Here is a 40,886-nt window from a genome sequence, read left to right on the forward strand (position 1 = left end):
GCCGTAGACCGCGATCTGCTGCGAATCGACGTCCGGACGAGCTTCCAGGTAATCCAGCCAGCATTGAAGAATATGCGCCGGCTTGAAGGGGCTACGACCGGATGAATCGCCGGCATCAACGAGCAGGAGTGACACGTTCCGTCGCCCTGAAGCCGGCAACAGCCTGCTCATCATCGAGCCGAGGGTGATGTCCTCGTCGCTGACGCAGATAACCGCGGGTGCGAAAGACCGATCGGGGAACGCCGGCAGAAAGTAGCCCGCAAGCGAGCCTTGATCAAAGCAGTCGATCTCCACACGCTCGATCGCCGAACCGGCGTCCTCCTCGAAGCCCCGGAGGCAGAGTCTGACCTTGTCTACGAGGTCGGTACCCCCGGGATCTCCGGGCCAAGACAGGTTCCTCGCGACTTCAAGGGCCGTCAGCGAGCACAGCCACGCTTCCCGCACGATCTGAGCTGAACTGGTTACGCGCGCCGATTCGGCGAATATCCGGTACTCGCCTGAGATCCTCAACCACTCCGAAATCCACCGATGCCTGTGCGCCTCGCGCACGAGTTCCCCGACGGACAAGCTTTCAAAAAAATGGGACGCACGTTTTCGCAAGCACGCCAGGCTTCGACCGGCGCCGTCGCACGTGCCGTGAGGCCAATGATCATCTTCCATGTCCGTCCCCGAACGGCGCGTCGGCGGTTGCTTGGACTCGGCGCAGCGCTGTCAGCGCAACGCCCTGCATGTCTGCTCGATGCGATGGCACGCGTGCGTGATCGCGCTTGCGTCTGCCGTCCCGATGATCGTTCCGTTTTCCCTTCGCGGGCGGGGGCACTGGACCGGACGGACTACAGTCCGAACGAACCGGTCGCAAAACAAGTCGCACGCCGACTCCAACTCAATCGTCACGTCTCAGCTCCGTTGCTGATACACAGTTTAGGCCCGCACCACTCTGCCATTTTTTGCTGTCCCGCGTTTGCAGTTTTTTGTTGCGGTGGACGACTAAAATTGGAGCTCATTTAACGAGGGAGAAGGCATCGCCTGTGTCGGCTTCCATCATGATTCCTCATGACGCTGATCCGGCGCGCCACCAATCACGCCAGCGATAAAAATGCGGCGGGTTACCGCCTGATCGATGCCGACGGCCTTCGCCAAAGGACTTTCCGCTAGTCAATGTCGCAGGAAAACCGGCGCGACAAAATCCTCGAAGTCGCTCATCCGCACCCGGCGCGCGAGACGTGACGAGGTATGATCGCGTTCTGGGAGAGCTTGGGCGATCGAGATGTGCAACATTTCTTACTTCGGTAAGCCAGTTATTTGAGCAACTCAACGACCCTGCACAACCGCCGCCGGTTTGGCGTCGTCTTGCTTTCGGCGTCAAGCAACACGGCGGGCCGCCCGCTGATCCGCGCCTTGTATCCATTATCCCAGTTGCCATCCTCACGCACTTTGCCTTACATGCCCGCCAAACTCGCCCGCGGATGACGGCCGGGCTCAAAAATCACAATTGTCAAAGGGACGAGACATGGCGCGTAACATCCTGATTCTTGGGGCTTCCTACGGCTCCCTGCTGGGCACGAAGCTGCTGATGGCGGGGCACAACGTGACCCTGGTCTGCCGCACCAAGACCGCGGAGCTGATCAACCGCGAGGGGACCGAGGTGCGCATCAAGTTGCGTGACGAGGCTGTTCACCGCGCCATCTTCTCGCGCGACCTGCCCGGCAAGCTCGACGCCGTGACGCCGGCCAATGTGGACTTGTCGCGTTACGACATGGTCGGCCTTGCGATGCAGGAGCCGCAATACACCAACCACACGGTGCGCGTTCTCATGGTCAGGATCGCCGCGGCGAAGCTGCCGTGCCTGTCCATCATGAACATGCCGCCGCTGCCCTATCTGAAGCGGATCCCCTCGCTCGCGGACATGGATCTTGAGGAGGCCTACACCAATGCGCAGGTGTGGGAGCGCTTCGAGCCCGGGCTGGTGACGCTGTGCTCGCCCGACCCGCAGGCGTTCCGTCCGCCGGAAGAGGCTGCGAACGTGCTGCACGTCGGCCTGCCCACGAATTTCAAGGCCTCCGTGTTCGGCGACGAGAAGCACAACAAGGTGCTGCGCGAGCTCGAAGCCGACATCGACGCGGTGACCCTCGACGGCCACGACGTGCCGGTGAAGCTGAAGGTGTTCGATTCCCTGTTCGTGCCGCTGGCGAAATGGTCGATGCTGCTGACCGGCAACTACCGCTGCATCACGCCGCACGAGCCGCAGTCGATCCGCGACGCCGTGCACGGCGATCTCGCGCGTTCGCAGACGATCTATGAGCATGTCGACGCCATCGCCCGGCGTCTCGGCGCCGATCCGCAGGACCAGGTGCCGTTCGCGAAATACGCCAAGGCTGCCGAGAGCCTGCTGAAGCCGTCATCGGCCGCGCGCGCGGTGGCCGGCGGCGCACCCTTCATCGAGCGCGTCGACCTGCTGGTCAAGCTGATCTCGCATCAGCTCGGCGCGCCCAATGCAGAGATCGACCGCACGGTCGAGACCGTGGACCTGAAGCTCAACGAGAAGATCGTGCAGGGCGGATCGGGCGCGCTGTAACGGGCCGCGATCCCCTTTGCCCCGCACCCATCATTGGCTGGGCGCATGCCAAGCGCACGGTGCAATGGCGGTTTCGCACATCAAGGGGGGAACTCGCGCAAGTGATACCCCAGGACGCCGGTCCGCAAGCGCCCTATCGGCCCGCACTTCTACGGCAATCGAATCGCGCCTGAAATCCGCCGTGGGCAACAACGCATGATTTACGCCATGGTGCTCGACGCGCCACGGCCGGATTGATAAGCCCCTGTCCGCGAATGATGGGACTTGAGTCGGGCATGACGGTTGCGATCGAGATGGGGCAGACCACGGCGGGCGCCGCGGCGGCCATGGACCTCGAGGAACTGCTGGCGACCCGCCTCCTGGTGCAAGGCAATTCGGGTTCCGGAAAATCACATCTGCTGCGGCGGCTGCTGGAGCAGAGCGCACCCTGGGTGCAGCAGGCGATCATCGATCCCGAAGGCGATTTCGTCTCCCTGGCGGAGCATTTCGGCCATCTCGTGATCGAGGCCGAGGATCACACCGAACGCGGCCTTCAGGTTGCCGGCGAGCGCGCGCGGCTGCATCGCGTCTCCACCGTGCTCAACCTCGAAGGGCTCGACGCCGAGAACCAGATGCGCCGCGCCGCGGCCTTCCTCGGCGGGCTGTTCGACGTGGACCGCGACCATTGGTACCCGATGCTGGTGGTCGTCGACGAGGCGCAGCTGTTTGCGCCTGCGGTCGCGGGCGAAGTCTCTGACGAAGCGCGAAAGCTTTCGCTCGGCGCCATGACCAATCTGATGTGCCGTGGCCGCAAGCGCGGGCTTGCCGGGATCATCGCGACCCAGCGGCTGGCGAAGCTCGCCAAGAACGTCGCGGCGGAAGCGTCCAACTTCCTGATGGGCCGCACCTTCCTCGACATCGACATGGCGCGCGCCGCCGACCTGCTCGGCATGGAGCGGCGGCAGGCCGAATCGTTTCGCGATCTCGAACGCGGACAATTCATGGCGCTCGGCCCCGCGCTGTCACGCCGGCCGCTGCGTTTGAACATCGGCGCGACCGAAACCCAGCCGCGCAATTCCACGCCGCGGCTGATGCCGATGCCCGAAGCCGCACTCGAAAATATGCGCGCCGTGATCCTGGCCGCGCCGCCGCCCGATGCCAGCCGGCCGCAGCGCCGGCCCGCGCCCGATCTGCTCGAGCAGCTCCGCGCCGCGAAGGCTGCCGCACCGGAGCTCGGCCCCGAAATAATCGAGGTCCCGATTAGTGCCGAAGAGCTTGCCGAACGGCGCGAACGCGTGGATCGGACCCTTCGTGCCGTGCTCGCCGCGCCCGACGCCGGTTTCCGCGCGGTCGGCGTGCTGTACCAGGAGTTCGTGGTTCGCTGCCGCATCGAGGGACTCGGCTCGGCGGTGCCCGACCTCACCGAATTCCGCCGCATGCTGACACGCGCACGCGCCGGGCTCGGCGCCGAGCATGCCGAGGACGACGCCTGGCAGGACGTGTCGCTGCGCGCCTCGATCCTGCCCGACGACATGCAAGGCGTGTTCATGATGATCGCGCGCGCGGCGAAAGAAGGCTGGCCCTGCCCCGGCGACGCCGCGATCGCCCGCGCCTACGGCTCGCATTCGCTGCGCCGGGCTCAGCGCCTGCTCGGCTACATGGAAGAGCAGGGCCTGATCGTCTGCCAGCTCGACGGCGCCGGCCGCAGGTTCGTGACGCTGGTGGAATTGGCGTGGGCCACCGCGCCGGGCGATCCCAATGCCGACGACCTGCCGGCGGAGAGCGCAGCTTCGGCTTGAGCCCACGATTGACTCACGCTGTCTCGGTAGCATCGGCGCCCACCAGCACATCGGGCGTGCGCCGCCGCTCGAGCGCGAATAGCCTGCGATAGAGCATGACCGAAACCAGCCATGCAATCGCGAATAGCGCGACCACGGCGAAGCCGACGTTCGCGAGTGAATCGTTGAGGCCGTCGACCAGCGTCCACACACCGCCAGACAGGCCGAGCCGATCCCCGATCAGGCCAAGCGCCTCAATGCCGCCGATCAACAGCGCCACCGCGACCGAGGCACCGGTGATCGTGAGGTTGTACCAGAGCTTCCGTAAGGGATCGACGAAGGCCCAACGATAAGCGCTAACCATCAGCGCGGAATCGGCGGTATCGACCAGCGCCATGCCTGATGCGAACAGCGCGGGAAAGACCATGACGTCGGCCAGCGATGCACCAAGCGCGTATTCGCTGGCGGAGATGCTGAGCAGGCCGATCTCGGTGGCGGTGTCGAAGCCGAGGCCGAACAGGAAGCCGAGCGGGTACATATGCGCCGGCGTGGTCACCAGGCGGAACATCGGGCCGAGCAGCCGCGCCAGCAATCCGCGGCTGGCGAGCAGCGCATCAAGCTGCGCGGCGTCGTGAATGCCTTGCGCGCGCGCGATCCGGAACGTCCGCCACAGGCCGGCGAAGATGACCAGGTTGATGGCCGCGATCACCAGCAGGAACAGCGCCGACACCGACGTGCCGATGAAGCCGCCGACGTCCTTGAGCAGGCTGTCGCCGCCAAGGCTCACCAAGCCCAGCGCGAGCAGCATGGTCGCGACCACAACCACGGTGGAATGACCAAGCGCGAAATAGAGACCAACGCTGCGCGGCGCATCGCCGGCCTGCATCAGCTTGCGCACGACGTTGTCGATGGCCGCGATGTGGTCGGCATCGACGGCGTGGCGCAGGCCGAACACCCAGGCAAGCAGCGCGGTCGCCATCACCGTCGGCCGGTCACCGAACGCCGCGAACGCCCAAGCCCACGCCCCGATGTTGGCCGCGATCAACCCGCCGAACAGCAGCATCATTCCGGGGTCGACCGCCCGCAAAGATAATTTCGTCACGCCAATCATTCCGTCCGCTGCACGACCCATCGCACGAGCGGTATGATCTTTTCATAAGGTGGTCATACTGACCAGTGCAATCCCGGAGGGGCGGCACGGTTCTGCAGCAGTGCTTGCGGCGTCCTTCGGGACGCCCGCTGCGCGGGCTCCTTTAGGATGAGGTCTTGCTTCGCCGCGAGGTTGCCAGACCCTCATGGTGAGGCGCCCGCCGAGGGCGGGCGTCTCGAACCATGCAGGCCGAGATGGCGCTACGCCGCCTCGGAGCCGCCGAGATAGGCATCGCGGATGCGGGGATCGTCCTTCAGCGCGCGGGCGGAGCCGGAGAGAACGATCTTGCCGGTCTGGAGCACATAGGCCTCGTGCGCGATCTCGAGCGCGAGGCTGGCGTTCTGCTCGACCATGAAGACCGAGACGCCCTCCTGGTTGATGGTGCGGATCAGCTCCAGCACGCGGTCGACGTAAAGCGGCGACAGGCCCATGGTCGGCTCGTCCATCACGATCATCCGGGGACGGCTCATCAGCGCCCGCGCCATCGCGACCATCTGCTGCTCGCCGCCCGAGAGCGAGCCGGCGCGCTGCGACAGCCGTTGGCCGAGCTTCGGGAACAGCGTGAGCATCTTGTCGAGATCCTGCGCGATCGCCTCGCGGTCGTCGCGCACGAAGGCGCCCATCAAAATGTTCTCGCGGACGCTCATGTCGGCGAACAGCCGCCGTGCCTCCGGCACCGAGGCGATGCCGCGGCGGACGATCTGCGGCGTGGTAAGTCCCAGTAGCGAAGTGCCGTCGAACGTCACGTCGCCCGAGCGCGGCTTCACGAGGCCTAGAATGATCTTCATCGTGGTCGATTTGCCGCTGGCATTGCCGCCGAGCAGGCAGACGATGTGGCCGCGCGGAACTGATATCGACAGGTCGAAATGCACCTGGGCCTGACCATAGAAGGTATTGACGTCGGTGATCGCGAGCAGCGCATCGGGAGGCGGGTTCGTCATGCCGCGCTCTCCTGCTTCGTCGTCAGGCCGTGGCCGAGATAGGCCTCGATCACCTTGGGATCACCGCGCACCGCTTCGCCCGGGCCTTCCGCGATTTTCTTGCCCTCGTCCATGACGATGACGCGATCGGAGAGGCGCATCACCATTTCGAGCTTGTGCTCGATCAGCACGATCGTCAGCCCTTCGGCTTTCAGCTCGGCGACGAGCCCCTGCATCTCCGTGGTCTCGGTCGGATTCATGCCGGCGGTCGGCTCGTCCAGCAGCAGCAGGCGCGGCTTCAAGGCGAGCGCGCGCGCGATCTCGACGCGGCGGCGGTTGGCGTAAGAGAGGCTGTAGGCCGGCTGATCGATACGCGGCAGCAACCGCTCGCCGAAGCGCGCGAGAATGACCTTCACCTCCTCGCGCAGCCGCTCTTCCTCCGCCTTGACGCTGGCGGGGCGCAGCAGCGCCAGACCCAATTCCAGCAGCGGGCCGATCACCGGCACTGCCGGTTTCACCGCGCGCAAGCGCGTATGCGCACCGATCAGGACGTTGTCCATCACGCTGAGATTGCCGAAGGCGCGGCCGAGCTGGAACGTCCGCGCGATGCCTCCGGCCGCCAGCCGTTCCGGCGAGAAACCTGTGATGTCCTGACCTTCGAAGCGAACCGTCCCGGCGTCCGGAAGGTCAAGCCCGGTCACGAGATTGAACAGCGTTGTCTTGCCCGCCCCGTTCGGGCCGATGATGCTGATCAGCTCGCCTTTGGCGAGATCGAGATCGATGGCGTCGACGGCGGTGAGGCCGCCGAAGCGCCGCGTCAGCCCGCGCAGGGACAGCATCGCCGTGTGTGCGTCCATCATCACACCGTCCCCAAAAGGCCCTGCGGCCTGAACCGCACCAGCAGCAGCAGCACGATGCCGTAGATCAGGATGCGATACTCCGCCGCGATGCGGAACACTTCCGGCAGGCCGACCAGCGCGACCGCCCCGAGAATCGCCCCGACGACATTGCCGAGACCGCCGAGGATGACGACGGTCAGCGCCAGGATGGATTGCTGCGTGTTGAAGGTCTCGTGGTTGATATAGGAATAGAGATGCGCGGCGATGCCGCCGCTGACCCCCGCGGCAAAGCCGCCGAAGATGAAGGCCAGCGATTTGTAGCGATTCAGGCTGAGGCCATAGGCCCGCGCGGCGATGTCGTCGTCGCGGATGGCGCGAAAGCTGCGGCCGAGATGCGAGCCGAGCAGGCGTCCCTGCAGCAGCGCCAGCACGACCATCACGATGAAGCTGAACCAGTAGATCGAAATCGGGCTGACCAGCTCATAGCCAAACAGCGACAGCGGCGGGATGCCGGAGATGCCGATCGGCCCGCGCGTGACGCTCTCCCAATTCAGGATCACCAGCGAGACGATCTCGCCGATCGCGAGCGTCGCGATTGACACATAATGTCCGCGCAGCCGGAACGACGGCGAGATCAGCGCCGTGCCCAGCGCAGCACTCATCAGGCCGCCGCCGATGATGGCAAGGCCGACCGGGACAGCGAACGTGAGCGACAGCAGCGCGGAGGTGTAGGCGCCGATCGCGAGCAGCGCGGCGTGTCCCAGCGAGACCTGACCAATCGTGCCTGCAACCAGGGTGAGGCTCAGCGCGAGCATGCCGAGCAGCCAGGCGTTGATCAGGGTCTGGAGCACGTAGAACGACACGGGCAACAGCGGCAGGATCGCGAAGACGATGGCAGCGATCAGCAGAGCCCAGCGCGGAATCCGGACCGGGCGGCTCGGCGCGATGAAAGTGCCGGTGAGCGGCTCGGGCGGCGCCTGCCGTGCGCTGGCGAACAGACCGTTCGGGCGCAGCACGAGCACCACGACCAGCAGCAGGAACGCGAACAGGTTGCGGTAGCTGGTGCCGAACACGGCAACGCCGTAGCTCTCCACCAATCCCAGCAGCAGGCTGCCGATCACCGCACCCGGCACATTGCCGGCACCGCCGACGACTTCGGCGACGACGCCCTTGAGCGTCGCCTGCAGGCTCATCGCGGTGTCGATCTGGTTATAGTACATACCGACCAGCAGGCCGGAGACGCCGCCGAGCGCAGCCGCAATGCCGAACACGGCCTGATTGACGCGGTTGACGTCGACGCCCATCTGCATCGCGGCGTCGCGGTCCTGCGCGGTGGCACGCACGGCCCAGCCGAGCTTGCTGTAGCGCAGGAACACGAACAGCAGCAACGCGCTGGTGAGGCCGACACCGGCGATGAGCAGATCGAGCGGGCCGATCGTGCCGCCGCCGATCTGGAAGCGGACATCCGGCAACTGGCTCGGCAATGCGCGCGGATTGGGCGAAAAAGTCAGCATCACGAGCTGATCGAGCACGAAGCTGATGCCGATGGTCGCCAGCAGCGGTGCGATGCGCACCGAGTTCTGCAGCGGGCGCAGGCCGAACCGCTCGATGATCAAGCCGACCAGCGCCGCCGCCACCGCGACCAGGATGATGGTGAGCGGCAGTGGCGTATGCAGCTGCACCACCGCGACCCAGCCGATATAGGCGCCGACGAGGTAGATCGATCCTTGCGCAAAGTTGATCAGCCGGCTGACGCCGAAGATCAGCGCGAGCCCGACCGCAACGAGGGCGTAGACGTTACCGACGATCAGCCCGTTGATCGTGTAGTCGAGCCAGGAAGACACGCAGGAGATCCCCTCAGGTCGGCTTGCCGTCCCAGAGGGCGAACTGGCCCTTGCGCACGACGAGCTCCGCATTCATGGCGCCCTTGACGCGCCGGCTCTCGACGTCGAACGTCGCTTTGCCGAAGATCACGCTCGAGACGTCCTTCACTTTCGTGAAGGCATCGCGGATCGCGCGCCGGTCGGCGCCGCCGATCCTCACCACGGCGGCCGCCATGTTCATCGCGTCATAGGCGTAGGCGTTGAACGCGTCGGGCTCCACCCCGTTGTATTTCTTCTTGAAGCCGGCGATGAACGTCTGCACCTCGGGGCGCGGGTCTTCCGGGAAGTAGCGCGTGCCGACATGAACATCCTCGACGGCCTCGCCGCCGAGCTCCAGGAATTTCGGCGAGTAGACCGAGCTCGCGGCGCAGATCACCTGCTTCAGCCCAACCTGGCGCGCCTGGCGCGCGATCAGCGCACCGTCGGAATAATAGGAGATCAGGATCAGCCCGTCAGGATTGGCGTCGCGGACACGCACCAGCGTGGAGCGGAAGTCGCGCTCCTCCGCGATGTAGCCTTCGGTGACGGCGATTTCGGCGCCGTGCTCCTTCGCGGCCTTAACGAAATAGTCGCGGCTGGTACGGCCCCAATCGGTGTTGAGGTGCAGCACGGCGAGCTTCTTCAGGCCGAGGCGCTTGACGGCATAGGCCGCCAGCAGCGGCTGCTCGTCAGCCTGGCTGACCGAGGTGCTCCACATGAAGTCGCCGCCCTTGGTGAAATCGGGATGCGAATTTGTGAATCCGAACTGCACCAGCCCGCCGCGCTGATAGATCGGCGAGGCCGCCATCGAGGCGGGGCTGGAGAAGTCGCCGAGCTCCATGACAATCCTGGGATCGGAGACGAATTTCTGGGCGATCGCCACCGACTGGCGCGGGTCGCTCTGGCTGTCCTCGAAATTATAGGCGAGCTTGCGGCCGTTGATGCCGCCCGCTGCCTCGATCTCGTCGAGCGCGAGATCGAAGCCCTGCTTCCACTGCGTGCCATATTGTGCGTTCGGCCCGGTCAACGGACCACTGACGCCCAGCAAAATCGGTTCGGACGATTGCGCAAGCGCGGCGCGCGAGAAGGCTGCCCCCGCCATCAGGGCGGCAAGCGAGCCCTTGACCAGGGTACGACGATCGATGTTGCTCATGGACGGCTCCATCCTGTCAGGCGTTGAAACAACTAGCAATTTCCATGCCGGTGAGATTGGCTATTTCGAGGGCTCGCCAAGCGACAGCATCAGCCGGTTCGCCCAGTTGAAGAACGACGCGCCGTTGATGACGTCGACGATCTCGGCATCGTCGAGACCGGCGCGGCGCAGCTCATCGATATTGTCGGGGCTGAACGCGATCGGCGTCGCAGCCAACGCCACCGAGGCCTTGACGACCGCATTCCAGCGCTCGCCGAGATCGGCGCCGACGCCCTCGTCGAGCAGGCGCTGCACATCGTCGCGGCGCTTGGAATAAGTGCTGGCGAAACGCGCATGCACGGAGGCGCAGTAGATGCAGCCGTTGTAGCGCGAGGTCGCAGCCGCCGCGAGCTCGCGCTCGGCGCGCGGCAGGCCGTCGGCGACGTTGTAGAAGATGTCCTTGTCCGTCTTGGTGCGGGCTTCCAGCACCTCGGGGTCGCGCACCAGCAGGCGGAAATACTCGGACTTGGAACGGGAGCGATCGACGAGGCCCGCGAAATGCCGCTCGGTCAGCTCGGCTTCGAGCAGCGGGTCGATCCAGGACACCCAGCCCAGTTCGTCCTGGGTGAAGACGACGGGCGGATTGGCATTGTTTGCAGCGCTCATGATGCAGCCTCCTTACGCGCCGGCCGCGGCGTTCGTGGTGCGCCCGAGCGAGGCACCGAGCACGCGCAGTCCGGTGACGACGCGCACCTGGAACGACAGGAACGCAACGAGCTGAGAGAACGTGACGATTCCGGTGTTCGACCAACCGGCGGCGAGCAGAGCCTTCATGTCGGCGGCGGCCGCATCGCGCGGGCGGAACACCAGCAGATGCGCATGTTCGAACGCCGCAGCGAGCCGGTCCCCGAGATCGGGCTTGCGCTCCGCGCTGACGCGGTAGATCAAGCCGGCCTTGTTTTCGACAGACAGGGGGCCGGTTGGAAAGGCACCGTAGGGGCCCGAGGTCTCGCCCCGCGCGATTTCGACATCGACAGCTTCGACCAGGCGCGCGCCATCGGCGGTCGCAGCTAACTTCGCCCGATAGAAGCCGGCCATCGTGGGCTCGCGGTGAAGCCCGATCACGAAGAGCGCGACCGCGGCGCGCTCCACCAGCGAGACATCGCCGGCGTCGATCGGCTCGAACAGCGAGAGATAGCTCTTCTGCGCATTGTCGCGCGCCTGGATGCGCTTGGCCCGAATGCCGTCCAGAGCCGAACCCGGTTCGATCCCGGCGAGCGTGTCGATGATATCTTTCGTAGCCATCATTCAGCCTCTTGCAACCTCATTCCGACTAACCCGCCAGCGCCACGTCGGGCGCCGTCCGCGCCCAGCCCAGCGCCGGCGCGACCTTCTCCGCCACCAGCTCGATCGAGCGCAGGATATGGGGATGCGGGGCATCGACCGAATGCGCCTGGAAGACGAGATCGGTCACCCGCTCCAGCGTGGCGTCGGCGCGGAGCGAAGCGATGACGTCGTCGGCCGCGCCGACATGGGTGTCGAACGCCGCGATCATCTCCTCGAGCGTTTCGCCTGGCTTGGCGTGGCCGCCCTTGAGGAATTGCGGGAGCGCGCGCCGCAGGCCGATATCGGCAAGACGCATCGCCTCAGTCCGGTCGTCGGCAACGAAGACGGTGCGCGAGGCCATGATGCGGGGCTCCCGTCCCGGCGGCAGCGCCTCGAGATAGGCATCGATCACCGGATTCTGAATCTCGGCGAGCGTTGCCTTCGGCGCCTCCTTGGTTCGAGGCTGGGTGCGCGACAGCAACAGGCCATCGCCTGCCTTGCCGGCACGCGCGCCGCCCGCGACAGAGAACGTCGCCTGCCAGATCCTGTCGTCCAATTGCGGCCGCTGCGGATAGAGCGTGTCACCACCTTCGAGCGGCTTGCCGACCAACGCGGTGCGGACGACGTCCAGATTGCGCGCAAAGATCTCGTTGCGCTGGGCGCTGTCGAGGCCGAAGGCGGCAAAGGCCGAGGGATTGCCGCCGGTGCCGACACCCAGCTCGAAGCGACCGTTGCAGAGCAGATCGAGCACCGCGGCATCCTCCGCCACCCGCACCGCGTTCTCCAGCGGCAAGGTGACGATGCCGGTGCCGAGCCTGATGCGCGAGGTCTGGGCTGCGACATAACCGAGGAAGGTGAAGGGGGACGGCAGGCCGCCCTCGCGCTCGTGGAAATGGTGCTGCGCGATCCACGCGGAATCGAGGCCCGCCGTCTCGGCGCGCACGATCTGCTCGGCCGCGAAGCGATATCGGTCGGCCGGCGGGGCCTCGTCGAGAAGCCGTGTAAAAAACCCCAGGCGTTTCAGGTTTGCTAAGCGTTTCATACGACCCCTGTCGGACGAGGATAGGTCCCGATGATGTCGGTTGCCGCAGCTCCAGACAAGCGGGCATTGCGCAGGGCTAGTACGCAAGCCCGCCCGCCGGGATCGCCCTGAGCTGAACTTTGGCTGGGCAGACTGCCTACCAGCTCGGCAGAACCGCGCCCTTGAACTTGGTCAGGATGAACTCCTTGACCTCCGCCGTGTGATAGCTGTCCACCAGGATCTTGACCCAGGGCTTGTCCTTGTCGACCATGCGAACGGCGATGAGATTGACGTAGGGACCCTTCGGGTCCTCGCGCAGGATCGGATCCTTGACGGGATCGAGGCCAGCCTGGGTTGCATAATTGGTGTTGATCGCGGCGGCGTCGACGTCGTCGAGCGCGCGCGGCGCCTGCGCCGCGTCGACCTCGATGAACTTCAGCTTCTTGGGATTCTCGGTGATATCGAGCACCGTCGGCTTGAAACCCGTGCCGTCCTTCAGCTTGATCGCGCCCTTGTCGCGCAGCAGCAGCAACACGCGGCCGCCATTGGTCGGATCGTTCGGGATCGAGACCTTGCCGCCCTCGGGGATATCGGCGAAGGCCTTGTGCTTCTTGGAATAGACGCCGATCGGGAAATTCACGGTCAGGCCGACGGCTTCGATCTTGTAGCCACGGTCCGCCTTCTGATTGTCCAAATATGGTTGGTTCTGGAACGAATTGGCCTGGATCTCGCCGGCATCGAGCGCGGCGTTCGGCACGACGTAGTCGGAGAATTCGATGAGCTGGATGTCGAGACCCTGCTTGGCGGCGATCGGCTTCACCGCCTCGAAGATCTGGGCGTGCGGCCCCGGCGTCACGCCGATCTTGATGGTCTCGCCTGAAGCGGCGGCCGACCAGGCGGCGAGCACGGTCGCAAGGATCAGGGTGGAACAGAACGACATCTTGGTCTCCATGACTCGGCAATGATTGGAACCGTATTCGCTTCTCCGCGGCGCGAAATCAATGAAATGTAAATCCATATTGACCGATTGACGCGGACCACGCTTCTCCGTTCGACGGCATGTGGGGAACGAATGCATCTGCGCAAGCGTGAGACGCGTCACGACAAAACCCACGGATCGTTGCCCGTAGCCCGATGGAGCGATGCGCAATCCGGGGCGCCGCCAGCGCGGCTGGACTTATCCTGGTTGCGCTCGGCTCCATCCGGGCGTCAGACCTCTCCCCGCACATTCGTCATTTCGCCGCAGGGTTTTCTGACCTTGGTGGCATTGCCGCCTCGCCCATGATCAAACATGATGGGCCTTGGCCGGTGACGACTTGTCCTTGAAGTGGGGGATCATCCGATGAACGAGAACGAAATCCGCAAGTCCATCACTGAGGTGCAGCAGGGCACCTTGTCGCGACGCTCGTTCATGCAGACGATGGCTGCGATCGGGATCGCGGCGCCTGTCGCGAGCCAGATCCTGGTCTGGAACGACGTGGCGATGGCGGACGCCACCCTGCCCTACAAGCCGACCAAGGCCGGCGGCGGCGGCCCACTCAAGATCCTGCTCTGGCAGGCCCCTACACTGCTCAATCCGCATTTCGCGCTCGGGACCAAGGACCAGATCGCCTCGCGCGTCTTCTTCGAGCCGCTCGCCGGCTGGGACAAGGACGGCAACCTCGTCCCCTGCCTCGCGGCCGAGGCTCCGTCCAAGCAGAACGGCGGCCTTTCGCCGGACGGCCTGAGCGTGACCTGGAAACTGAAGCAGGGCGTGAGATGGCATGACGGCAAGCCCTTCACCGCCGACGACGTCGTGTTCACCTGGCAATACGCCTCGGATCTCGCCACGGCGGCGTACACTACGGGGTCTTACAAAGACATCACGGTCGAGAAGATCGACGACCACACCGTCAAGGTGCTGTTCAAGGCGCCGACGCCGTTCTGGGCCGATCCCTTCGTCGGCTCGGTCGGTCCGATCCTGCCGAAACATCATTTCGGCGACTATGTCGGCGCGAAGTCGCGCGAAGCGCCCGGCAATCTGAAGCCGGTCGGCACTGGTCCCTACAAATTCGTCGAGTTCAAGCCGGGTGACCTGATCCGGGCCGAACGCAATCCCGACTATCACGTCAAGAACCAGCCGCATTTCGACACGCTCGAGATCAAGGGCGGTGGCGATGCGGTGTCCGCGGCGCGCGCCGTGCTGCAGACCGGCGAATACGACTATGCCTGGAACATGCAGGTGGAGGAGGAGGTCCTCAAACGCATGGAGGCCAGCGGCAAGGGCAAGCTCGACGTCACGCCATCAGGCAACGTCGAATTCATCATCCTCAACACGACGGACCCCTGGACCGAGGTGGACGGCGAGCGCTCAAGCCCCAAGACCAAGCACCCGACGCTGTCCGATCCCGCCGTTCGCCGCGCGATCAATCTGCTGATCGACCGCGAGTCGATTCAGAAATTCATTTACGGGCGCGGCGGCGTCGCCACCGCGAGCTTCGTCAACGCGCCCAAACAGTTCAAGTCGCCGAAGCTGAAATACGAGTTCGACGTCGACAAGGCGAACAAGATCCTCGACGAGGCCGGCTGGGCCAAGGCCGCGGACGGCATCCGCGAGAAAGACGGCAAGAAGCTCAAATTCGTCTTCCAGACCTCGACCAATGCGCCGCGTCAGAAGACGCAGGCCATCATCAAGCAGGCCTGCCAGAAGGCCGGGATCGAGATCGAAATCAAGGCGGTCACGGCATCGGTGTTCTTCTCGTCCGACGTCGGCAACCCCGACACCTACTCCAAGTTCTATGCCGACATGGAGATGTACAACACCACGCAGCCGCAGCCCGACCCGGAGCGCTTCCTGAACCAGTGCGTCTCCTGGGAGATCTCCAACAAGGAAAACAAATGGCTCGGCCGCAACGTCTCGCGCTGGTCCGATCCCGAGGCCGACAAGGCCTACAAGTCTGCGCAGAACGAGCTTGATCCGGTCAAGCGGGCCGCGCTGCTGATCAAGGTCGACGAAGCTTTTTGCGAGGCCAACGTGTTCCTGCCGCTTCTATCCCGCAACATCGTCAACGCAGGCGTCAACAACCTCATGGTCGACATGTCGGGATGGGACGTCACGACCTGGAATCTGGCGAGTTGGTATCGCAGCTGACGCCGGAGAGGCTGAACGCAAACTCCGCCTCGGCAGACCACCAGCTCAATCCCTGCCGGCGAATTGACGGTCGAGGTTTGACGCCGCGTCGGCGCTTCTGAGCCGTTTCATCAGCTCATCCCGCTCCTTGCCGTCGGGCAACGCCTCGGCCTTTTCACGGATGGTCCTGGTGAACTCCGCAAGCCGTTCTTGCAGAGTGGTGGTTTGCTGAACGCGACGCCGCCTGAGCACGATCGGGTCTCCATCTCATGGCACCATGCGGTGCCTTTCCGGATTGCCGATGATAAGTGCGAGCGCAGCCATGTCTGTATCAAATGATATAGTTCACGCCATTTGGTGCCGACACCCTGTGTTCACATGTGAACAGTGGGAGCCACCTTCACCTGCCGCTCCGGAACGAAAATGGCGGCTGTTACATTGACGCGGCGAGACAGCACGGACGCGCCATGGGCAAGATATTGATCAGCACCGCCGTCGTAAGCCTGGCGCTCATCATTGCCTTCGCGGTCTATGTCATCACTCTCTGAATTGCCAAGTAGAAGCGAATGATGGTGCGGCTCGGACATCAACCGCGCGCACAGCAATCGACCAACAGGTCCCAGATCCGCTGCGCCTCGCGCGATGCGCTGCTTTCCGGCCCCTTCTCCGGGTTGGACTGCGAATAGTCCGCCACCGGACGTTCCTCGCGAGGCACGATCCATCGCTGGGAGATCGGGTCGTACCATTTTCCGATCATCATTTCAGTCACGCCGATCGACTCACCGATTTGATCCTGGGCGAGCTACGGCTCACGGGCTTCGTCAATCCCATTCACCGCGCCTCGCCCATTTTACAAATCGGCTTCTGACACAATCGTTCCTGCCGCGGCTCAGCCAGGCCGTGCCGGATGAAGCGTACGGGGATGCCGCTCGTGCAGCAGTCGCGCGAGCTCTTCCCGCTCCGCAGGACGCCCCTTCATGGCGGTCTCGAACAGCGCTTCCTGGATGTCGCGAGGCATGTCACCCCACACGTCCATGGCCGCTCGTCCGAGCAAGCCCGCAAGATGATCCGCACCATCGCTCATTCGGCTCTCCTGATCTGATCACGGGAATGGAACAGCTAGGGCTGTGCAGCGTTCCAGTTCCATCATTGTCAAAGGAGACGTCGTTTATGGGATTCTTCACCAAGGACATCAAATCGATGGAAGACCTGCTGCTGCACGGCCTGCAGGATATCTATTACGCGGAACAGCAGATCCTCAAGGCTCTGCCGAAGATGATCGAGAAGGCGACAAACAGGGACCTTGCCGCCGGCTTGAAAGCCCATCTGGAGGAGACCAACAAGCAGGTCGACAGGCTCGGCAAGGCATTCGCGAAGCTCGGCAAGGAGCCCAGCGGGACACACTGTCCCGCCATCGACGGCCTCATCAAGGAGGCCGATGAGACCGCGGGCGAAATCGAGGACAAGGCCGTGCTCGATGCCGCGATCGTGGCCAACGCACAGGCCGTCGAGCATTATGAGATGTGCCGCTACGGCACGCTGATCGCATGGGCGGAGGAACTCGGGCACGACGACATCGTGCGCTTCCTCACGACGAACCTGAACGAAGAGAAGGCCGCCAACACCAAGCTGAACACCGTGGCGCTTCGCAAGGGCGTCAATGCCAAGGCGTCCAGCGCGGCTTGATCGAGACCTGCTGGTCAAGGCGTGCTGGTGAAGACGTACTAGACGTGGCGGCCCCACCCGCGGGGCTGCCACGTTCTCGTTGCAGGTTCGGTCAGATGAACGGCTTGCCGCCGGTGACCGCCAGGGTCGCTCCCGACGTGTAGCTCGAGAGTGGATCGGCGAGCATGACATAGGCGGTCGCAAGTTCGGCCGGTTGGCCGGCCCGTTGCATCGGCACTTGCTTGCCGAAGTTCTTGACTTTGTCCTCCGGCATCGTCGACGGAATCAGCGGCGTCCAGATCGGACCCGGAGCGACCGCATTGACCCGAATGCCCTTTGCCGCCAGCATCTGCGCAAGGCCGCCGGTAAAGTTCTGAATGGCGCCCTTGGTCGTGGCATAGGCCAGCAGGGTTGGATTCGGCATGTCGGAGTTCACCGACGCGGTGTTGATGATCGCCGCTCCCGGGCGCATGTGGGGGACCGCAGCCTTGGTGAGATAGAACATGGCGTGAATGTTGGTCTCGAACGTCCGCTGCCATTCCTCATCGCTGATCTCAGCGATCTCCTTGAACGTGTCCTGATGCGCCGCGTTGTTGACGAGGATGTCTATTGCGCCGAACGCCTCGACGGTGCGCTGGATGATCGCGCGACAATGATCGGGATTGCGGATGTCGCCGGGGATCAGGACGACCTTGCGTCCCTCGCGCTCCACCAGCGTCTTGACCTCAGCGGCATCCTCGTCCTCGTTCAAATAGGCGATGACGATGTCGGCACCTTCCCGGGCATAGGCGATCGCGACCGCGCGGCCGATGCCACTGTCGCCACCGGTGATGATTGCCTTCTTTCCGGACAGTCGCCCGGAGCCCTTGTAACTCTCTTCGCCGTGATCCGGTCGTGGATTCATCGCGCGGGTCGAACCGGGCATCGATTGCTGCTGGGACGGATAAGGCGGCTTTGGATATTCGGTCATGGAGTGGCTCCAGGGATTTACTCCGCTAACGGAAAGCTTTCGGAAGCGTTCCTCGCGGTTCCATCACGCCTCGTGGCCAAGCCGCACGATGATGTCGCTCGGCAACAGCGCTGGCGCGTCGGCGGCGCCCAATCGCCATAGGCTCTCGCCCGCGACCAGCGCCGGCATGGGCAGTTCGTGGTCGGCGAAATTGGCAACAATCTGCAAGATGTCTCCCTTCTGCGTCCGCCAACGGGCATCCAGGCCGCCCTTACGCTGGTTCTCCCCCAGCAACCTGCAATGAGCCGAAACGAAACCCCGTTTGATCAGCGGAACGATCTTCTCGCGCCGTATCTTCAGCAATCGGGCTGTGAGGCCGCGAAACCTGGCGCTGGCGGGAGAGCGGTCGATGCCGGCCCAGTCGAGCTTCGATGCCCCGAAGGTTTTTTCATCGCACGGATCCGGAATCCTGGCGCGCATGCCGGGCGTCGAGAACGCCTTGAAGTGCGCGAACTCCTTGCGCCGCCCTTCCCGCGTTAGCTCGGCAGCTTCGCCGGACCAGTCTGCGAAAAACAGGAATGGCGTCTCGGCCGCGGCTTCCTCACCCATGAACAACAGGGGAATATGCGGGTTCAAGAGAACCAGTGCCATGGCCTGGTCCAGCTTCTCCGGACCGACCAGCGCGGAAAGCCGCTCCCCGAGCGCGCGGTTGCCGATCTGGTCGTGGTTCTGGGCGAAGAAGATGGTGGCATCAGGCGGCAGATGCGCGCTCGGCTCGCCGCGCGGTTCGTCATGCAGCGGAAAGATTTCGCCCTGGTAGGCAAAGCCCTCGGTGAGCGCTCGCGCGAGATGTTCAAGCGGCCTGTTTGCGAACGCGCGATAATAGCCTTCGTCCTCGCCCGTCAACAGGACGTGGAGCGCGTTGTGAAAATCATCGCCCCATTGCGCGTCATAGAGCCGGGTTCGCCCCTGAGCACGGTCGAGCAGGCGGGCCTGATTGGCCTCGTTCTCCAGCATCAGATGCACGCGCCGGTCCGGCAGCTGACTGCGAACCGTCTCGGCAAGCTCGATCAGGAAATGGCGGTCGGAATCGTCCTTCAGGGCGTGAACGGCGTCGAGCCGCAAGCCGTCGAACCCGTAGTCGCGCAGCCACATCAACGCGTTCTCGATCAGGAACTCGCGCACGAACGCGCCGTCGTGTCCCTCGAGGTTGACGGCAGGGCCCCAGCCGGTGCTGTGGCGCGCGGTAAAGAAACTTTCCGCATAGAGGTGCAGATAGTTCAGCTGCGGTCCGAAATGGTTATAGACAACATCGAGATAGACCATGATGTCGAGGGCATGCGCCGCGCGTAACAGCCGCTTGAGGTCTTCCGGCCTGCCGTAGCGCGCATTCGGCGCATTCAGCAGCACGCCGTCATAGCCCCAATTGTGCCGGCCGGGGACATCATTGAGCGGCATCAGCTCGATTGCGGTAATGCCGAGATCGCGCAGATAGGGCAACTTCTTCTCGACGCCGGCATAGGTGCCCTCCTCACTGAAGGTGCCGACGTGCAACTCGTAGATCACGGCCTCCGCCCAAGGGCGGCCGGGATAGAGCACCGAGTCTCGGAACGCCGCAGTGTCCACCACCTCGCTCGGGGCCCCGACGTCGTCCGGCTGGAAGAACGAGGCGGGATCGGGAACGACCAGGTCTTCGTTGATCCTGAACTGATAGCGCGTGCCGACATGCGCGGCGGGACTCAACGCCTGGTACCAGCCATCGTGGTCGCGCATCATCCGGAGTGGCGGCCGGCCGGCTTCGAGCAATTCGACCGATTGCGCCGTCGGCGCCCACAGATTGAAGCAGACCCCGTGGTCGAGGCATCGAGGGCCGTGGTGTCGCGCTGGCCCGGCCATTCCCAAACTGTGACTCAAACCTGGCCGCCTTTGCGTGCATGGCTGGAAGTTACGGCACGCTTCGCGAGGCTCGATTTTACGATCGCTTGAGCATGCTCAACGGGAGAAGCCGAGATGTGGGCATTCGTTCCTCAGGCCGGCGCCACACCGATGCGCCATGTGCGTTGTGTGCACTTTTGGGCCGAGGTGCGGCGACGATGGGTTGGGGAAGATCAAGTTGCAAACAGGGAACGGAATCGCCGGGGCGACGGTTGCAACTCCACACGGGAGTTTTCGTCATGCGCCGCTCGAAGCCACAGCCGATCCGCAACAAGCTCGACCTGGCCGACCGTACTCAGGTGCGCCTCGTCAGAAAGCGTCTCGGACTATCCGACGCAGAGCTGACCAGCATCGTCGAGCGGATTGGCAACTCGATTGCGGCTATCAGCAAGGAGGCGGCGCTGCAAAGGGCAACCACGCTGCCGAAGCCGGACGATGTGCCTCCTGTCGCGGTGATTACTTCTGCGACCGTCGGCGAGCAGGCGACGCGGAAGTGACGGCAACCTCACCAAATTCTTCAGGGGCTATTCGGGGGCAGCGATGGATCAAACGGTACATTCAGACGACACCCTGACGCGGGCGGCCTCGAGCCTGCGCCGCTCCCGCATCAGCGAGGGCAAGCCGTTTCCGCTCGGCGCCACCTGGGACGGGCTCGGCGTCAATTTCGCGCTGTTTTCAGCCCATGCCACCAAGGTCGAACTCTGCCTGTTCGACGACAGCGGCGAAACCGAACTGGAGCGGATCGAACTCCCCGAATATACCGACGAAGTCTGGCACGGCTATTTGCCCTCGGCCCGCCCCGGCACCGTCTATGGCTACCGCGTCCATGGCCCCTACGAACCCGACGCTGGACACCGCTTCAATCCCAACAAGCTCGTGCTCGATCCCTACGCCAAGCAGCTGGTCGGCCGGTTGCGCTGGGGACCGGAGCTGTTCGGCTACCAGCTCGACCATGCCGACAAGGATCTCTCCTACGACGAACGCGACAGCGCGCCCTTGATGCAGAAATGCCGTGTCATCGACCCGGCCTTCACCTGGGGCGCCGCGCGCAAGCCGGAAGTGCCGTGGGAGCGGACGATCGTCTACGAGATGCACGTCAAGGGGTTTACCCAGTTGCATCCGCTGGTGCCCGACGCAGACCGCGGCACGTTCTCCGGTCTCGCGCACTCGGAAGTTCCGGCCTACCTGCGCTCGCTTGGCATTACCAGTGCAGAATTGTTGCCGATCCATGCCTTCGTTGACGACAGCTATCTGGTCGAGAAAGGCTTGCGCAATTACTGGGGCTACAACTCCCTTGCCTTCTTCGCGCCGGAGCCGCGTTACCTCAGGACGCCGTTCGCGAACGAATTCAAGGCCATGGTCAACCAGTTCCACGCCCATGGCGTCGAGGTCATCCTCGACGTCGTCTACAATCACACCGCTGAAGGAAACGAGCTCGGCCCAACCCTCTCGTTCAAGGGCATCGACAACGCCAGCTATTACCGCCTGCTGCCGGACCAGCAGCGCTACTACATCAACGACACCGGTACCGGGAACACGGTGAACCTGTCGCATCCACGCGTGCTGCAACTGGTCGCGGATTCCCTGCGCTACTGGGCGACCGAGATGCGGGTCGACGGTTTCCGCTTCGATCTCGCCACCATCCTGGCGCGCGAACCTTACGGGTTCGATGAAGGCGGCGGCTTCCTCGATGCCTGCCGGCAGGACCCCGTGCTTTCCAGCGTCAAGCTGATCGCCGAGCCCTGGGACATCGGTCCGGGCGGCTATCAGGTCGGTCAGTTTCCGCCGGGATGGGCGGAGTGGAACGACAAGTTCAGGGACACCGTGCGCGCCTTCTGGAAGGGCGATGAGGGATCGATCGCGGACTTCGCCAAGCGCGTGTCCGGATCCGGCGATCTCTTCAACAAGCGCGGCCGCCGGCCATGGGCCAGCGTCAACTTCGTCACAGCCCATGACGGCTTCAATCTCAATGACCTCGTCTCGTACAACGACAAGCACAACGAAGCCAATGGTGAGGATAATCGCGACGGCCACAGCGACAATCATTCCTGGAATTGCGGCGCCGAGGGACCGACGGACGATCCGGACATCACGGCGCTGCGCGAGCGCCAGAAGCGCAATCTGCTGGCGACCATGTTGTTGTCGCACGGCACGCCTATGCTGCTTGCCGGCGACGAATTCGGACACACCCAACACGGCAACAACAACGCGTACGCCCAGGACAACGAGACCACATGGCTCGACTGGCTCCGCATCACCGCAAATGGCCGCAGCCTGCGCGAATTCACGCGCAAGCTGATCGCCACGCGCAAGGCATTTCCGATTCTTTACCGCAGCCGCTTCCTGGTCGGCTCCCACAATGAAGAGCTGGACGTGAAGGACGTGACGTGGCTCGCGCCGTCCGGGGAGGAAATGACGACGGACCAGTGGCAGGACGGTAACGCCAAATGTTTCGGCCTGCTGCTCGACGGCCGCGCCCAGGAGACCGGGATCAAGCGCCGCGGCTCGGACGCAACCATGCTGCTGATCTACAACGCCCATTACGACGTCGTGAATTTCACCTTGCCCGCAGTCGCCGAGGGACGCAGCTGGATCGGGTTGATCGACACCAATCAACCGGAGGGGCAAATGCCCGCATTCGAGTTCGGGCACGTTTATGCGATGACGGGGCGATCCCTCGTGGTGTTCGGTCTCGCCACCGAAACCATCGCCACGCGCCGCCTGCGCCAGGGCCTCGGCGCGCTGCTGGACGTCGTGGAGGCGCCGCTGCCGGGGTAGTTGGTCGTGACACGGTGAGCCGACGCTTTCGAGTTGATGCGACAGGGAACGCACGCAGGTTATCGGCGTTCGAGTAGATGGGGCATCAGTCGGAGAACACCGAGATGAAGTTCACAGGTGCCGTTATCCTCGCCGCTCTCGCGCTGCCTGGAGCAGCCTGGGCGCAGGCCAGCAAGCCTAACGTTTCGTCCGCGCCGAGCGCGCAGAATTCGGGTGCCGGCATTGCCGGGCAGCCCGGCAACAAGAACGGGCCGGCCGCAAAGCCTGGTGAGACCGTTGGATCGAGTTCGACGAGCTCCACTGGCAACACCGCCGTGCAGTCGCAGGACCCGTCGAATATTCAGGGCGCGCCAGGCAACAAGAATGGGCCGCCCGCCAAGCGTCCGGACCAACGCTAAACGAATACGCCCACAATCCTGCCGATCGACTTCGAACGACCTGCGCCCGATATCATCGGCGCAGGTCGTTTCGCGAGGAACGAACGCTAAAGCCGCCCGTTCGGAAGACATCCTCTTTCCTGTCCTCCCAATAGGAGAGTCCCCACCATGTATCACCACGTCAAGAAGCTGATGTTCACCGTTCGCGTCGACGAGCCGGATCCCCGCTTCGGCAACATGCTGCTGGAGCAGTTCGGCGGCGCCAATGGCGAGCTCGCCGCCGCGATGCAGTACTCGATCCAGGGGTTGAACTGCGAGGATCCCGATCGCAAGGACCTGCTGATGGACATCGGCACCGAAGAGCTCAGCCATCTGGAAGTGGTCGGCACGCTGGCGCGGATGCATCTCAAGCCGTCGAAGTTCGACCGCCAGGCGGCCGAAGCCGATCCCCTCATCGCCATCGCCGGCGGCGGCGGCGTCAATCTCTTCAACTCCCAGGGCAATGCCTGGACCGCCGACTATCTGAAGATCACCGGCGAGCTTGACGTCGATCTGCGCAGCAACATCGCCGCGGAGGCGCGGGCCAAGATCGTCTACGAGCGGCTGATCAATTTCTGCGACGACGCCGGCAGCAAGGACGCGCTGCAGTTCCTGATGACCCGCGAGATCACGCACATGAAGGCGTTCGCGCTCGCGCTCGAGAGCATGGGCAAGCCAGCGTTCAGCATCGGCCGCATCGCGCCGACGCCCGGCCTCGTGGACCAGTTCTTCAACGATTCCACCGGCGCCGGCGACCATGGCGAGATCGACACGCGCGGCCCGTGGAACGAGGGCGGCGACTGGGTGTTCACGGAGTCGCCGGCGATCCAGGCGGGCGAACCGGGTCCGGCCTCGGCCATCGTCACCGAGAGCTCGCCGCCCGCGGACGAAGCGGGTCTCGGCGATCTGCTCATCAACGAGCTGCGCGATATCCTGCATGCCGAGAAGCAATTGACCAAGGCGCTTCCCAAGATGGCGGAGGCCGCCCGCTTCGATCAGTTGCGCGAGCTGTTCGAGCAGCACCTCGCCGAGACCGAAGCGCAGGTCGAGCGCATCAACGAATGCTTCGAAATGCTCGGTAAATCCGCCCGCGCCAAGCCCTGCAAGGGCATGATGGGCCTCGTCGAGGAAGGCCAGGAGATCATGGCCGAGGGCGAGGACAAGGAGGACGCGGCGGCCGACCTCGCCCTGATCGGCGCAGCGCAGCGCGTCGAGCATTACGAGATCGCGGGCTATACCACGGCGCGCAACCTCGCCCAGCAGCTTCGCCACAGTGCCATTGTCGCCCTGCTGTCGAAATCGCTCGCCGAGGAGGAGAACGCCGATCAGCTTCTCAACCAGGTGGCTCGCTCGCTGATGTCGGTGGCGAAAATGCCCGCGGCAGTCGAGCAGACCGAATGATCCCTAGCCGTCCAGCAGGTCGAGAAACTCCTCGACCCGGCTGAACGGATCCTGGTCGCGGCGGCCGGCGTGAACAACGCGGTCGCCGTCGCGCTGCAGCGATCGTGCCTCGGACTTTCCCCTGAATTTCCGCAGCCGCCCCGGCAGGAATGTCGCGGCGACGGCCTCGGGCCCGACATCGAGCCTGACGATGCCGCGCCGTTTGCAATCGATCCGGAGCCTGGCGGATGCGAAGAAGTCGCGGGCCTCCGGCGGCAGCCTGCCGAAACGACGCGAGATCTCCTCCTCCAGATCTTCCAGATCGTCGTCGCTTCGGCACCTGGCAGCGCGGCCATAGATCTCGAGCCGGACCGCTTCCGATTGCACGTAGCCTTCAGGCAGCATGTCGGCCAGCGGCATATTGAGATCGGGCACCCACAGATCGGCCCCGGTATCGCTGCCTCGCTCGGACGCCCGCTTCAGCAGATGACTGTAGAGCACGGGTCCGAACACCTGGACGTGGCCGGACTGCTGTTCCGAGAACAGATCGCCGGCGCCCCTGAGGTCGAGGTCGCGCTCGCTGATCGCAAAGCCGGCCCCCGGCTTGCTGAACTCCTCCAATACCGCCAGACGCTTCTCGGACTGCTCCGAGGTCGCTTCCGTGAGCAGATGAGCAAAGGCGCGCGTGCCGCCGCGTCCCACCCGCCCCCTGAGCTGATGCAGCTGCGCAAGTCCGAACTTTTCGGGCCAGCACACCACGATGGTGTTCGCGCGCGGAATATCGAGACCGCTTTCCACGATATTGGTCGCCAGCAGCACATCCGCCTCGCCATCGACGAAACTCATCATGCGATCGTCGATCTCGTCCACGGGCAGTCTGCCGTGAAGACAGACGATGCGCAGCTCCGGCGCCACCGATTGCACCCGCGCCAGCATCGGCTCCAGATCCTGGATGCGTGGGCAGATCAGGAAGCTCTGACCGTGCCGCCTGCGCTCGCGGAGCAGCGCTGCGGCAATGGCAGCATCGGACAGCGGCGCGATCCTGGTCACGATGGGAAGGCGATGAACCGGCGGCGAGGCGATGACGCTAAGATCCCTGAAGCCGGCAAGACCCGCCGCGAGCGTGCGCGGGATCGGCGTGGCGCTCATCCACAGCGAATGGACACCCTTGGCGAGGCCTGAAAGCTTCGCCTTCTCGGCCGCTCCGAAGTGCTGCTCTTCGTCGATGATGACGAGGCCGAGGTCGGCGAACTTCACGTCCTTTGCCGCAAGCGCCTGGGTGCCGACCACGACTTTCAGCGTGCCGCGCCGCAGCCCCTCCTTGGTCTCTCGCGTCTCCGGGCCTGAACTGGCTCGTGACAGGCTTCCCACCTCGATGCCGAGAGGGCCGAACCGCTTGCGGAAGGTTTCGACATGCTGCCGCGCCAGCACGGTCGTCGGCGCCGCGATCGCCACCTGTTTGCCGGACAGCGCCACTGCGGCCGCCGCCCGCAGCGCGACCTCGGTCTTGCCGAAGCCGACGTCACCGCAGATCACCCTGTCCATGGGGTGGCCCGCCGCAAGATCGTCGAGGACGTCTTGAATCGCCTGGGCCTGGTCCACTGTCGTGAAATAGGGGAACCGGGCGACGAATTTTTCGTAAGCTGGCCCCGGCGGCACCAGTTTGGGTGCACGACGGCGGAGGCGCTGGCTGATGTGTTTGGCGAGCGCCTTGGCGGCGACCTGGATTTCCGCTTCCGCCTCGGTGCGCCGCGCCCACCAGCTGCTGCCGTCCGCCTTGTCCAGCGTCAGCTTCCCGGGCTCGCCGGCATAAGGCCAGATCACGGCAAGATCGGAGGGCGGTACGAGCACGGCATTGTCGCCCGCGAATTTGAGCCTGATCATCTCGCGTCGCGATCCCTTGCCCATATCCAGGGTCTGCAAGCCATCGAGCACGGCGAGCCCGCGTTGCAGATGGACGATAGCGGCGCCCTTTTCCGGCACGTCGGGATGATCGAAAGCCGGATTCCAGGCGCGCGCCATCGGCTGCGGATGATGGGCTCGGCTGCCGAGCACGTCGGACGCGGTCACGACGACGAGCGGCTTGCGGCCGGCGCCAATGAACCCCGCGTCGAAATCGGCCAGCAGCGCGCCTTCGCGGCTCCGTGCCTTCGTCACCTCGCTCCAATCGGCCAGGCGCTCCGCCTTGATGCCGCTCATGCGCTCCATCGCGCGAAGGTCGTCCTCGACGGCCGCGACGAACAGTAGCCGCGATCCGCCGCGCTGCATGTCGGCGACGAAGGCGCGAAGCGCCTTGCGAGGCGAGGCCAGCTTCGAGAACTCCGGCGTCGAGATGAAGGCCGCCTTGCGCGGCAGCACGCTGATGCGCTTCTTCAGCTGCTTCCAGTCCGCCTGCCCCAGATATTCGCGTTCCGCATCCCTGCGGCCGGCAGCGTCCTCGATCGTGCCCTGCCAGCTCTCGGCGTGAGCCGATACCCCGGCATCCGCGATCCATCGCGCGCGGCTGCAATAATCAGGCAGTGTCGCCCGCTGTCCGCGCGTAGCTCCCAGAGCGATCCGCTCGGACATGGGATCTATGATCAATTCCGGGGTCTCGTAGACGACCTCGTGCTCGATGGGATCAACCGCGACGATCTTGCGGATCGTGTCGCCGGAATGCTCGATCCGGAAGGGAGCGAGTGCGCCGGCGGGAAACACTTCGAACGTCTTGCCATGGAACAGGACACCGCCCGGATACTCCGCCTCTTCGTCGAGATCGTAGCCGAGAGCTTCCAGCCGCGTCTCCAGCTCGGTCTCGGAATAGGGCGCGCCCACCTTCAGCGTGAGGCTCGACCGCGACCAGCTCGCCGGCAGCGGCAGCCGTTCCATGATGGCTTCCGCGGTGGACACCAGGAAGACGGGCTTCTTTGTCTTGGCGAGACGCCGCAGCACCGAGCTGCGCCGGCCCGCGATCTCGCGGGAGGGCTCGAGGCCGTCGAAGGGCAGCGTGTTCAGGCGCGGAAACACCAGCACGTCGACCGAGGGATCGAGGGCGTGGATCACGCCGCCCAGCCGCTCCGCCCTACTCTCGTCGTCGCAGAGGAAGACGAGGCCGTCGCGGCCGGACTTCTCCCACTGCTCGAGCAGATGCAGCGCCAGCATGCCGAGCGGCGATGAGGAGGCGACCGCGGAACGCGAGGCGCTCTTGTCCGGGCGCTTGCTTGTCGAGCTGGTACTTTTCGAGCTCTTGCTTTTCGAACTCGTGCTCTTCGCGCTCTTGCTTATCGAGCCTACGCTTTTCGAGCTCTTGCTTTTTGTCTTTATCGCGCCGGTCGTGGCCCGGGCTTTGCTGGTGGGCGCCAATGTGTATCCAACTTTGTTTCGCAAATAGAGGCGAGCGACGACGAGCCCTCCCGTCGAGCTCCGTCGATAACGCGCCTCGGGCTTGAGCGCCCATTGACGTCATTACAATTTTGCAATTGCGTTGAAAAGCAGAGACAGGGGGCAAAGGCAAGCGGCCTGAACGGGCAGAAGGCTAACGGGCAGGCGGCTATTGCAGAACCTTCGGCAGCACCACGACCACGTCCACGCTCTGCGCGAGGATGTGCGTGGCGACCACAGCGAGCTGGTGCGAGAACTCGTCCTCGATCTCGGCCGCGCAGTCTTCGTCGCTGGCAATGGCAAACAGCAGATTGCCGTCGATTTCGTCGAACCGGATGCCGGCGAAGAGGCGATCGAAAATCTCGGCGCCCGCGATGTACGCGATTCGCGCCTGGATGGCCTGGTCCTCGACGAGCGACAACTTCCTCATGGACGCAACATATGGCCGCACCATCCGAATGCAAGAGCAGGAGAGCGCTGGCGCGGCGTGCCTTGCGAACTATATTGGTGGCATCGTCCCGCCTAACCGCCAATTGCCTTGAGGAAATCCTTGATTCTGTTCCTGCTGCTGATCTTCCTGCCGATCGGCGTGTCGGCCGGCCGCTATTATTTGCGCGGCGACGGCCGCGGCAATTGGCAGACGGCGGATCGCTCCAGCGCCGGCCTGCTGCCGCCCGCATCGGCCAATCCGGATGCGCTGATCCGCGTCTTCGCCGCGCGCACCGTGCGCTGGCGCAGTATTTTTGCCGTCCACACCTGGATCGTCGTCAAGGAGAAGGGCGCCACAACCTATAGCCGATACGACTACACGGCCTGGGGCGACCCTGTTCGCAGCAACGGCTTTCCGCCCGACGGCCGCTGGTTCGGAGCCCTCCCGGAAACGGTGGTCGCCGTCGATGGCGCGCGGGCCGAAGCGCTGATTCCGAAGATCCGTGCCGTCATCGAGAATTACAAGTTCCGCGCCTATGGCGACTACAGCGCCTGGCCGGGACCGAATTCCAACACCTTCGTGCAGGCGGCGCTGGATGCTGTTCCCGAGCTGCGTGCCGTGCTGCCGCCGACCGCTATCGGCAAGGACTTTCCCTACAGCGGACGCTGGGCCGGCATCACGGCGTCCGGCACCGGGCTCTACGCCTCGCTGTCGGGCTATCTCGGCATGACCATCGGCTGGGTCGAAGGGGTCGAGATCAATTTCCTCGGCGCGGTGCTCGGCCTCGACATCCGCCGCCCCGCGCTGAAGCTTCCAGGCATAGGCCGCCTCGGTGTCGCGGCCGGCGCATAGGCCAATGACGGGGCCGTCCCATCAAAGTCGGTGCCCTCCCAATCTTCCCGACACATCGTCCTTCCAATGTGTGCTTCAGGTCACAGCAGAATCGAGCGCCGTCGCGTAGATTGATCTTGCATGGCCGCAAACAAGGTAACGGCGGTACGCATGAGGCTGGAGAGGCGACCAACAGCTACGAACTTTTGAAGCCGCCAGGGTGAAGAGCTCGGCGGCTTTTTTCTCTGTCCAGGACGCGCGGCCGAAGCTTGTTCGCTGCCGATGTGGCTACCGGCAGCGCCAGCTACTATCGTTTCTCTGAATCCGAGGACCTCCGCTGATCGCGCTCTTCTTCGATCTGCCGTTCCGCTTCGACCCAGAACTCCACATCGCGATCGGCCGGGCGACCGGCCTGCTCCCAGAGCTCGTACGCGCGCGCTCGTACCTTGCCGCGCCGCATCATGCGAAGGAGCTTTTGCTTCAGCTCCTCGGCGAAACTCCTGAATCGCTGGACGGTGGTTTCGTCTTTAACGAGCGCAGCCGCTCGCGTTGCGAGTTCGATCTGGTGCTCTATCTTTTGCTGCTCATCCACCGCAAACCCCGCCGTAGCCACCGGCCTGCGTCGCAGCCCGTGCTGCTCACAACCTCAATTCCTGCTGGAAGGCTTCTGTTCCGCCTTCAATGCCAGGTCGTGTCAGCTTCGACGATCACCACTCTTGTTTCGGGATCTTCCGTCGTGTTGCAGGTGCAGGGCATGCCCTCACCACAGCGGCAGCCGCCCAATTCCTCGCTCCAGGCGCGGAGCGGATGGTTTACGCAGACCCATCCCAGACCGTGGCAGAATGGGCAGCCCTTGTTGGTCACAGCGTATCCGGCGTCCGCATCGGGTTCGACTTGTCCTCGTTGCGCAACTCCTGCTCGGCCGCGTGCCAGAACTCGTCCTCGCGGCCTTCCGGCTTGCCCGCCTGTTCCCACAAGCGGTGCGCGCGTTCTCTGATGTCGTGATCGGTCGGCTCCGGCATTGCATCTCCTGCGAAGAGACACGGCCCCACCCTGGGGGGTATGGGGGCTTGGAGGCGGGGCCGTGCAGGCCAGCAAATCGGCGGCGACGCTGGCCCGCTGAGTCAAGCCTCGATGGTGCGCAAGAGTTCCTAGCCCGGAGCGGCGAACACGCGAGCTCGAACGAAGCCCGCTCTCGCCGCCTTTTACAGGCCCCGGGATGGAGCGGTGCACTCCTGACGCGGAGCGTTCCTCAGGTATCGGGATGCCACGTCAGCCGGCAATCCAGACGAATCTGACGTCGGGCAGCAGGCGGCGCAAGCTCGAGCAAGTCACCGCGGCGAGCGAGAACGTTGTCATCAGCCGAAATCTGCGATACGGGCCTCGAGCGCAAACATGCTTTGATAAACTTCCGGCTCGCTCGCCCCGGCCATGACGTCGGGGGCAATTTCCGCGGCTTTCCGCAAGGCGCCCTGCAACGACGCGACGTCGAGCGCCTCGATCAGCAAAAGTCCGGCGAAAAAGCCCTCGTTCTTCCGCATGCCCTTCTCGGTCGTCCGCACCGATGTCCGCGCCTCGTCGGTCGCGCCGATCTGCACCGCGGCAACCCCGTCGCACGCAACGAGCGCCTGAGCCAGACCCTGGGGATCCTTCGGCAACGTCTCGATCCGCAGCGCCACGATCGATGCGCCCTCGCCCCGCCCTCCCCGCGCAATCATGACGCCGCCGCCCCGCATGAAATTGCCAAGCTTCGGCATGATGCGCCGGGACCACGGCGTCGGTGCGTTGAGGCGCGCCAGATAAGCCTCGCCGTCGAGGACCTCCGGCGTCCCCAGCTCGTACAGAATGAAGAAGCGGTTGATGTCGTCCCTTGCCGCGCGGAAGACACGCGATGCCAGGAAGCCCTTCGTCGTCACGCGCTCGGTCGTGTGCTCACGCGTCAGCCAGTGCCGGTAGTCGGTCAGGTCGTGAGCCTCGACGTCGCTCCAGATGGCGAGAAATCCCGTGCCGCGCATCCCGCCCTCCATGCCTACGCCTTGCCGCCGGCCGCAAGCCCGTGCAGAGCTGGCGCGATGGTCGCAGGCAATTGCCCTAGCCGTTGGACCGCCGCGAGCATCGCGGCGAGATAACCATAGGGACCCAGGCCGCAAATGACTGCCGTGGAGGCGCTCGACGTGATCGAGTGGCGGTGCAGCTCGTCCCGCGCGTGGATGTTCGAGATATGCACCTCGATCTTTACACCCTCGAAAATCTTCAGCGCATCGATCAGCGCGATCGAGGTGAATGAATAGGCCGCGGGGTTCATGATGATGGCGTCCGCGTTGCCATGGGCGGACTGGATCAGGCTGACGAGTTCGCCCTCCATGTTCGATTGATGGAACGACATCGAAACCCCGAGCTGGTCGGCCAGCGCCTTGCAGCTCGCCTCGATCTCCCCGAGCGTCGTCGAGCCGTAGATGTGGGGCTCGCGGATGCCGAGGAAATTGAGATTGGGTCCGTTGAGGATCATGATCCTTGCGGCCATTTTCGCTTGTCCTTCTTTTGTTGCCGACGCGTCTAGCCGCTGAACCACTTGGCCGGGATCGTCACCAGCCCCGGGAATAGCACCATCGCGAACAGGACGATCAGTTGCGCAATCAAGAAGGGCCAGACGCCCTTGATGATGTCCTCCATGCTGATCCTGGAGACGCCGCAAACCACGTTCAGCACGATACCGACCGGTGGCGTGATGAGGCCGATCGCATTATTGATGATGAAGAGGACACCAAAGTAGACGGGATCGATGCCCGCCGCCTTGACGATCGGCATCAGGATCGGCGTGAGGATGAGGATGGTCGGCGTCATGTCGAGAGCCGTCCCCACGATCACCACCACGACCATGATCGCCAGCATCAGGAGCGTGTTGTTGCCCATGAAAGGCTTGAGCAGGGTGACGATCTGTGCCGAAATCTCGGACACGGTGATGAGCCAGGACGACACCAGCGCGGCTGCCACGAGAAACATGACGATGCTCGTCGTCAAGGCCGAGGAGACGAACACCTCGTAAAGCTGCGACAGCTTCAATTCCCGATAGATGCAGGTCGCAACGAACAGCGAATAGACGGCGACGACCACTGCGGCTTCCGTCGGCGTGAAGATGCCGAAACGCAGGCCGACCACGATGATGACCGGCAGCATCAACGCCCAGAAGCCGTCGACCACCGCTTTCACCATTTCCGAGAGCGATGCTCTTGGCGGGGGCGTCAGGTTCTCCTGGCGGACCACCCACCACCAGGCCAGGCAGAGCCCCGCCCCGAGCAACAGCCCGGGGACGATCCCGGCCAGAAACAGTTTCGAGATCGACACGCCCGCGGCGACACCGAAAATGACGAATCCGATGCTGGGCGGAATCACGGGCGCGATGATGCCGCCGGCCGCGACCAGACCCGCCGCATAGGATTTCTTGTGGCCCGCCGCCACCATCATCGGCACCAGCAGGGCAGCCAGTGCCGCGGCATCGGCTGCCGCGGAGCCCGAGAGCGACGCAAGGATGCAGGACGCGAGGATCGTGACGTAACCAAGGCCGCCGCGAAAATGGCCGACCGCGACGAGCGCAACGTTGACGATTCGCTTGGCCAAACCACCCTTGTTCATGACCTCGCCGGCGAGCATGAAGAAGGGAATGGCCATGAGCGGAAAGCTGTCCGCGCCGTTGATGACGTTCTGCGCCACGATCTGCGCGTCGAACATGTCGATCGTGCTCATCAGGGCCACGCCGCAGACGATAAGCGCAAAGGCGATCGGCATGCCCAGCGCCATGGCGCCCAGCAGCGAGAAGGTGAAGACGGCGACCGTCATGACGCGATCCCGGTGGATTGCTGGACGTAAGCGCCGCCTGACATGGTTCGATGAGACATCAGTGCTCTTCCGATTCCTTGACGGCCACCATGTCGGATTCGCTGGCCTGTCCCGTGAGCACGCGGACGAGGTCGTAGAGAAGGATCACTGCGGCGGACACGCCGAAGACCACGCCCACTGCGTAGAAGATAGCCATCGACAGGCCGGTGGCCGGCGCGCGGTCCTCGATGTTGATGATGGTCTGGCGCCAGCTTCCCGAAAGCAGCAGCCAGTCGGCAAACAGCATCAGGCAATAGTTGATGACGAAGCAGATGCGCTTGCCCGAGGCCGGCAGCATCCGGACGAGAGTGTCGACGCCGAGATGGGCGTGCTCGCGAAGCGCGACGATTGCGCCGAGGAAGGTCAACCAGACCAGCAGCCAGCGCGACAGCTCCTCGGAAATTGCGATACCGGAATTGAAGCCGTAGCGCAGGACAACGTTGCCGAACACCAGCACCACCATCACCGCAAGACATGCGGCGATGATGCCCTTCAACAGGGTGCAATAGAGGTCGAGAATTCGCGCCATGCGTGCCGTCCGGGCAAAGTCGGGTTCAGAGCCGGCCGACTGGCCGGCTCTGCTCTTGCATGCTGACGAGGTCGACTATTTCACGTCCTTGCGGATGCGATCGAGCTCGTCGTTGAACAGCTTGACCGCCTCCGGCTTGAGATTGGCGGCAATCTTGTCGACCACCGGCTGCGCCGTCTTGCGCATGCGATCGAGCTCTTCCGGCGCGACGGTGTTGTACTGCATGCCCTTCGCCTGCAATTCAGAGAGGGCCTTTTCGGTCTGAAGGCGGGTCTGCTCCTTTTGATAGCCTCGGCTTTCCTCATACGCCTCGCGCATCAGGCGCTGCTCGGTCGGCGAGAGCTTGTCCCAAAACGCCTTGCTCACCAGGATAATGTTCAGGGTGAAGGTGTGATTGGTGGCGGAAACGTATTTTTGCACTTCATAGAACTTGTTGGAGAGAATGACCGTGAAGGGGTTCTCCTCGCCATCGACGGTGCGCGTCTCCAACGCCGAATAGAGTTCGCCGAAGGCCATCGGAACGGGATTGGCCTTGAAGGATCCGAAGGTCTCGAGATAGACCGGGTTCGGAATGACGCGGAGCTTGAGGCCGTTGAAATCCTCGACCTTGGTGATCGGCCGCGTGCTGTTGGTGACGTTGCGGAAGCCGAGGCCCCAATAGCCCAGACCGATCAGCCCCTTCGACGGCAACGTATCGAGCATCGACGTGCCGAACTTGCCGGTCCCGAGAGCATCCGCCTGCTCGATGGTCTTCACGATGAATGGAAAGTCGATGAGGCCGAACTCCGGCACGACGGTTGCGAGCGACGTCGTCGAGGCCGACAGCATTTCCTGCGTGCCGCCGCGCAGCGCGGATTGCTGCTGCAGCTCGTTGCCGAGCTGCGAGGCCGCGAACTCACGAATCTTCATCTTGCCCCCGCTCTTCGCCAGCAGGATCTCCGCAAATTTCTGCACCCCCGCGCTGACGGGGTGATCGGTGTTGTTCAGGTGTCCCCACCTGATCGTGCGCTCCTGAATGTCCTCAGCGGATGCACCGACCGTCAGCGCCACGCAGATCGCCGTCGCAGACAGCGCCCGTACCAACAAGCTCATTTTGACCTCCCTGTTCGATCGGGGCACGACGGCGGCTCGAGCCATTCTTTTCTGCACCCTCAGGTCAATCAAAAAACATAACTACATTTCTCGGTCAAATGATAAATTTCTGTTCATCTGAGATTTTCGAATACATCTGTTGTTATGGATTTGCTATATTGCTGGTAACATTGATGGTTCGGCCGCCCACCACGGGCGTTGCGCGCATATTGCGGGATCGGAGAGCATGACGTCACTCGAGGGGCGCCCCTTGTCGGCGGGCGACAGCGGTTATCAGCGGATTCGATCCGACATCATTTTCGGCGTGCTGACGCCGTCCGGACGTCTCAAGCTCGACGCCATGAAGGAGGACTACGGCGTCAGCATCTCCACGCTGCGCGAGATCCTCAATCGGCTGACCTCGGAGGGATTCGTGGTCGCGGAGGGCCAGCGCGGCTTCGAGGTGGCGCCGATATCCATCCAGAACCTGCGTGAACTCGCCGGCCTGCGCATCCTGCTGGAGCAGCATGCAATGGCCGAGTCGTTTCGTGCCGGCGACGTCGAGTGGGAGGGCCGCGTGGTGTCCGCGCATCACAAGCTGGCGGCCACCGAACGCACCGTCCTCAAGGAGGGGGACGATCCCGAGCTGCGCAAACGCTACGACGGCGAATTCCACCAGGCTCTCATCTCGAATTGCGGTTCGCGCGAGCTGATGCAGACCCACGCGATCGTGTTCGACAAATATTTCCGCTATGCGCTGCGCTACCGCGGCGCAGAGACGATCAACCAGCACAAGGCGCTGCTCGAATGCGCCCTCAAGCGCGACATCAAAAGCGCCAAAACCGTGCTCACCGATCACATCAACGGGTGCGTCGCGCACGCCCTCGCCTCCTGGAACGAGGATTGATCGTCCGCGGCCTGACGTCGTTCGGAGACAGCGCTCGTCGCTGCAATCGGATTTCGGGATGACTCCTGACATGATTCCCGCATATCGGGTCGAGACCGCGGTCGCCGCAGGCGACATCCTGGGCGAAACGCCATTGTGGTGCGACCACTCCCGCAAGCTGTGGTGGGTCGACATCGACCGGCGGCTGCATCAATCCTTCGATCCGGCGACCGGCGCGCATCAGGTTGTTCCGTACGGGTGCAACTTCCTCGGCAGTCAGGCCTTGACGGCAGATGGCTCCCACCTGCTCGCGCAGGATCTGGGGCTTTATCGCCGCGCGTCCGATGACGATCCTCCAGGTCAGCTCTGCGAGGTCGAAAGCGGCCTCGACAATCGCCTGAACGACGGGCGCGTCGACGCGCGGGGCCGGCTGTGGATCGGCACCATGGACAACCAGCTGCATCGGCCGAACGGAGCGCTGTATCGCGTGGACGCGGACGGCCGGACAACGCGCATGTTCGGCGATGTCATCGTGACGAACGGCATCGCGTTCTCGCCCGACAATCGCACGCTCTACTTCACGGACACGAGGCGTTACCGCACCTGGCAGTTCGACTTCGATCTCGATGACGGCGCGATTAGCAACAGACGGCTGTTCGCGGATTACAGCGCCTCCGGCGAGAGGCCCGACGGCGCGTGCATCGACGCTGCGGGCGGACTGTGGACCGCATTCTTCTCCGGCGGCCGGGTGGTGCGCTATCGGCCGGACGGCCGGATCGATACCGTCATTCCGGTGCCGGCGACCAATCCGACCTGCGTATGCTTCGGCGGAGCCGATCTGAAGACCCTGTTCGTGACGACGGCGAGAAAGTTTCTTGATCGCGAGCAACTGGGCCGCGAACCCCAGGCGGGTCATGTTCTGGCCATTGATGGCATTGCACAGGGACTTCCAGAGCATCGCTTCGGCAATTCATCCTGAGCGCCTGCCACCGAGACGTCGCGGCACATGACGCGACCAGGCATTCAAACAGCGGACATGATTTCTCGTTCTCGCGGCGCGTTTCGCCCGAGCTTTGCTTCGTCACTCCGCCCTCATATCCAAGAGGGCGCAGGGAAGGCCGGGTGCCGGCTGGCACCCGCGGTCCGCTGCGCGAAAAGCACACGCAGGAAAACCGCACAGCAGCATACAGGTGTAGCCAATCACTCGGCCTTCCCTGCGCGACGGTTGGACGGCTTATGCCGTGCTCTCCCGGGAGCCGAGTTCTCTTTGGCCTCCCTCGCCTCGCGAATTTGGATGATGCTGTCTGCCCGGTTGGGCTCGCACACACCTCCGCGAAAGCTTGACCGTAGCAACGACGGCCAGGACCACACGGTTTTGCCGTACGCACGGCCCGCCATTTCGCCGCAGTTTGTCCAGCCCTGTCGACGAAGCCGAAAACTTACAGGCGAGACGAAGCCTAGCAGCGCCGCTCGTCCGCACGCGGTTGCGGGCTCACAGGGTCTACCCGCCCTGCCCGCACCATCTCGTACCGACGCTGCCGCGTCCATCGCAAGCCCGGCTCGCAATCAAGACGACAACGAGATCGCCCCTCAAGGATGAGCCGGGATGAGCGACACATACGCCGTTTCCGAATTTCGGTAAAGTGGAATATTTTTGCCGAGAGGGATTGACGGGAGAAGGGTGTTTGCCCGACGGGCTGGGTTGCCGCTTCCCTAGAGCAAGGGATTGGCCGTTTTCCACAGAGGTCTAATCACCGCGGAGTGCCAGGGATTGCGTCACCGATACATATTCTTGTTTTGTTCGTTGGGTTAAGACCGCCCGCCATCTATTCCGGCCGCTTGACCGGGACGTGGCATCAATTTGCAGTGGACACCTGCGGGTGATGTCGGAACTGCGGCCCGCCGTTCGTCTTGACTCCAAATCCCATAATGGAGTGTTGCGTACCATGGCCCCCCGCGCGAACTGGAAAGGCTTTTTGCGTCTCTCGTTGGTCACCTGTCCCGTGGCGCTCTACCCAGCTACCTCGGAGAGCGAGAAGATCTCCTTCAACCAGCTCAACCGTCAGACCGGTCATCGGATCAAGTACCTGAAAGTCGACGCCGACACCGGCGACGAGGTGCCCAACGAGGACATCGTTAAGGGCTACCAGCTCGAGAAGGACCAGTTCATCGAGGTGACCAAGGAGGAGCTTGAGGAGATCGCGCTGGAGTCCACGCGTACCATCGAGATCGACGAGTTCGTAGACAAGGCCGAGATCGATCCGCGCTACCTAATTCGCCCCTACTACATCCGTCCGGACGGAAAAGTCGGCCACGACGCCTTCGCGGTGATCCGGGAGACCATCCGCGAGATGGACAAGGTCGCGATCGGGCGTGTGGTGCTGACCAACCGCGAGCACATCATCGCGCTCGAGCCGATGGACAAGGGCCTGGTCGGCACGCTGCTGCGCTATCCTTACGAAGTGCGCAGCGAACACGAATACTTCGACGAGATCCAGGACGTCAAAGTGACCAAGGACATGCTCGATCTCGCCAGGCACATCGTGAACCAGAAGGCTGGATTATTCGAGCCGGAGAAGTTCGAGGACCATTATGAAAGCGCGCTGATCGAGCTCATCAACCAGAAGCGCGCCGGTAAGCCGATCGTCCCGAAGGATCGGCCGAAAGGCGAGAACGTCGTCGATCTGATGGACGCGCTACGCAAGAGCGTCGGCGGGGCAGCAAAGACCGAGGCTCCAAAAAAGCCTGCCAAGAAGACGAAGAAAGCTGCCGCGGCTCAGAAGGAGATGCTGATGCCGATCGCCGGTAAGAAGCCGGCGAAGGAAGCGGTGGCGAAGAAGCCGACAGCAGGGGCGCGGCGGAAGTCGGCGTGAGATTGAAACATCCGGTGATACCCGATGGCAGTCACGGACTGACATGGAAGAGGCCGCGCATGTCAAGACTGAGCTGCGGCTCGGCACAGCGGGATGGAATGTTCCGCGAGTCTGCAAGGAAAGAGTTGGCGGGGTAGGTAGCCAGCTTGAACGCTACGCGCGGGTGTTGAACGCCACCGAGATCAACTCATCATTTCATAAGCCGCATCGGCGTTCGACCTACGAGAAATGGGCGAACGCGACGCCCGATGATTTCCGCTTTTCGGTAAAGGTGCCGAAGTCTGTTACTCACTCGTCACAGCTTGCGCAGGGTGAACTCGATCGGTTCATCGAAGAGAGCGCCGGACTTGGTGCGAAGCTCGGGGTTTTGCTCGTTCAGTTTGCACCTCGCAAAATGTTCGTTGAGTCCGATGCGGAGTTCCTGTTCCGCGCGCTGCAGGAAAAGACCTCAGCCGCTCTCGCTTGCGAGCCGCGTCACGTCAGCTGGTTTACGCCCGAGGTCGGCGCCTGGCTCGGGGAACGTCGGATTGCTCGTGTCGCCGCGGATCCGGCGCGGGTGCCCGATGCCGACCTGCCGGGCGGGTGGCCTAGTCTGCGCTATTTTCGATTGCATGGAGCGCCGCGCATTTACTACTCCGCGTACGACGGGGCGTTCCTGCGATCGCTGAAGCTGCGGCTCGGTGCTGCGTCGTCATCTAGTGAGACCTGGTGCATCTTCGACAACACCGCAGCCGGCGCAGCGATCGAGAACGCACTAGACTTGCTCGCTTGAAGGGCCTTTTGGCAATAGTCCGCTGATATCCCTTACGTCGTCCAAGTTTGCCAAAGGCGTTTGAGGCTCGCACGCCATTCGAGCGGCGCGACAGCGCAGGGGACTTAATCGGGACGTGGCGGGCACTCCGGGCACGTATCGCCGATCGAATGCAAAACCTCGCGCACTTGCCCGACGGCCTGATCCGGAGATAAGCCCTCGGGTGGCTCCTGCCTGGCTATATCCAAAGCGTGCTCGCGTGCATGCGGGTCGGCCCGGTCCTTCGCCCAGCCGTGCTCCTCGCATTCGTGGATGGCGCCCGCCTCCTGCAGCACGCTGAGCGCCCAGCCGCGCAGCGTTCGGATCGCCGGCCGTCTTTCCTTCGTCATCAGCATCGAGCTTGCTCCTGCCCGGACGAATCCTTTGGCCCGTCTTCTCGTTCCGAGCGGTTAGCACGCAGCAGGGATTCGCAATCGGCAGAGCTGAGGTTTGTCCCCGTGTTCCGCGGCTCTGGCACAATCGCGTCGGCTGCAGCACGGCTCAGCCGTAGGGTTCTGCCCGCTGAGAAGCGGCCACGCTTCGACTCCGGGCGCTAAACCGCTAAATGTACCCCGCCGTCTTCCCCTCCGCAGCGCGTAGCTTCATGCTCGCCAGCTTGCGAATTGGTGGGACTAATGTGGTACCAAGAGAGTCCGAGGATCGCAGGTTAGCAGGAAGTGCCTGATTTTTTGGTAGCGGGAGAGGGACTCGAACCCCCGACCCCAGGATTATGATTCCCGTGCTCTAACCAGCTGAGCTACCCCGCCACAGGGTCGCGAGGGCCGAAACAAGCCGACCTCGCGAACGCGCGGCATATAAGGAAGGGGGCGGCGGGCTGTCAATCCGAGTTTGGCAAAGCTTCCACCTTCGCCAAGGCTTCCGCCTTCGCTAAAGCTTCGGCGGGACATGTCGGCGGGGGATTTGGGCCTTTTGGCGCTGAATCCGTCATGGCCGGGCTGGTCCCGGCCATCCCGGCCGGCCACAAGAACGTGGATGCCCGGGACGAGCCCGGGCATGACGACGAGATTGGGATGCGGAACAGGCTCCGCCTACGCCAAGGCTTCGGCGCGACGAGCTATTTCGGCCGCACCGTCGGGTCGCCGCCGGGGCTGCCGGGGGGCGGGATGACGGGCATGGCGCCGTTCGTGCTGGGCGCCGGGGCGTGCATCTCGGGATCGACGCCGGAGGGCGGGCAGAGCACGCCGTCCGATTTTGCCAATTTATCGCCGAGCGGTTCCCGGGACTGGCCGGTGGTGGTGCCGTCGGCCGAGCGGTTCGGGCGGTCCTGCGGCGTGCAATTGGTCGCATGCTGCGGGGATGGCGGCGCGGTCGCTTGCGGCGGCGTCGCCGGGGCGGGCGGAGCCTGCGCGATCGCGCTGCCGGAGGCGGCGATCAGGAGACTGGCCAGAATGATGTTTGATGTCGT

Annotated in this window: 40 protein-coding genes, 1 tRNA gene and 1 pseudogene; 14 read left to right on the forward strand and 28 right to left on the reverse strand. The window is 63.8% G+C overall.

Going from position 1 to position 40,886, the window contains the following annotated elements:
* A pseudogene (locus tag IVB32_RS18615) lies at positions 1–660 on the reverse strand (alpha/beta hydrolase); the annotation flags it as partial.
* A gap of 850 nt (positions 661–1,510) precedes the next feature.
* On the opposite strand from IVB32_RS18615, the gene IVB32_RS18620 reads away from it, so the two are divergent.
* Together IVB32_RS18620 and IVB32_RS18625 are read left to right on the forward strand one after the other, a co-directional pair.
* Positions 1,511–2,575 (forward strand): 2-dehydropantoate 2-reductase, encoded by a 1,065-nt coding sequence (locus IVB32_RS18620; RefSeq protein ID WP_247337727.1) that lies wholly within the window; start codon positions 1,511–1,513, stop codon positions 2,573–2,575.
* A 275-nt stretch (positions 2,576–2,850) separates the two neighbouring features.
* Positions 2,851–4,353 carry an ATP-binding protein gene (locus tag IVB32_RS18625; RefSeq protein WP_247366660.1) on the forward strand — a complete coding sequence of 501 codons (1,503 nt, stop codon included), beginning with the start codon at positions 2,851–2,853 and terminating at the stop codon, positions 4,351–4,353.
* Positions 4,354–4,366: 13 nt separating this feature from the next.
* On the opposite strand, the gene IVB32_RS18630 is transcribed toward IVB32_RS18625, so the two are convergent.
* The 9 genes from IVB32_RS18630 to IVB32_RS18670 form a co-directional block, all read right to left on the reverse strand.
* Positions 4,367–5,398: a HoxN/HupN/NixA family nickel/cobalt transporter gene (locus IVB32_RS18630; protein ID WP_247366714.1), complete on the reverse strand. Its 1,032-nt coding sequence runs from the start codon at positions 5,396–5,398 to the stop codon at positions 4,367–4,369.
* Positions 5,399–5,682: 284 nt separating this feature from the next.
* Positions 5,683–6,423, reverse strand: a complete 741-nt coding sequence (locus IVB32_RS18635) for an ABC transporter ATP-binding protein (protein WP_085357560.1) — start codon at positions 6,421–6,423, stop codon at positions 5,683–5,685.
* A complete protein-coding gene (locus IVB32_RS18640; RefSeq protein ID WP_247366663.1) occupies positions 6,420–7,262 on the reverse strand; it encodes an ABC transporter ATP-binding protein in 843 nt (280 codons plus the stop codon). Before IVB32_RS18640 ends, IVB32_RS18635 begins: the two co-directional genes overlap by 4 nt.
* Positions 7,262–9,085, reverse strand: coding sequence for an ABC transporter permease (locus IVB32_RS18645; RefSeq protein WP_247337725.1), 1,824 nt, complete (start codon positions 9,083–9,085; stop codon positions 7,262–7,264). Before IVB32_RS18645 ends, IVB32_RS18640 begins: the two co-directional genes overlap by 1 nt.
* A 13-nt stretch (positions 9,086–9,098) precedes the next feature.
* Entirely contained in the window at positions 9,099–10,256 is a 1,158-nt protein-coding gene (locus IVB32_RS18650) for an ABC transporter substrate-binding protein (protein ID WP_026232631.1), read from the reverse strand.
* Positions 10,257–10,316: 60 nt separating this feature from the next.
* Complete coding sequence (locus IVB32_RS18655) at positions 10,317–10,901, reverse strand: alkylhydroperoxidase domain protein (protein WP_085348494.1); 585 nt, start codon at positions 10,899–10,901, stop codon at positions 10,317–10,319.
* A 12-nt stretch (positions 10,902–10,913) separates the two neighbouring features.
* Positions 10,914–11,540, reverse strand: a complete 627-nt coding sequence (locus tag IVB32_RS18660) for a CMD domain protein (RefSeq protein WP_204513992.1) — start codon at positions 11,538–11,540, stop codon at positions 10,914–10,916.
* A gap of 28 nt (positions 11,541–11,568) precedes the next feature.
* Positions 11,569–12,603, reverse strand: coding sequence for a putative FMN-dependent luciferase-like monooxygenase (locus IVB32_RS18665; RefSeq protein ID WP_204512174.1), 1,035 nt, complete (start codon positions 12,601–12,603; stop codon positions 11,569–11,571).
* 136 nt (positions 12,604–12,739) lie between these two features.
* A complete protein-coding gene (locus tag IVB32_RS18670) occupies positions 12,740–13,534 on the reverse strand; it encodes a MetQ/NlpA family ABC transporter substrate-binding protein (RefSeq protein WP_247337724.1) in 795 nt (264 codons plus the stop codon).
* 390 nt (positions 13,535–13,924) lie between these two features.
* Between IVB32_RS18670 and IVB32_RS18675 the strand changes: the two genes are divergently transcribed.
* Positions 13,925–15,712 (forward strand): peptide ABC transporter substrate-binding protein, encoded by a 1,788-nt coding sequence (locus IVB32_RS18675; RefSeq protein ID WP_247337723.1) that lies wholly within the window; start codon positions 13,925–13,927, stop codon positions 15,710–15,712.
* 45 nt (positions 15,713–15,757) lie between these two features.
* On the opposite strand, the gene IVB32_RS18680 is transcribed toward IVB32_RS18675, so the two are convergent.
* From IVB32_RS18680 to IVB32_RS18695, 4 genes are all read right to left on the reverse strand, one after another.
* The gene (locus IVB32_RS18680; RefSeq protein ID WP_018453934.1) at positions 15,758–15,943 is read right to left on the reverse strand and encodes a hypothetical protein; all 186 of its coding nucleotides are present in this window, start codon (positions 15,941–15,943) and stop codon (positions 15,758–15,760) included.
* A gap of 122 nt (positions 15,944–16,065) precedes the next feature.
* A complete protein-coding gene (locus IVB32_RS18685) occupies positions 16,066–16,278 on the reverse strand; it encodes a hypothetical protein (protein WP_143273036.1) in 213 nt (70 codons plus the stop codon).
* On the reverse strand, positions 16,278–16,460 hold the full coding sequence (locus IVB32_RS18690) for a hypothetical protein (protein ID WP_143273038.1): 183 nt from the start codon (positions 16,458–16,460) through the stop codon (positions 16,278–16,280). The genes IVB32_RS18685 and IVB32_RS18690 overlap by 1 nt, the downstream gene beginning before the upstream one ends.
* Before the next feature lie 120 nt (positions 16,461–16,580).
* Positions 16,581–16,775 (reverse strand): hypothetical protein, encoded by a 195-nt coding sequence (locus tag IVB32_RS18695; protein WP_007614011.1) that lies wholly within the window; start codon positions 16,773–16,775, stop codon positions 16,581–16,583.
* Between the two features lie 86 nt (positions 16,776–16,861).
* Between IVB32_RS18695 and IVB32_RS18700 the strand changes: the two genes are divergently transcribed.
* On the forward strand, positions 16,862–17,377 hold the full coding sequence (locus IVB32_RS18700; RefSeq protein ID WP_018453931.1) for a ferritin-like domain-containing protein: 516 nt from the start codon (positions 16,862–16,864) through the stop codon (positions 17,375–17,377).
* Between the two features lie 91 nt (positions 17,378–17,468).
* Here the strand turns inward: IVB32_RS18700 and IVB32_RS18705 are convergent, their stop codons facing one another.
* Both IVB32_RS18705 and treZ read right to left on the reverse strand, forming a co-directional pair.
* Positions 17,469–18,326, reverse strand: coding sequence for an SDR family oxidoreductase (locus IVB32_RS18705; protein ID WP_018453930.1), 858 nt, complete (start codon positions 18,324–18,326; stop codon positions 17,469–17,471).
* A gap of 63 nt (positions 18,327–18,389) precedes the next feature.
* Positions 18,390–20,201 (reverse strand): malto-oligosyltrehalose trehalohydrolase, encoded by a 1,812-nt coding sequence (gene treZ / locus IVB32_RS18710; protein ID WP_247410961.1) that lies wholly within the window; start codon positions 20,199–20,201, stop codon positions 18,390–18,392.
* Positions 20,202–20,479: 278 nt separating this feature from the next.
* Here treZ and IVB32_RS18715 point away from each other — a divergent pair, with 278 nt between their 5' ends.
* The 4 genes from IVB32_RS18715 to IVB32_RS18730 all read left to right on the forward strand — a co-directional run bounded on the left by IVB32_RS18715 (position 20,480) and on the right by IVB32_RS18730 (position 24,835).
* Positions 20,480–20,737, forward strand: a complete 258-nt coding sequence (locus IVB32_RS18715; RefSeq protein ID WP_018453928.1) for a DUF3606 domain-containing protein — start codon at positions 20,480–20,482, stop codon at positions 20,735–20,737.
* 43 nt (positions 20,738–20,780) lie between these two features.
* Complete coding sequence (gene glgX, locus IVB32_RS18720) at positions 20,781–23,018, forward strand: glycogen debranching protein GlgX (protein WP_018453927.1); 2,238 nt, start codon at positions 20,781–20,783, stop codon at positions 23,016–23,018.
* A gap of 104 nt (positions 23,019–23,122) precedes the next feature.
* Positions 23,123–23,416, forward strand: a complete 294-nt coding sequence (locus IVB32_RS18725) for a hypothetical protein (RefSeq protein ID WP_247337721.1) — start codon at positions 23,123–23,125, stop codon at positions 23,414–23,416.
* Between the two features lie 147 nt (positions 23,417–23,563).
* Positions 23,564–24,835, forward strand: a complete 1,272-nt coding sequence (locus IVB32_RS18730) for a DUF892 family protein (RefSeq protein ID WP_018453925.1) — start codon at positions 23,564–23,566, stop codon at positions 24,833–24,835.
* Positions 24,836–24,838: 3 nt separating this feature from the next.
* Here IVB32_RS18730 and IVB32_RS18735 read toward each other — a convergent pair whose 3' ends face one another.
* Entirely contained in the window at positions 24,839–27,955 is a 3,117-nt protein-coding gene (locus IVB32_RS18735; protein WP_247366667.1) for a DEAD/DEAH box helicase, read from the reverse strand.
* On the opposite strand from IVB32_RS18735, the gene IVB32_RS18740 reads away from it, so the two are divergent.
* Complete coding sequence (locus IVB32_RS18740) at positions 27,954–28,184, forward strand: hypothetical protein (RefSeq protein ID WP_094183527.1); 231 nt, start codon at positions 27,954–27,956, stop codon at positions 28,182–28,184. The two genes, IVB32_RS18735 and IVB32_RS18740, sit on opposite strands and share 2 nt — an antisense overlap.
* Positions 28,185–28,343: 159 nt before the next feature.
* On the opposite strand, the gene IVB32_RS18745 is transcribed toward IVB32_RS18740, so the two are convergent.
* Positions 28,344–28,604: a hypothetical protein gene (locus IVB32_RS18745; RefSeq protein WP_007595982.1), complete on the reverse strand. Its 261-nt coding sequence runs from the start codon at positions 28,602–28,604 to the stop codon at positions 28,344–28,346.
* 120 nt (positions 28,605–28,724) lie between these two features.
* Here IVB32_RS18745 and IVB32_RS18750 point away from each other — a divergent pair, with 120 nt between their 5' ends.
* Positions 28,725–29,456, forward strand: coding sequence for a DUF3750 domain-containing protein (locus IVB32_RS18750; protein WP_018453922.1), 732 nt, complete (start codon positions 28,725–28,727; stop codon positions 29,454–29,456).
* A gap of 286 nt (positions 29,457–29,742) precedes the next feature.
* Here the strand turns inward: IVB32_RS18750 and IVB32_RS18755 are convergent, their stop codons facing one another.
* The 7 genes from IVB32_RS18755 to IVB32_RS18785 form a co-directional block, all read right to left on the reverse strand.
* Positions 29,743–30,027, reverse strand: a complete 285-nt coding sequence (locus IVB32_RS18755; RefSeq protein ID WP_039798852.1) for a DUF2934 domain-containing protein — start codon at positions 30,025–30,027, stop codon at positions 29,743–29,745.
* A 268-nt stretch (positions 30,028–30,295) separates the two neighbouring features.
* A complete protein-coding gene (locus IVB32_RS18760; protein WP_018453920.1) occupies positions 30,296–30,457 on the reverse strand; it encodes a DUF2934 domain-containing protein in 162 nt (53 codons plus the stop codon).
* Positions 30,458–30,793: 336 nt separating this feature from the next.
* Positions 30,794–31,450, reverse strand: a complete 657-nt coding sequence (locus tag IVB32_RS18765) for a hypothetical protein (protein WP_026232627.1) — start codon at positions 31,448–31,450, stop codon at positions 30,794–30,796.
* 14 nt (positions 31,451–31,464) lie between these two features.
* Positions 31,465–31,959, reverse strand: a complete 495-nt coding sequence (locus IVB32_RS18770) for a type II 3-dehydroquinate dehydratase (RefSeq protein WP_026232626.1) — start codon at positions 31,957–31,959, stop codon at positions 31,465–31,467.
* Positions 31,960–31,991: 32 nt separating this feature from the next.
* Positions 31,992–33,272, reverse strand: coding sequence for a TRAP transporter large permease subunit (locus IVB32_RS18775; protein ID WP_018453917.1), 1,281 nt, complete (start codon positions 33,270–33,272; stop codon positions 31,992–31,994).
* Positions 33,273–33,330: 58 nt separating this feature from the next.
* A complete protein-coding gene (locus IVB32_RS18780) occupies positions 33,331–33,840 on the reverse strand; it encodes a TRAP transporter small permease (RefSeq protein ID WP_018453916.1) in 510 nt (169 codons plus the stop codon).
* A gap of 75 nt (positions 33,841–33,915) precedes the next feature.
* A complete protein-coding gene (locus IVB32_RS18785) occupies positions 33,916–34,932 on the reverse strand; it encodes a TRAP transporter substrate-binding protein (RefSeq protein WP_018453915.1) in 1,017 nt (338 codons plus the stop codon).
* 226 nt (positions 34,933–35,158) lie between these two features.
* Here IVB32_RS18785 and IVB32_RS18790 point away from each other — a divergent pair, with 226 nt between their 5' ends.
* The 4 genes from IVB32_RS18790 (at position 35,159) to IVB32_RS18805 (ending at position 39,442) form a co-directional block, all read left to right on the forward strand.
* The gene (locus tag IVB32_RS18790) at positions 35,159–35,818 is read left to right on the forward strand and encodes an FCD domain-containing protein (RefSeq protein WP_085348502.1); all 660 of its coding nucleotides are present in this window, start codon (positions 35,159–35,161) and stop codon (positions 35,816–35,818) included.
* Between the two features lie 58 nt (positions 35,819–35,876).
* Entirely contained in the window at positions 35,877–36,776 is a 900-nt protein-coding gene (locus tag IVB32_RS18795) for an SMP-30/gluconolactonase/LRE family protein (RefSeq protein ID WP_247410903.1), read from the forward strand.
* 967 nt (positions 36,777–37,743) lie between these two features.
* Complete coding sequence (locus IVB32_RS18800) at positions 37,744–38,670, forward strand: Ku protein (RefSeq protein ID WP_247366671.1); 927 nt, start codon at positions 37,744–37,746, stop codon at positions 38,668–38,670.
* 43 nt (positions 38,671–38,713) lie between these two features.
* Complete coding sequence (locus tag IVB32_RS18805; RefSeq protein WP_085348505.1) at positions 38,714–39,442, forward strand: DUF72 domain-containing protein; 729 nt, start codon at positions 38,714–38,716, stop codon at positions 39,440–39,442.
* Positions 39,443–39,546: 104 nt separating this feature from the next.
* On the opposite strand, the gene IVB32_RS18810 is transcribed toward IVB32_RS18805, so the two are convergent.
* The 3 genes from IVB32_RS18810 to IVB32_RS18820 all read right to left on the reverse strand — a co-directional run.
* Positions 39,547–39,816 carry a hypothetical protein gene (locus IVB32_RS18810; RefSeq protein WP_018453910.1) on the reverse strand — a complete coding sequence of 90 codons (270 nt, stop codon included), beginning with the start codon at positions 39,814–39,816 and terminating at the stop codon, positions 39,547–39,549.
* 334 nt (positions 39,817–40,150) lie between these two features.
* Positions 40,151–40,227: transfer RNA gene (locus IVB32_RS18815), tRNA-Met, on the reverse strand.
* Between the two features lie 308 nt (positions 40,228–40,535).
* On the reverse strand, positions 40,536–40,886 hold a 351-nt coding region (locus IVB32_RS18820), incomplete at its 5' end, for a hypothetical protein (protein WP_247410906.1).

Source organism: Bradyrhizobium sp. 23, from assembly GCF_023073295.1.
Classification (GTDB): domain Bacteria; phylum Pseudomonadota; class Alphaproteobacteria; order Rhizobiales; family Xanthobacteraceae; genus Bradyrhizobium; species Bradyrhizobium canariense_D.

What these genes read in the sequence shown, in the direction of transcription:
- IVB32_RS18620 (WP_247337727.1), top strand. Translation starts at nt 1,511, where the DNA reads ATGGCGCGTAACATCCTGATTCTTGGGGCTTCCTACGGCTCCCTGCTG.
- IVB32_RS18625 (WP_247366660.1), top strand. Translation starts at nt 2,851, where the DNA reads ATGACGGTTGCGATCGAGATGGGGCAGACCACGGCGGGCGCCGCGGCG.
- IVB32_RS18630 (WP_247366714.1), bottom strand. Translation starts at nt 5,398, where the DNA reads ATGATGCTGCTGTTCGGCGGGTTGATCGCGGCCAACATCGGGGCGTGG.
- IVB32_RS18635 (WP_085357560.1), bottom strand. Translation starts at nt 6,423, where the DNA reads ATGACGAACCCGCCTCCCGATGCGCTGCTCGCGATCACCGACGTCAAT.
- IVB32_RS18640 (WP_247366663.1), bottom strand. Translation starts at nt 7,262, where the DNA reads ATGATGGACGCACACACGGCGATGCTGTCCCTGCGCGGGCTGACGCGG.
- IVB32_RS18650 (WP_026232631.1), bottom strand. Translation starts at nt 10,256, where the DNA reads ATGAGCAACATCGATCGTCGTACCCTGGTCAAGGGCTCGCTTGCCGCC.
- IVB32_RS18655 (WP_085348494.1), bottom strand. Translation starts at nt 10,901, where the DNA reads ATGAGCGCTGCAAACAATGCCAATCCGCCCGTCGTCTTCACCCAGGAC.
- IVB32_RS18660 (WP_204513992.1), bottom strand. Translation starts at nt 11,540, where the DNA reads ATGGCTACGAAAGATATCATCGACACGCTCGCCGGGATCGAACCGGGT.
- IVB32_RS18665 (WP_204512174.1), bottom strand. Translation starts at nt 12,603, where the DNA reads ATGAAACGCTTAGCAAACCTGAAACGCCTGGGGTTTTTTACACGGCTT.
- IVB32_RS18670 (WP_247337724.1), bottom strand. Translation starts at nt 13,534, where the DNA reads ATGGAGACCAAGATGTCGTTCTGTTCCACCCTGATCCTTGCGACCGTG.
- IVB32_RS18675 (WP_247337723.1), top strand. Translation starts at nt 13,925, where the DNA reads ATGAACGAGAACGAAATCCGCAAGTCCATCACTGAGGTGCAGCAGGGC.
- IVB32_RS18685 (WP_143273036.1), bottom strand. Translation starts at nt 16,278, where the DNA reads ATGTCCGAGCCGCACCATCATTCGCTTCTACTTGGCAATTCAGAGAGT.
- IVB32_RS18695 (WP_007614011.1), bottom strand. Translation starts at nt 16,775, where the DNA reads ATGAGCGATGGTGCGGATCATCTTGCGGGCTTGCTCGGACGAGCGGCC.
- IVB32_RS18700 (WP_018453931.1), top strand. Translation starts at nt 16,862, where the DNA reads ATGGGATTCTTCACCAAGGACATCAAATCGATGGAAGACCTGCTGCTG.
- IVB32_RS18705 (WP_018453930.1), bottom strand. Translation starts at nt 18,326, where the DNA reads ATGACCGAATATCCAAAGCCGCCTTATCCGTCCCAGCAGCAATCGATG.
- treZ (WP_247410961.1), bottom strand. Translation starts at nt 20,201, where the DNA reads ATGGCCGGGCCAGCGCGACACCACGGCCCTCGATGCCTCGACCACGGG.
- IVB32_RS18715 (WP_018453928.1), top strand. Translation starts at nt 20,480, where the DNA reads ATGCGCCGCTCGAAGCCACAGCCGATCCGCAACAAGCTCGACCTGGCC.
- glgX (WP_018453927.1), top strand. Translation starts at nt 20,781, where the DNA reads ATGGATCAAACGGTACATTCAGACGACACCCTGACGCGGGCGGCCTCG.
- IVB32_RS18725 (WP_247337721.1), top strand. Translation starts at nt 23,123, where the DNA reads ATGAAGTTCACAGGTGCCGTTATCCTCGCCGCTCTCGCGCTGCCTGGA.
- IVB32_RS18730 (WP_018453925.1), top strand. Translation starts at nt 23,564, where the DNA reads ATGTATCACCACGTCAAGAAGCTGATGTTCACCGTTCGCGTCGACGAG.
- IVB32_RS18740 (WP_094183527.1), top strand. Translation starts at nt 27,954, where the DNA reads ATGCCGAGCGGCGATGAGGAGGCGACCGCGGAACGCGAGGCGCTCTTG.
- IVB32_RS18735 (WP_247366667.1), bottom strand. Translation starts at nt 27,955, where the DNA reads ATGCTGGCGCTGCATCTGCTCGAGCAGTGGGAGAAGTCCGGCCGCGAC.
- IVB32_RS18745 (WP_007595982.1), bottom strand. Translation starts at nt 28,604, where the DNA reads ATGAGGAAGTTGTCGCTCGTCGAGGACCAGGCCATCCAGGCGCGAATC.
- IVB32_RS18760 (WP_018453920.1), bottom strand. Translation starts at nt 30,457, where the DNA reads ATGCCGGAGCCGACCGATCACGACATCAGAGAACGCGCGCACCGCTTG.
- IVB32_RS18765 (WP_026232627.1), bottom strand. Translation starts at nt 31,450, where the DNA reads ATGCGCGGCACGGGATTTCTCGCCATCTGGAGCGACGTCGAGGCTCAC.
- IVB32_RS18770 (WP_026232626.1), bottom strand. Translation starts at nt 31,959, where the DNA reads ATGGCCGCAAGGATCATGATCCTCAACGGACCCAATCTCAATTTCCTC.
- IVB32_RS18775 (WP_018453917.1), bottom strand. Translation starts at nt 33,272, where the DNA reads ATGACGGTCGCCGTCTTCACCTTCTCGCTGCTGGGCGCCATGGCGCTG.
- IVB32_RS18780 (WP_018453916.1), bottom strand. Translation starts at nt 33,840, where the DNA reads ATGGCGCGAATTCTCGACCTCTATTGCACCCTGTTGAAGGGCATCATC.
- IVB32_RS18785 (WP_018453915.1), bottom strand. Translation starts at nt 34,932, where the DNA reads ATGAGCTTGTTGGTACGGGCGCTGTCTGCGACGGCGATCTGCGTGGCG.
- IVB32_RS18790 (WP_085348502.1), top strand. Translation starts at nt 35,159, where the DNA reads ATGACGTCACTCGAGGGGCGCCCCTTGTCGGCGGGCGACAGCGGTTAT.
- IVB32_RS18795 (WP_247410903.1), top strand. Translation starts at nt 35,877, where the DNA reads ATGACTCCTGACATGATTCCCGCATATCGGGTCGAGACCGCGGTCGCC.
- IVB32_RS18800 (WP_247366671.1), top strand. Translation starts at nt 37,744, where the DNA reads ATGGCCCCCCGCGCGAACTGGAAAGGCTTTTTGCGTCTCTCGTTGGTC.
- IVB32_RS18805 (WP_085348505.1), top strand. Translation starts at nt 38,714, where the DNA reads ATGGAAGAGGCCGCGCATGTCAAGACTGAGCTGCGGCTCGGCACAGCG.
- IVB32_RS18810 (WP_018453910.1), bottom strand. Translation starts at nt 39,816, where the DNA reads ATGCTGATGACGAAGGAAAGACGGCCGGCGATCCGAACGCTGCGCGGC.